The organism is Ruminococcus flavefaciens ATCC 19208 (assembly GCF_000518765.1).
Lineage (GTDB): Bacteria > Bacillota > Clostridia > Oscillospirales > Ruminococcaceae > Ruminococcus > Ruminococcus flavefaciens.
Genome location: NZ_JAEF01000006.1, coordinates 57,672 through 115,342, shown reverse-complemented (window position 1 = coordinate 115,342; position 57,671 = coordinate 57,672). Strand labels below are relative to the sequence as shown.

Genomic DNA, 57,671 nt, shown 5'->3' with positions numbered 1-57,671 from the left:
TAAACTGCGTTGCCAAGGGCACAGGCATGGCATTCGGAAGAATGACCACTCTATTGGACGGTTTTGAAGCAGCCACAGTCTATAAATATAGGTAAATCATCGTAAAAATATGCTGAATGTATGACGGGAGCGCAGGCTCTGCGCACGGCTTTGAGGCAGCAGCGGTATATAAGCATAAAACTGTAGGGGCTGGCGTCCTCGACAGCCCGAGTTATTAGTGAATAAAATTGTAGAGGGCGCACAGTGTGCGCCCTTTTTGTCTTACATGATTAAGTAACACGAAACAAGTGTAGGGAACACCTCCCTCAGCGTTCCGAAAAAAGCAAACAACATAAAATGCGCTGTAGGGGCTGCCTGTGGCAGTCCGCGAATCACGATTCAAATAGTAAAAGCGGATAATCTCCCAACAAGAGCCGCGCCCCTCTGTCTGCTTCGCTGACATCTCCCTGTACTACAGGGAGTCACCGCCCCTACAATTATAAAAAAGGAACGCCGAGGGCGGCGTTCCCTACAATAGTATTACTTCTCCATTGAAACTATCTTCTCTGCAGCTTCTGTGAGCCACTCGCCCTCGAAGAGCTCTATAGTACCCTGATCGCAGAGCTTTGCAAGCTGTGGGTCGATTGGGAGCTTTGCAAGTACGGGGATATCGTACTGTGCAGCTATTTCCTCGATATGGCTCTCGCCGTAGATGCTGTGACGCTTGCCGCAGTCAGGACATTCAAAATAGCTCATATTCTCGATGATACCGAGGATAGGTATATTCATGAGCTTAGCCATTTTTACAGCCTTTTCGACTATCATTGAAACAAGCTCCTGCGGAGATGTAACGATAACGATACCGTCAACAGGAAGAGACTGGAAAACAGTAAGCGGAACATCGCCTGTTCCCGGAGGCATATCAACTACGAGGCAGTCGATGTCCTTCCAGATAACGTCTGTCCAGAACTGCTTTACAACTCCTGCAATAACAGGACCTCTCCATACTACAGGGTCAGACTCGTTTTCGAGAAGAAGATTTATAGACATGATGTCAAGACCCATTTTTGACTTTGCAGGAATAATACCGAATTCGCAGGCATCAGCCTTCTGATGTATGCCAAAAGCCTTAGGGATAGAAGGTCCTGTGATATCAGCGTCCATGATACCGACATTCTTGCCAAGTCTCTGCATAGATACTGCAAGAAGAGAAGAAACGAGAGTCTTACCGACACCGCCCTTACCGCTGACAACTCCGATGACCTTGCCGATATTGCTCATTTTATTAGGTTCTTCGAGAAAGGTCTGAGGCTCCTGTCTGCTGCTGCAATCGCTTCCGCAGCTTGAGCAGTCGTGTGTACATTCGCTCATTAAAAAACACTCCTTATGATGTAATACAATTATTATACCCCAAAAAGTGTTTTTAGTCAATAGCATATTGACAAATGTATAACATAGTGATATAATAATAATGCATAATTATGAATTCATAATTCATAATTGCGGTATCCGCTTCCGCGGATATATCCCAATGACTTCCGGCTGAAATAATTATGAATTATGCATTATGAATTATGAATTGAAATTGTCTTCGGGGTTAGGTGTAATTCCTGACCGGCAGTAAAGCCTGCGAGCCTTATGGGTTGATTCGGTGTGATTCCGAAGCCGACGGTAAAGTCCGGATGAAAGAAGATAGACCGCGCAAAAGCGCAGTAATAAGTATTTACGCCCCGAAGTATGGGGCTTTTTCTTTTTTTTTCAATAAGGGGGCTTTGCAATGAAAAATATCCTGCATAACGTATTCCTTTCTATTGGTCTCGGAACAATTATTTTTGTTCCTATGCTCATAATCGACAAAGGGCTTAACGATACCCTTGTTTCTGTACTTATGTGGTTCGGAGCGTCCATACTTTACGGGTTATCGTTTACGCTGCTTAAACTCAAGACAAAGCTCCGTCTGCCTATACACATTTTATCCTGCTTCCTCTTAACACTTATTGTAAGATGCGGATATTCGTATTATTCAAAAGGCAGTATTGACTTCACAAGGCTTTTCCTTATTACTATCCCCATATTTATACTGATATATATGCTGATGTACTTCTACATGAGATATTTCGGCAATGTGGAGTTCATTAAAAAGAATAAATAAGCATATTCAGACACTCAGGCGGAAAAAATGATCTCCGCCATAATAATAACTAAAAGGTAATTAACATGACACACGAAGAATTTATGCTTGAAGCCCTTGAGCTTGCACAAAAAGGCATGGGCTTCACATCACCGAATCCAATGGTAGGAGCTGTAATTGTCCGCGGCGGCGAGATAATAGGCAGCGGCTATCACAAAAAATACGGCGACCTCCATGCAGAACGCTCTGCATTTGCATACTGCGATGAAAACGGCATAGACTGTACGGGAGCTGATATGTATATAACTCTTGAGCCATGCTGTCATCACGGCAAGCAGCCGCCCTGTACCGATGCAATAATAGCTCACGGTATAAAACGAGTATTTGTTGGCTCGTCAGACCCCAATCCCATTGTGGCAGGAAAGGGTACTCAGATACTCCGTGAGCACGGTATAGACGTTACCGAGGGAATACTTAAAGATGAGTGCGATGCGCTCAACGAGATATTCTTTCACTATATCACAACAGGTCTGCCCTTCGTAACTCTGAAATATGCCATGACTCTTGACGGAAAAATAGCCTGCTATACAGGTCAGTCAAAATGGATAACGGGAGAAGCTGCCCGTGAACAAGTACAGATAGAAAGGCTCAGACACAGTGCTATTATGGTAGGCGTAGGAACTGTCCTTGCCGATGATCCTATGCTCACCTGCCGACTTGAAAACAGCAGAAACCCTGTACGTATAATCTGCGACTCTGCTCTCAGGACTCCCTATGAATGTAATATAGTAAGAACTGCAAAGGAAGTACCGACTATCATCGCAACTGTCTCGGATGATGAAGCAAGTGCGGAAAAGTTCAGAGAAGCAGGCTGCCGCGTTATAAAGACATCACCTGTAGAAGGCAAAGTTGACCTGAAAGAGCTTATGAAGATACTCGGCAGCGAGAAGATAGACAGTATCCTCCTTGAAGGCGGCGGAGAGCTGAACTGGTCAGCCCTGAGCAATGGCATAGTCAGCAAGATACAGGCATATATTGCTCCGAAGATATTCGGCGGCAACGGCAAGTCACCTGTAGGCGGCGAAGGAGTCCCATTCCCCTCGGCTGCAATAATGCTCGAAAAGGGCAACATCATTCGGATAGGCGATGATATCCTCATAGAAAGCAGGGTGAAAAATGTTTACGGGAATAATTGAGGAGATAGGAACTGTAAGCTCGGTAAAGCAGTCAGGCAGTTCATCGTTCATAGAGATACAGGCAAAGAAAGTCCTTGAAGATGTTCATATCGGCGACAGTATCGCAGTCAACGGCGTATGCCTTACGGTGACACATTTTGGCGGCGGAATCTTTCGCGCTGACGTTATGAATGAAACTCTCAGCCGTTCATCACTGGGAAAGCTCACATCGGGCAGTCCTGTCAATCTTGAACGTGCTATGGCAGCAGGCGGACGATTCGGCGGACACATAGTATCTGGACATATAGACGGTACAGGTACTGTCACAGACATAAAGAATGACGGTATAGCCGTATGGTACACTGTTTCGGCAGCTCCCGAACTGCTGCGTTATATCGTTGAAAAAGGTTCTATCGCCATTGACGGCATAAGCCTCACGGTAGCTAAGGTAACGGAAACATCCTTCAGCGTATCCATTATCCCCCATACGGCCTCTCAGACTATTCTCGGAAGCAGAAAGGTCGGCGATATCGTAAATCTCGAAAACGACATCATAGGCAAGTATGTGGAAAAGCTAATGAAGCCTGCGGAGGAACAGAAATCAGGCGGTATAACTATGGAATTCCTTATGAAAAACGGATATTAAAGGAGAAATCAGCTATGAAAGCATTTAAAGCATTGTTGGCATCATCACTTATCCTTTCAGCTGTACTTACAGGCTGTGCCGACAAGAAGAACGAAAGCTCCGACACTGATGTCGGCGAGATCACTGTAACTACAGAAGACCTCGAAAGCAAGTATAACACAAAAGCAAAATACGGAAACAACTATACGTTTGATACTCCCAAGGAGGTATCAACTGCAACGGTAGAGATCCCTAACGGAAATATAGTTATCGAGCACTCAGGTGACAACAAGTCAGGCTACTCTATCCGCTATGATATATACGGCGATACTCAGGAGATATTGGACGAGATAAATCCTCACATTGACGTTAAGTCTGAGATAAATGGCAATGAACAGATAATGAAGCTTGTGGAAGCAGACTCAGGCGAGGATATAGACACATGGTTCACTAAGACATATCCCGACTGCCGTATCGTTTATGACGCTTATGTTACTGTTCCCACATACGTTACCGATTACAAGGCTGTCTGCGGTGTGGGAGATGTGGATTTCACCAATATGTCAGGAAGCTTTACTGCTGACGTCGGCGTAGGTAATATCAAATTCTCGGATAGTGAGATAACAGGTCCGTCGGTGATAAAATGTGATACGGGAAATATCACCATGAACAACATTACCTATAAGGACAAGACCGATATATCAGCTGATACGGGAAATATAACCTTCTGTCTGCCGCTGAACGGCTCTGACGGGGCTGATATCAGTGTCAAGGCTGATACAGGCAATATCGAGATCACAGGTATCAAGAACTATGTGACAAAGAACGAGAATAAGTCCGACACCTCACAGAGTCTTGATATTGAGGTGGAAAACTGCAATATCGGCTTTTCCGTAAATACAGGCAAGATCAAAATTGATAAGGAGTAATTTTAATGTTCAAGTACAACACTGTTGAGGAAGCCTGCGAGGCACTCCGAAACGGCGAAATTATTCTCGTTACCGATGACGAGGACAGAGAAAATGAGGGCGATATGATATGCGCTGCTCAGTTCGCAACTACTGAGAATGTCAACTTCATGGCTGCTAACGCAAAGGGCCTTATTTGTATGCCTATGAGTGCGGAGCTCTGCGACAGGCTGCATCTGCATCAGATGGTGGACTACAATACCGATAACCACTGCACAGCCTTTACAGTATCCATAGACCACGTTGACACTACCACAGGCATATCGGCTGCCGAGCGCGGCTACACAGCACGTATGGCAGTATCTCCCGACGCAAAGCCTGATGACTTTCGCAAGCCGGGGCATATGTTCCCGCTCATGTCAAAGAAAAACGGTGTCCTCGAACGTGAGGGACACACAGAGGCTACAGTTGACCTTATGCGCCTTGCAGGTCTTGAAGAATGTGGTCTGTGCTGCGAGATAATGCGCGATGACGGCACTATGATGAGAGCCGCCGAGCTACAGGAAAAAGCTCAGGAATGGGGCATGAAGTTCATCACCATTCAGGCTCTCAAGGACTACAGAAAAGTACACGATCATCTGGTAGAGTGCGTTGCAAACACAAAGCTGCCGACAAAATACGGTGAATTCCGTGCTCTCGGCTATGTGAACAAGCTCAACGGCGAACACCATGTTGCTCTCGTTAAAGGCGATATCGGCGACGGACAGGATATCCTCTGCCGTGTACACTCCGAATGCCTTACAGGTGATGCTTTCGGCTCACTGAAATGCGACTGCGGACAGCAGTTTGCTGCGGCTATGACACAGATAGAAAAAGAGGGACGGGGTATACTCCTCTATATGCGTCAGGAAGGACGAGGCATCGGACTTATCAATAAACTCCGCGCTTACGAATTGCAGGACAAGGGCATGGATACCCTTGAAGCTAACCTTGCTCTGGGCTTCCCGGGAGATATGCGCGAATACTATATCGGCGCACAGATACTACGCGACTTAGGCTGCAAGACACTGAGACTGCTGACAAACAACCCCGATAAGGTGTACGGACTCAGCGGCTTCGGACTTGAAATAAAGGAGCGTGTGCCTATACAGGTGGACGCTACCGCTTACGACCTGTTCTATCTTAAAACCAAACGTGACAAGATGGGACATATCCTGAATTATTGAGGTGAATAAAAATGAGTATATGGTGGTATTTAGCAACGATCGCGTGTTCTGTCGGAGTATTAGCCGAGTTAATGTGCTGTATAAATCTGCTCCGCGGTATGCTCAGGCACAAGGATAAGGCAGTAGTTATGAATCTTCCTGCTATGCTGCTGTATTTTATCGCAGCATGTACAGGTATAGCTCTGGCGATATTTAACAAGGGCTTCCGCGTACCGTGGATACTGATGACAATTATAATGCTCCTCTGCATTGTATGTCTTGCTGTCCCGATAACAAATGAAGGGATCGTTAGTGCAACACCCTTAAAAAGCATAGTTCTCCCACGCGAAGAATACAGCTATGAATTCTCCAAGGATAAAATGGGCGAATGCGTAAAGCTTTACCGTAATAATGCTGACAAACCTGCTGTTTTCCACTTAGGTATAAAGAATATGAAAACAGTAAAGATGCTGGCTGACTGGTATGGCAAGCACGGCTATGAAAACCCGCTGACAAAATAAGGAGAACTGTTTATGACCATGAAAAACTTCTGCATAGCTGCTTTGTGCATCATGTCAGTGGTGTTCGCAGCTGCTGTAGTCGGATATTTCGTATTCTGCATCAGAGTAAAAACCGAGAAAAACGCAGTAAAAGTAAAGCGGCATCTCAAAAAGAACACTATCTGGTGGTTCTGCTGCTGGCTCATATGGGTAGTTGTATTTCTTCTTGACTGGAGCGGAGCAAAGCATCTCGGAGACGAATACAACGAGATAAACTACAAGCTTCTCTCTATTGCAGGCGGACTTCTCACCATTCTCCTTGTACTCAACTTTTTCGTGTGCAGATACTCCTACATCACATCACAGAGAGTATATCAGCCTAATACCTTCGGTTTTGCGCGAAATAAGAAAAAGATAATGTACAAGATATCAGGCGATATCCTTAAATTATGGTTCAATAATTCCATAATGCCGAAGGAATATACGATCATCGAGGATAAGGAAAAGCTCGAGCAGATGCTCAAAGACAATTACACACTGAATAAACTTTTAAGATAATAAAGGAGTTATAATTATGAAAACATATGAAGGAAAACTTGTTTCTAAGGACATAAGAGTAGGTATCGTTGTTGCACGTTTCAACGAATTCATTACATCAAAGCTTCTCGGCGGAGCAATTGATACTCTCAAGCGTCACGATGTTAACGAGGCTGCTATAGATGTAGCATGGGTACCGGGTGCCTTCGAGATACCGCTTATCGCTTCTAAAATGGCTAAATCAGGCAAATATGATGCTGTTATCTGCCTCGGAGCTATCATCAGAGGAAGCACATCACACTATGACCTTGTATGCAATGAAGCTGCAAAGGGCATAGCACAGGTATCTCTCCAGAGCGATATCCCAGTTATGTTCGGCGTTATCACTACCGAAAGCATCGAGCAGGCTATCGAACGCGCAGGCTCTAAGGCAGGCAACAAGGGCAGCGAGTGCGCTGAGGGCGCTATTGAGATGATAAACCTTATCAGAGAGCTTGAGGCATAATGACTAATCTGATCTTTGATTACGACGGAACTATCCATAACTCTATGCTGACATATGCCCCTGCATTCCGCGATACAATGAAATGGCTATCGGATAACGGCTATATCGCTGACCGCGAATATTCCGACAAGGAGATAAGCTACTGGCTTGGCTTCAATTCAACGGATATGTGGGGACAGTTTCACCCCGAGCTTGACCCTGAAATACGTGAAAAAGCACGTATCATGCTTGGACAGGACATGGCACAGCGCATAGACCGCGGTGAGGGTGCGCTGTATGAGGGGGCTGAGGAAACGCTCACAGAGCTGAAAAACAGCGGCTATACCCTGATATTTCTCAGCAACTGCCGCTTTCATTACCTTGAACGCCATAAACGTGTATTCGGGCTCGATCGTTTCTTCGATCATTTCTACTGCTGTGAAGCCTTTGATTTTATACCAAAGTATGAGATATTCCGCAAAATAGCTCCCAACCATGAGGGCAGCTTCATAGTTATCGGCGACCGCTTTCACGATATCGAAACAGCCGCTCAGAACGGACTGCCGTCTATAGGCTGCGGATACGGCTTCGGCACTGATGAGGAGCTTTCAAAGGCTGATATCATAGTGCGCAGGATACAGGACATACCCACGGCTGTCAAAAAACTCAGCACCTGAACGAAAGGAGCAATTATGAGACCTTCCCGCATTTCCGCGCTGCTCACTGCCATAGTCCTTTACGCTTCAATGATCTCCTGTTCGGACAATAACACATATGTACCGAGAATACAGCGAGACAGAGACAAGGACAAGGAATTCAGTATAGGACAGTCCTACGCTGCTGATGATGAAGATATCATCGATGAAATTGAAGTATCCGATGAACTGTGTGACATTTCAGACATTGAGGAAAAGGTACAGCTTCTTATAGATCATATCGACGATCAGGAAGATGAAGAGGTTATCAAAAATGATATACAGTTTCTTCTTGATATGTATGACAAGCTCTACGAAGCACATACCAACATGGAAGTCGTCTTTTACAGAAACTATTCCGATAATGACTTAGAAAGTGAATACAATAAGTTTTACCGTGCTGCTTTCGTTGCTGAGGACCTTCTTGCTCACGGCTTCATATACGGCTACAACAGCAAATACAAAAAGCTTTTTGAAGACCTTGTAGACGAAGATGATTTCACAAAACATGCAGGTGAATATGATCTTGAAGATGCCCGTATCGAATCCGAGGCAAGCTTTGATGACAGATCGGAAGCTATGAGCAGTTACTACGAAATCACAAACAACAATGATCTTTCAAACAAGGAAAAGGATCTTCAATGTGCCGAGGTACTCCTTGATCTGCTGAGCGATTACAATACGGACATACTGTATTCCCAGTATGACAGAGACTATACAGGCGATGAGATACTCGAACTCAGTGATACTGTAAAAAAGGAGCTTATACCCGTTTACAACAAGCTCATAGATAAATACTTTGATATGCCTAACTGGGCAGCTTCGTATTACACCGATAATGACGGCTCTGACCCATTTGAAATAATACGAGAATACGCTCCCCTGCTATCGGAAGATATAAGCAAAAGTGCAGATATCATATGCAATGAAAAGCTCTACAGCATTTATGATAACGCTGAAGCCTTTCCCGGAGCTTTTACCGACGATATGCCATATCAGAAAAAAGCAAGGGTATTTATAGGAAATGTCGGTGAAGAAAATGAGCTTAACTCTGCTATACATGAATTCGGACATTTCCACGCCTGTCTTTATGATGACACACCTGCTTATCTTTTCAAAAATAATATGGATATCGCAGAGATACAGTCACAGGGACTTGAGCTGCTTTTCATGCAGTTCTACGATGATATCTACGGAGATGCAAGCGATCCGAAAAAGATCGAAAAAGTAATGGATCTGCTTGACTCGGTAATATGCGGTTTTCTTGTGGGCGAATTTGAGTATACCGTCGTAAGAGATATGGATAATATGACTCCTCAGGACGTTGTTGATCTTTTCAATGATATATTCAAGGAATACAGCCCATACTACAATCTCAATATTATCCCGCATATATTTGAAAGTCCGGGATACTATATAAGCTATGCAACATCTTCCCTTGCCGCTTTCGATATATTTGAAGATATGCAGAAAAATCCGAAAAAGGCTCTGGAGCAGTACGAGAAAATCGCAAAAACTTCCTACAATTCAGGTGAATATACATTCAGAATGGCACTGAAGGAATGCGGATTCAGCGATGTACTCACAAAAAATTACATCTCTGAGCTTGCCGATGAAATAAGTAACTATGCCGATAGCTTCTGACGCTTAATATCTGCTCACAGTATAAAAATGAATTTATAACCGCATTTTTCACATAAAGTTTTATATTATATATCGGGGAAACTCTTTCCTAAGAAAGGGTTTCCCCTTATATTTTATCTCAGTTCACTCATTCTCTCCGCTATCATACGGAATATCGGTGCTGCTGCATCATTGCCGTAACCGCCGTTTTCTATGAATACCGTGACTGCAAACTTTGGCTGCCTTGCAGGAAAAAAGCCCGTTATCCATGCATGACAAAGCTCATCACCGTTTTTATCTGTCTTTCCTGTCTGTGCTGTTGAGGTTTTCGCGCCCACACTCATTTTCTTTGTCTTTGCCTTTGAATTCTCATTATCCCTGACAGCAAGTATCATCATCTTTTTAAGCTCATCTGCTGTTTCTTCACTCATGACCTGAGAATACCTTATTTTTTTCTCGTTGCCTACAGTCTCGCCGTCAGCTGTCAAACCCTTTATCAATCGCAAAACAGGCTTTCTGCCTTCATTTGCAATTGCACAGGTGAGCTGCGTTATCTGTAGAGGTGTAGCTGAAAGCTTCCCCTGTCCGAAAGCAAAATTCGCTCTTTCGGCAGATATGCTCAGTTCCTTTTCCGTAGGCAGTACACCTGCCGAACCTATAATTCCCGTACACAGGTAGTTTTCCCTGCCAAAACCCAATGTATATGCACGTTCTCTCTGCTTTTTCAGGTCAAGGCTCCTGCTCAGTTCAATAAAATAAGTATTGCAGGAATTGGTCATCGCTTCGGTCATATTCTGTATACCGTGTCCGTCAAGCTTGTGACAGTTGAATACTTTTCCGTCTACGTCTATACTGCCGCGGCAGTCATAAACTATATCACCTGACCCCTCCTCAAGTGCCTCAGCTGCCGTAACAAGCTTGAAAACCGAGCCTACGCTGTAAGAATACAGTGCACGGTTTATAAGCGGACAATCCTTGTTTTTCATTGCTTCTTCAAGCTTATCGGGTGAATAATCAGGAAAGCTCACCATAGCAAGTATATCTCCGCTTTTTATGTCCGCACAGACTATTGCTCCGGTTTTTATTCCTTTTCCGCATTCCTCGCATATCCTCTGAATGTCCTTGTCTATAGTGAGAACAACTCCGCATCTATATGAATTTGTGCGAAAAACACTCTTTCCGTTGCCAGATAATATCCGGCCGAAACCGTCTGTTTCATAGGATACGCTGTTATTGGGATAGTCTGCTCTCAGTATAGAATCATATGCATATTCAATGCCGTCAGCTCCTTCATTGTCTGAAAGATAGCCTATTATGTGCCTTGCTGTCTGATTTTCGCTGTATCGCTGAGGCACTTCAAATACTGTAAGTCCCTCTGTATCATAAGCATACTTTGTACATTCAAACTCGAATGGGAGTCCTTTATCATATTCCTCATAAAATCTATCGCGGTCAACTGCATATTCCGCAGTTGTTTCCCTGTCCGTCATATCCGGGACAGCCACAGCTTCAAGCTTAGTTTCGGCATTAGTCATCGGACGCATTTTCGTGTCGTATATAGTTCCCTGACACCGACCGATTTTGTAGGTGAATATCCTGCTCTGCTGTGCGGCAGGTACGTTTTTCTGCTCCACTGCAAGCCTGTAATAATTTGTGCCAAGGACTGAAAAGCTTATCAGGAAAAATGCTGTAAGTACTATGACTCCGTGCTCTCCGCGTTTTCTGACCATAATATCACCTCTCGGATATATTCTTGGCATTTTATTGCGGAGATATGCAAAAGGGACTTACATTTGTAAGTCCCTGAAAATCATTCAAGTATAACTGTAAACGGTCCGTCATTGAGAAGTTCGACCTTCATGTCAGCTCCGAATGAACCTGTTTCCACGTGCTTGCCCTTGCTGCGGAGATACTCCACAAAGTATTCATACAGTGCATTTGCCTTTTCAGGCTTTGCTGCCTGTATGAAATTTGGTCTGTTGCCCTTGCGGCAGTCTGCATATAAAGTAAACTGCGGAACTACAAGCAGCTCGCCGCCTACGTTTTCAAGGTCAAGGTTTATTTTGTCGTTTTCATCTGAGAATATCCTGAGTCCGCATATCTTGTCACCAAGTCTGCGGCAGTCCTCCTCGGTATCTTCGTGTCCTACTCCGAACAGAAGGAGAAATCCCGTGTTTATCTTTCCGATAACTTCTCCGTCAACTGTTACGCTTGCTCGGTTCACACGCTGCAATACTATCTTCATTTATTCCTACTTTCTGACTATATCCATATCAAATGGCTTCAGGCAGAGCTTCTCTCTGTCGCCGCCGTCTATAATGCTGTACATCGCCTTCGGAAGAGTTATGTGCACTTCCTTTTCCGTATTGTTGAAAAAGAATATATAATCATCAGCTCCGTTTGTACGTGTTGTGACTTCTACTCCGCGGGGAAGCTCCATTAATCGCGGTATGCCTGTCTGCTTCATTATATTTGCTGCAAAACTGTCGTAAAATTTATGATTACAAACTGTTCCTATGTAGTATGCTACGCCGCTGCAATAACGGTTCATTGTCACAGCTGCCGAGCCTTCATAGAAGGTGTCCTTATACTCGGCATATGCACGGGCTGTTGTTGGCTCAAGAATATCACACCATGCCGTGCAGGTAAACCTGCTTCCCGAAAAGTCCTCTATAGTCTGCTCCAAGCTGCCTATAGGATCGTATTCCGTTATCTCCGCACCGATAAGCTCTCTGTAAACCGTTGGCAAAGGCTCCATGATACAGTTGTTGTTCTGATCCTTTACGCCGCTGCGGTTGGTCATTACAACAGTGCCGCCCTTGATGACGTATCTGTATATATTCTCGGTAGCACCTTTTTCATAGATATACATTGCAGGTGCAATGACTGCCTTATATCTCGAAAGATCAGCTGTAGGAGATATTATATCAACATTTGCTCCGTATCTTGTGAATGACGAGTGGAGCAGCTTCAGCTGCTCAATATAATCAAAGCCATCGGTCTGCGGCTGTATCCCGAATGCCCAGTCATTGTCGGGTGAATACAGTATCGCTATCTCGGATACTATCTGTGTAGTCTCGATAACACTGAGCTTTGCCGCAGTACGGCAAAGGTCAGCAAATTCCTTAAACCTTCGTCCTATTATATTGCTGTGATCGAGAAGTCCGTGCCAGTACATCTCAGCTCCCGTGTTTGCTGTTCGCCAGCGGAAATGTATGACTGTATCAGCTCCGTGTGCCATTGCCTGCAAAGCATATCCCTTTATCTGTCCGGGACGAGGAGTCGGACTCATAGGCATCCAGCTTCCTGTAGGTCCGCTGAGCTGCTCCATTACCCAGAAATTACTCTGTTTTACGCCGCGCATAAGATCAAGCTGGAAGGAATGTGAATATATCTCACCTTCATCATCGGAAATAAGCACAGGCGGATAATTGTCATAGGAAACAAAGTCCAATAGGTCAAAAAGCTTGTAAAAATCAGGAGTGTTCTCACTGAACCACACATTTGTGGTAACTCTTGCATTTGGATTTGCACACTTGATTATCGTAGCCATGTCATTTATGAACTTTACTGCCATATCCGATGAAAACCTGCTGTATTCAAGGCAAAGTGCAGGATTCTGCCAAGCCTTCGGATAAGCAGTGGGCGGCTGTATCTGTGATATATCGCTGTATTCGCCGCTCCAGACGCTGTTGCCGAATGCAGCATTGATATTTTCAAGGGTGTCATGCTTGTCAAGCAGCCAGTCTCTGAACAGTCCGCGGCACACCTCGCAGGTGCAGGGATATGCCTCTATCTCGTTGTCTATCTGCCATGCAACTATTGCTCGGGTATTGGCATAACGCTTGGCAAGTATCTCCGTTATACGCTTTGCATAATACAGAAACATGGGCGCATTTATGCACCTGTGTGCTCTTATTCCTGTCTGTATCCTGTTTCCGTCCGCTCCCACACGGGCGATGTCGGGATACGTCTCATACATCCATAAAGGCGGACAGCTTGTTGGCGTACACATTATTACTCCGATATTATGGCGCGCGAATATGCTTATGACTTCGTCAAGCCATTCAAAGCAGAATTCACCGTCGCGCGGTTCGAGCCTTGACCATGCGAATTCACCCATTCGCACATATCTTACACCTGTCTTTTCCATAAGGTCTGCATCATATTTCCAAAGCTCTCTGTTCCATTGTTCGGGATAATAATCTACGCCAATTCTCATAACATCACTCCGCTCAGTTTACGTTATATTCGATAAGTCCGCAATTATCCATGAACCAGTTTGCAAACTCATCTGTTGTCATATCATTGAAATAGGTCTCTATCACACGGCAGACTCCGCCATGACTTACTATAAGCACCGTCTTGTCTCTGTAACTGCTTATTATATCGTCAAGTGCCGTATAGACCCTGTGGGAAAGCTGAAGAAGTGATTCGCCGCTCTTTCCCATTCGTACCCCAAAGTTTATTTTGTTTTCGGCAAAGCCTTCCGTAAATCGGCTTTTGCCTTCGTATTCGCCGTAATCCCATTCTCTGAGACGCTCGTCGATTACCATACCTATGCCGCATTTATCGGCAACTGCCCTTGCCGTCCTAATAGCCCGCTTCATCGGTGATACTATCATAAGGTCGATATTTCCGAGCTCCTTTATCTTCTCAGCAAGCTCCTGAGCCTGCCTTTCGCCTGTTTCATCAAGCTCGATATCCGTAGTTCCGAGAATTATCTCCTGCTTGTTGTACGCGGTCTGTCCATGCCGCGTGGAATATATCTTCAATACCTGTGCCTCCATTGATCGTGTCGTTCGTATAGCAGGTCTTTGTAATTGACTGGGCAAACCTTTCTGAGGAAAGGTTCTTCCCCGTACCGCTTTCCAAAAGGGTCTCCCTCAATAACGTACCCTTGTCATATGAACAGCACGTTATAATTCAGATGCTTTTTGTATCTCGGCGCGAGCGTTGTCAAGCATCAGTGCGCTTGGATCGTCGCCGCCCATGATACGCGCTATCTCAGATACTCTGCCGTCCATATCAAGCTGCATAACATGAGTCTCTGTACGGTCGCCTACTATCTGCTTTTCAATAAGCAGGTGATTGTCCGCCATAACTGCTATCTGAGACAGATGCGTAACGCATATTACCTGTCTGACTTTTCCTATCTCTCTCAGCTTTATGCCGATTTTCTGCGCTGCCTTGCCGCTTACGCCTGTGTCTATCTCGTCAAATATCATAGTCGGGATAGAATCCTTATCAGCAATTACACTTTTCAGTGCAAGCATTATACGTGAAAGCTCACCGCCTGATGCTATCTTGGATATGGACTTAGGCTCTTCACCCTTGTTGGCTGAAATGAGAAATTCAACCGTGTCCATGCCGTTTACTGTGAGCTTTCCCTTTTCATGGCGGACTGCTATAATCACTCCTGCCATGTTGAGAAATTCAAGTTCTGCTGTAACACGCTCCGTAAAACGCTTTGCAACTGTTTCGCGGTATTCATACAACGCCTTTGCCTGCTCCGTAACCTTATGAAGAAGCTCCTCACGCTTTGCCATAAGCTCCTTTATCTCGGTATCCGAGCTTTCGAGCTGCATTATCTCACGGCAGGCATCATCGTAAAGCTTTACGAGTCCTTCGCAGTCTGTTGCGTACTTACGCTTCAGTTTATTTATGGAATTTAGCCTTGTACCGAGATATTCAAGACGCTGACCGTCAAGCTCCACCTTGTCTGCAAGACTTTCAAGCTCTGAGGCTATATCGGCGAGCTCTATCTCTGCTGCCGAAAGTCTTTCGTAAAGGCTGTTCAGCATCTCGTTTGTATCGGTAAAACCTGCTATCTCAGTCTCTGCCGAAACTATCATATCCGATGCGGCTTCCTCGCCTGTAATAGCATTTATTGCAGTCTTTATGGCTATTATTGTCTTTTCCGAATTCTTGGCGTTTTCGTACTCCTTTTCAAGCTCCTCATCTTCGCCGTCACGGAGTTCAAGCTCGCCTATATCGTCGATTATCTCGTTAAGTTGTCGACTGCGCTCAACACGTGTCTGTTCAAGCTTTTTTAGCTCGCCAAGCTTTCGCGCAGTCTGCTGCAATTCGCGGAATGTTACCCTGTATTCGCTTAAAAGAGTATCATCGCCGCCGAAATCGTCAAGTATCTGCAAATGCTTCTCGCTGTCAAGAAGTATCTGGTTATCATGCTGACCGTGGATATTTATGAGCATCGAGCCTATCTCTTTGAGAAGTGCAGCAGGAGCTGTTCTCTGGTTTATTCTCGATACGCTTCCGCCGTCTGCACTTATCTCTCGTGTTACGGTTATCTCTTCATCATCGTGAGATATGCCCAGCTCGTCAAGCTTTTCGCAGACCTCAGGGGAAAGGTTAGTGAATAATGCGGTTATTACTGCCTTATCACAACCTGTACGCACTATGTCCTTTGTACAGCGCTGTCCCAGGACGGCGTTTATGCCGTTTATAAGTATGGACTTACCTGCACCTGTTTCACCTGTAAAAATGTTCAGCCTGCTGTCGAGTGGGATCACTGCTTCCTTGATAACAGCAAGATTTTGTATATATATCTCCTTTAACATCTGTCAGAGCTTACCTCCTCGGGAAAAGCTCACTGCGGAACTTCTTGGAAAGCTTTTTCGCATCAGCTTCGCTTCTTACAAGTATGAATATGGTATCGTCGCCTGCAATAGTTCCCACTACGCCCTGATGCTCAACCGAGTCTATAGCTGCACAGGTTCCCTGTGCCATGCCTGCACGGCATTTCAGAACTATGGTATTCATGGCGTAATCCACTGATATTACTGCTTCTTCAAACAATGATTTTTCCGCTACGGCTGCCGCAGGTACAGAATAACGGTATACTCCCCGCTCGTCTCTCTGCTTGACAAGTGAGAGCTGCTGGATATCTCTGGAAAGAGTTGCCTGTGTAGTCTTTATACCACGCTGTGCAAGGAGCTGTATAAGAAGCTCCTGTGTTGCTACGGGCTGCTCGTTTATTATCTCAAGTATTGCTTCATGTCTGCGGTTCTTCATAATATCACCGTTTTCCTTACTTTATAGGTTTGCACATTTTTTTGCAAAGTGACTCATGGAACGAATTTCCTATGAGATTTATGAAGTTTATATTGTTCCTTCCACGGCATATCTCTATGCTGTCTCCCTTGTGGAGACTAACGAACAATTCGCCGTCAACATTGATGACCATACTGTCATCACGTACAGTAACATCCTTCATACACAGCTTTCTCTGAGGTGAAAACATTGTCGCACGGGAAAACAGTGAATGAGGACATATAAGCGTCATCTCTATACATTCAAGATCGGGCTCTATTACAGGTCCGCCTGCCGAAAGAGCATACGCCGTAGAGCCTGACGGTGTACTGAAAAGAACTCCGTCAGCACGGTATCTTCCCACAAGGTAGCTTTCGGAATAGACCTCGAATTCACATATCCTGAAGCTGCCCGATCTTGCCGATACTTCGTTGAGGACAGTGGCAGTCTTATCGCCGTCCTCACCGTGGTATACCACATCAAGTGTCATTCGCGGTGAGAGCTCATACTCACCCGTTGTAAGCAGACTGAGCTTGTCAAGCTGGTCGGCTTCAAGTCCTGCCATAAATCCGAGAGTTCCTGTATTTATGCCCAGAAGCTTTGTATCACTTCCGATGAGAAGCTTCGCACAGCGCAGTATTGTTCCGTCACCGCCTATGGCAAGTACGTAATCCGCTGTCTTTGCCGCTTCTCTGATATCTTCAAATTTTACAAAGGGCTTATCAGAAAAATCATCTCTGAATCCCTCGCTGACAGATACTTCTATACCGCATCTGTCAAGCACATCGCAGACCTCGCGTGCACAGCTGAGCGCATTGGGCTTCTGAAAATTAGGGTACAACGCTGCCTTCATAAACGCACTCCTTATAGTTTATTGAAAGAGCTTTCGGTAAGCTCCCTGAAATCATGTTTTTTCTGCTCTCCTGCCGACTTCCTCAGCAGTACAAGATATTCTATATTTCCGCTTCCTCCGCGAACAGGCGAATATGTATATTTCTCCGTGACAAAGCCTATTGATACGGCAAAGCTGTCTATCTCGGAAAGTACACGGATATGCACCTTCCTGTCCTTGACTATGCCTTTTTTTCCTATATCGCTGCGTCCTGCCTCAAACTGAGGCTTGATAAGGACTGCTGCACACTCTCCGTCTTTAAGGAACTCATATACCTTCGGAAGTATCTTTGTAAGGGAGATAAAAGAGACATCTACAGATATAAAGTCTGCTTGTCCGCCTATATCCTCCGCAAAGACCTCGCGTATATCAGTTCCCTCCATATTCACCACACGGGGATCGTTCACAAGGGTATCCGCAAGCTGTCCGTGTCCTACGTCTACGGCGTAGACCTTAGCTGCTCCGTTTTGCAGCATGAAGTCGGTGAAGCCGCCTGTTGAAGCTCCTATGTCAAGACAGACCTTGCCATTCAGGTCAATACCGAACTCGGCTACAGCCTTTTCCAGCTTTAGCGCACCTCTGCCTACATATGCCTCTGTTTCGGAACATTCTATCTTATCATCTGCCGTAACTTCGTCCGAGGGCTTGCCTGCCTTTTTACCGTTTACCGTAACACTGCCCGAGCGTATCATTTCCTTTGCACGCTCACGGCTTCTTGACAGTCCTCTGGCTACAAGCTCAGCATCAAGTCTTGCCATTTAACTTCTCCTGCCGCGAATATACTCCGCCATTTTTTCACTTGTAAGTCCAAGCTTTTCAAGACATGACCTTACCGAAGCCTGCTTTACAAAGCCATTTGCAGTAACTCGGCTGTAGTCGCCGCGGTATCCAAGCTCGGCAAGTACATCTCCTATCTTTTCGGAAATACTTCCCTCGCCCATTGATTCCTCAAAAAATACGATAGTATCATATCTGCTTATCTCTTCGCCTAAATCCGACTCAAGAGGATATATCTTTGTAAGCTTCAGGATATCGCAGCTTATTCCGCTGCCTTTCAGCTCCTGCTGTGCCTTGTATGCCTCATTGTAAAGTCTGCCGTAGGTTATTATGAGTATATCGCTGCTTTCCTCACGTATATACAGATGCTCTGTGGTAAGGTGGTATTTGCTGAATGACATCTCCTCAGACCCCCGCGGATATCTTACCGCTGCAAGTCCTGTTTCGCTGTATAATGCCTTTTTCATGCACATCTTCATCTCGGAATAGCATGACGGCGAATATATTACAGTATTAGGGATAGTAGTAAGGAACGGTACGTCAAGAAGTCCCTGATGGGTCTCTCCGTCCTCACCCACTATGCCTGCACGGTCTATGCCCAGCACCATATGCAGTCCGCCTATGGCGATATCATGGACAAGCTGATCGTATGCTCGCTGCAAAAATGTGGAATATACAGCAAATACGGGTATCATGCCCATTGACGCAAGTCCGCCCGCAAATGTGACTGCGTGCTGCTCGGCTATGCCTACATCGAAAAATCTATCAGGGTATTTGAAATGGAAGAACTGCAAGCCTGTGCCATACTTCATGGCAGCTGTAATTGCACATATCTTGTCGTCTTTTTCCGCAAGACGTACAAGCTCCTTGCCGAATACTGTGGAATAGCTGTCTGCTGCCGAAACCTCAGGATTTCCCGTAGCTATGTCGAATTTCGAGATACCGTGATACTCTCCCGGATTCTGCTCGGCAGGTGCATATCCCTTGCCCTTTACTGTCTTGACATGGATAAACACAGGTTCGTGATATGACTTTGCCATGTGTATTACCTCTTCAAGCTCGGATAAGCTGTGACCGTTTACAGGTCCGAGGTATATAAATCCCATATCCTCAAACATTGTGCTCTGTTCAAGAATATTGGATTTTACAGAGTCCTTTACGTTCTTTATTCCCTTTGCCACGCTGTTTCCAACAAGGGGTATCATTCCAAGACCGCGCTCCACTGCGCGCTTTGTGTGCAGGTATTTCTCGGTATTTCTGAGTGATGTCAGATACTTTGAAAGAGCACCTACGCTCTTGGATATAGACATATTGTTATCATTGAGTATAACGATAAGATTTCTCTGGAGTCCTCGGCCGCAATTGTTCATAGCTTCGTAGAACATTCCGCCTGTCATAGCTCCGTCACCGATAACTGCCACTGCGTAGTTGTCCTTGCCCTGAAGCTCCATTGCTTCTGCAATACCGCATGCAACGGATACAGATGTACTGCTGTGTCCGCTTATGAATGTATCGTGTGGGGATTCCTCAGGCTTAGGGAAACCGGATATACCGCCCTCCTGTCGGAGTGTGGAAAATCTGTCAAGTCTGCCTGTAAGTATTTTATGTGTATATGCCTGATGACCTACGTCCCATACTATCTTGTCCTCAGGAGAATTGAAATTGCGATGTATCGCCATAGTAAGCTCTACTGCTCCCAGATTTGAGGCAAGATGTCCGCCTGTTGCGGATACTGTAGAAATAAGGATATTCCTTATCTCCTTACATAAGCCTGCACACTGGCTAAGCGAAAGCTTTTTAAGGTCCTTGGGGAGATCAAGCTCCTCCAGTGTGACCTTTTCATTCATATTTATGTTATCCTTCATTTTTACGAAATGCGGTTATCTCCGCAGCTCCTTTGTGTTAGTTCTTTCTTTTCAGAAGCATTTCCGTCAGCTCTGTGAGGAATGCGTCCTTTCCGAATACTTCAAGACAGCCAAGTGCATCTTCTGTAATGCTGTTGGCTATCTCCTGAGCCTTTTCAACTCCATAAAGTGTTACAAATGTAGTCTTGTTTTCCTCGGCATCACTGCCTACAGGCTTTCCAAGCTCTTCTGTTGTGCTTGTAACATCAAGGATATCATCTATTATCTGAAAAGCAAGTCCAAGCTTAAAGCCGTAATCTGCGGCTGCCTGTATCTTTGCTTCATCTGCTCCTGCACATATACAGCCCATTATGCATGATACAGCAATGAGCTGTCCTGTCTTGTGGCGGTACATATTGCGCAGATTTGCTTCGTCAACGTCGGTGCGCTCCTCATTTTCCATATCTATGACCTGTCCGCCTATCATACCCTCTCTGCCAACTGCCTTTGCAAGACATGAGATGATCTTTACTTTCTGCTCAGCTGTAAGGCTGCTATCGTTAGCGATTATCTCAAAGGGCTGCACCGAGAGAGCATCACCTGCAAGTATCGCCATTGCTTCACCGAATGCCTTGTGGCATGAGGGCTTTCCGCGGCGGAAATCATCATTGTCCATTGCAGGAAGATCGTCATGTATAAGCGAGAAGGTATGTATCATCTCTATTGCAGCAGCAGGTGCGGCTGCCTTTCTGTAGTCGCCGCCCAGCGCGTTGCAGAATGAATATACCAGCACAGGACGGATACGCTTTCCGCCTGCTTCAAGGGAATAATTCATTGCGTCTATGAGATTTTTCTGAGCTGACATTGTTTCCGAATGAGTATTGTACTTCCTGAGATTTTCCTCAGTAAAGCTTATATATTCGCTTAGCTTTTCTTTAAATCCTGACATATTACTTCTCTGACGGAGCTGTTCCGTCGTCCTCCGTGATCTTTATCTGTGCTTCATCAAGCTGTTTGCGGCAGGCTGCTGAAAGCTTTACGCCCTCGCCGTATAATTCCACAGCTTTTTCAAGTGGAATATCCCCTTTTTCAAGCTCGGTCACTATGTTTCCGAGCTTTGTCATATTATCTTCAAATGTAAGCTTTTCTTTCATTTTATCACCATTTATCAGTTATCTCGGCTTCAGCACCGCCGCTGCCGAATGTGAGCTTTATCCTGTCGCCCTTTTCAAGAGTTTCCGAACTGCTGAGAAGCTTTTCATCTTTATATACAAGTGAATAACCTCTTGAAAGCACTTTGAGGGGACTGAGACTGTCAAGCTTTGCTATCCTCTCCGAAAGCTGATGCTCAATACGTTCAAAATATCTCGAAAAGGCGGTTTCACGCCTTTTATCAAGTCCTGCAAGCTTTTCGGCTGTAAGCTTTAACCTGTTTTCGGGTGACTGTGCCGAAAGTCGGGCGTTAAGTGCTATAAATCTGTCGCTTGCCTTGTCAAGCTGCGCAAGTACAGACCTTTCTGCCCTGCGTTCAAGTATGGATATCTTTTCATACAGACTTGCCATGTCGGGAGCTGCAAGCTCTGCTGCTGCTGACGGCGTAGGCGCACGAAGATCAGCTGCAAGATCGGCTATGGTATAATCTGTCTCATGTCCCACTGCGGATATAACAGGGACTTTGCAGTTGTATACCGCATACGCCACCTTTTCGGTATTAAAGGCACTAAGGTCCTCGCTTGAACCGCCGCCGCGACCTACGATGATAACGTCACAGCCTGCAGCTTCTGCTTTCAATATGCCACTGCATACCGACTCTGCCGCACCTTCGCCCTGCACCTGTGCATTTACCGCGTATATCTCACATAGGGGATAGCGTCTTGAAAGTACATTTATGATATCGCGCACAGCTGCTCCGCTGAGTGAGGTGACTGCGCCTATTTTCTTAGGTATGGGAGGTATTGGACGTTTGTGTGCTGTATCAAATATGCCCTCTTTGGCAAGCTTCTTTTTCAGCTGTTCAAGAGCCGCTCCTGCTGCTCCTGCGCCTTCGGGAATGATATCATTGACATAGAGCTGATAAGCTCCGTCACGCTCGTATACTCCAATACTTCCTGAAACTATTACCGACATACCATCCTCAGGCTCAAATCTGAGACGCGATGCCGCACTTGCAAACATTACTGCTTTAAGTGAGCTTTCACTGTCTTTTAATGTGAAGTATACGTGTCCGCTGCGATAATGCTTTACATAGTCCGTTATTTCGCCGCGAACCATTACGCCCTGTATATTTCTGTCATTTTTAAGTATTGAGCCTATATATTTATTTATCTGTGTAACTGTGATTACAGGCATTTATCTCTCTCCTGTGGATTTCAGATAACCGTATATCGCCACTCCTGCCGCATTATCACATGAAAACTGCGGCTGCGCAAAGCTTGCAGTCGGAAAACGGGAAATTATCCTGTCGCGGATAATAACGTCCGACATGACTCCGCCTGCAAATACAAGTGGAAGCTCTCCGTATTCGCTGACAGCATGGGCTGTCATGGCAATAATCGTCTCGGCAATAAAGTCAAGACAGTATTTTGCTATATTCTCAGGACTTTCGCCGCCGTCAAGCATATCACCGCACTTGTTCTCAACTCCCGAAAGACAGCAACTGCCATTTTTCAGCACAGCCTTTACTTTGAAGTGCTTATTTGCGTTCATGGCAAGCTTTTCAAGCTCTGCTCCGCAGGGAAATTTAAGTCCCAGCATTACGCCTGTACGGTCTACAGCCTGTCCTGCTTTTAGGTCAAGTGATGTGCCTATCTCGGTTATTTTCAGCACTGTCTCTTCATCAGGCTCGCAGAGGAGGCAGTCGGTAGTTCCGCCGCTTACATGAAAGGCTATGAAACGCTCATTCACAAGGTCGAGCCTGTCCGCAGAATATAAGGCTGCAAGTATATGACCTATCTGATGCGAGGTAGTGAAAAGCTGTGCTCCCACTGCTGCAGCATATGAACGGGCAAAGCCCTCTCCGCAGAGAAAGCATGGCATATACGACCCCTCCATGTTTCGCGGTCTGGCTGAAGCTGTTACCACATCAGGAGCTGCAAGCTCATTCTCACCGAAAAGCTGCTCCAGCATATCGGGAAGCTGCTTTGTATGGTGGAAAACTGCGTCGCTCTGTCTGAGTCCAAGCTCTCCCTCTTTTACGGGAAGAAGCTTTTTACACTGATATACCTTGTTTTCCTCGCTGACATACACTGCCGCAGAGGTGGTATAATTACTGGTATCGACTCCGAGGAACTCAGGCATCTGCTTTTTCTTCCTTCTGCTCGTCACGGGAGAATGCTCCCAGAACGCCATTGATAAATGCTGTATCTTCCTGATATGTATACATCATGGAAAGCTTTATTGCTTCGCTTATTGCTGCATTCATAGGTGTATTGTCGTCATATATGGACTCATACATAGCTATGCGCAGGATAGCAAGATTGAGCTTGGATATTCTCGATATACTTCTTGATTTGCTGTATTTTGAGATGATACCGTCAAGCTCTTCTGCATGGGCAAGTGTGCCCTCAACTATCTTCTTGACTTCATCGTTAACAGTTATCTCGTCGATCTCCTCTGCTATCTCGTAAAGCTCATTTATATCATCATCGCGCAGAAGCTGTTCAAATACCAGCTTGAATGCGCTGTCTCTTATTTCACGCCTTGTCATTTGTACACTCCTTATTTATTATCTAAAACGCGGTACATGAATATCATTCCCTCGTTTCCTTCAAATCCGTTTTTTATGTAAAACTTCTCACTGGGATAGCCCTTGGCCGTCATCAGCGCCATTGCAATGACTCCCTCTTTTATAAGTTCGTCCTTTGCATATCCTATGACTGCTGTTCCTATACCGCTTCTGTGAAGCTCAGGCATTACGCAGAATTCATCTATAACATATTCGGGTCCGTGAAGATATGTAAGCTTTCTGCCGCATAATATCGCCTGTATACAGCCCTTATCCTCATATACATATCCTATTGACTGAGGTGAGGACATAAGCTCACTTATCCTTTTACGTGACAATCCGACGGACCATTCCTCATTCCACGGCGGTGCAGCAAAGGCTGCTGTGAATACTGCCGCAGCGCTCTCAAGGTCATCTTCCCTGTATCGACGTATCATTCAAATACTACTCCGCTTACTGTTACGTTGACTCTTGCCACAGGAACTCCAGTCATATTCTGCACGTTTTCCTTGACGGCATTCTGTACTTCCTGAGCTACATTAAAGGCTTTTTCACTGCTTTTTATAACTATCTTCATATCAATTGCAGCTACATCGCCCATCATACTTATCTTTATAGGTCCTTTTTTTCTTAGCTTGCTCATTTTGCCGATCTCGCCGCCAAGACCTGCAACTCCGTTTATATCAAGAGCTGCAAGCTTAGCTATGGATATTATTACATCTTCGGATATCTTTAATCTGCTTGATGCCGCAGGCTTCATCTCTTCAACTTCCATACTGAACCTCCGTTTGCTTATATTTAAGTGTAATTTTTAATTAAAACTGCATTTACACCTACACTATTGTATTATAACATATAATTCAAGAAATAGCAACAGACGCGGAGAAAAATTTACTTTATAATGTATTGTGATTTACTACGCTTATTTAACTTCAAATATCCTGATATTTTCGGCAGGAACTTCAGTTTCGCCAAGAATTATTTCCTTTATTGAAGCTGCCTGTGCTTTGTCAAGTCCCTCTGTCTTTACAACAACCTTTGCTGTTTCACCGTCAAGATATGCCACACAGTCCTGAAATCCTTGCGCCTTCACAAGAGACTCTATAGTACCCTCACTTTCGATCAGCTTCGATACCTCAACAGCATCAAGTGCATTTACTACCATTTCGTTTTCTGTTATGTCACCGCCTCCGATTATGGATTGCAGGGTCTGTACCGCTTCATCGCGGTCGTTCATCTTGTCAAGACGCGCCTGTGCAAAATAGTCACCTGCTGCTGTCTCAGCTGCGGCATTCACGAACTCGGTCTGACCGTAGTTTACAGTCTCGCTCTGATTTTTTATTGTCTTGTTTTTCTTGTCCGACATCAGATCAGGTGACGCTGCATAGTTTATGTAGACAGCTACTGCAAGCATAAGTGTCAGACAGGTCATTATTATCTGCTTTTTTCCAATAATAAGTGATGGTTTTTTCATTACCGTTTTCTCCTTTTATCTCAGTTTTGTTACATATATTCTCGATGTTGGCATATCAAGCGCAGCTGATACGGCTTTATATATACTTTCGCGTACCTGCGCACTTTCTCCGCCTTCACAGGCTATGACTGCTCCTGTTATCTCAGGTGCTCTTATTGTCTCTACAAGTGCATTCTTCTCGCTTCCGCCTCCTACTATAACATATTTCTCTTCCTCCTCAGTCTTGCTTTCACCACGGCTGTAACGCCCTTCAGTTGCATAAACATATCGTTCATCACTCCCCACTGTAAGATATACTCTTACTTTCCCTGCACCGTCGATGTCCGCAAGAAAGCCTTCGAGCCGTTTTTCGGTATCGGTACAGTATTTCCCTGCATCAGTTATACTGCTTTTTTTGCAGCTGTTTTCCTTTCCTTTTGTTTTATTGTCGGGCAGGAGCGAGGATATCATTATCAGCAGCAGTCCCGCTGCTCCGCATATAGTCATAAATACAGCCCATTTCCTGCTTTTTATCAGTTCTTTAAGCTTTTCAGCTATCTCCATTTATGACCTCCGTTTCTTGTCCGAGACTGCTGCGTATTATTTCGGCTGCTTTTTTATGATCCGCCGTTCTGATAATGACTCTATTAATAGATATGCTGCCATCCTGTGAAATATTAACCTCTGTTTCAATATTATCAACGGATATCCCCGCTGCACTGAGCTGTTTATACAGTATATCCGATATGTTGGACGCAGTCTGCTCAGCTACCGCATTATCGTACACATCTGTTGAAAAGCTGCACTCATCACTGTCAAAGCTGCCCAGGTCGGGAAGCTCTATATCTTTGCTTCCGTTAAAAAACAGTCCGGCAATTACTATCGCAAATATGAGCCTGTATACAAATCCAGCCTGTGAACGCAGTTTTGTGCCATCGGTAATGTAGCTTATCACACTTATGCCTGCTGCTGTGACACATACTGCTTTTACTGCTGTTGTTATATCTCCCATGTGTTCACCTCGCTGTCTGCATAAGTATTGCGGTACATAAAACAAACATCACACCATAACATATAAGAACTGTCTGAGCTATAGCAAGTCCGTTGTCAAGAGATCTCAAAACGCCGCTCATCTGCTCCTCGCCGAAAATGTCTGATGCTGCCGCACCTGCCCATATCACCGCTCTATAGACAAGAATATGCAGAACGGGCGGCAGTATCATCAGCAGCATAACCATGCAGCCCCCTGCACCAACAGTTCCGCGAACTATATCAAAGCTGCTCCTTACGGTGGCATATGCATCCGAAACTGCTCCGCCAACAACCGGTACAAGTCCCGATATCAAAAATCTGACTGTCTTACTTGCAGCACCGTCTGCCTTTGCTGCTACAGTACATTTCAGGTTAAGAAATCCCGTAAACAGCGTCATAGAGACTGTAAGTCCCCATGTGATTAGCTTTCTCATAAGCTGTACAGCTCCGCTGAAATTGCTTTTCAAGGCAGCGCCTCCTGCTACAGAAAGCATAGTCACAGCACTCAGAACAGGCATGAGCATACAGCTTACAAGCTGAACTATGAGCTCTGAGGCTGCAAGGAGAGATATATCGTATATCCCTGCACTGCCTATGTTTCCGCAGGCTGCTGTTATCCCCGAAAATACAGGAATGTATACAGCTATGAAATTTCCGCATATTTTTACGGTCTCAAGAGTCTGAGCAAAAATCAAAGCAAGAGGCTCTGCTATTACTGTTACTGCTGTAATAACACATACCATACTATACAGCTTTTCGGAGTTTCCCAGTATACCGCTTCCAAAGCTCCTGAGCAGCGATGTTATCACTACTACCATAAGTATCGTTCCAAGAAGCTTAAACGGCGCTCCCAGAGCCGATGAAGTCCTCGCGGCAATATCTCTGACCAGTCCGCTGAAGGATATACCGCTCAGTTCCTCAGGACTGTAGTCTATATCGTACTCCTGCAAAACATCGTCAAACTGTGTAAGTATTTCATTTTGCACATCAGTATCTTCTTCTGCAAAAGCCTTTACGGGCACAGCAAAAACAAAAAGCAATATAGTTACAATAATAATTATTACATTCCTTTTCATATCACACCCTTATAAGCTTGTCTATCAGACTGACAAATGAACGAATAAGCGGCAGACTAAGAACTATTACCGCCCCTCTGCCCCACAGCTCCGCCGCAGCCGCTATTGCACCCTCGCCGCTGTCGCGGCAAAGCTCCGCCGAAATATTAGTGATACAGCATATTGCGAGCACCTTGAAAACTATTGATACACAGCTTTCGGATATTCCTGCCGACTCGAATATTCTTCTTATTTCGTCTATAGGCTCTGCAAGAAACAATACAAACAATGATATTACAGACACGCTCACAGCTATGGATATCATCATGGAATGTTCGGAGCAATATTGTTTTAAAATCACAGCCAATAGTGAACCTACAATACAAAATGCTCCTACCGTGAAACAGTTTTCTACCATAAGCCGAACACCGTCTTTACCTTGTCAAAAAGATCACCTATCTCATCGACTATTACCACAAGAACTACTATAAGCCCGGCAAGTGTCGTCATCATTGCCTGTTCCTCACGTTCCGCCCGCTTCAGTACAAGATTGAGCACTGCTACGATTATGCCTGTACCTGCTATTTTAAATATCAGATCTATTTTCATAGTATTTCCTCATATTATTATTATCCCTAAAGCCGCACCTGTAAGTAACCCTATGCTTCTATAAAGCTTTCCCTTCCTGTCATATTCATTCTGTCGCATTTTATAAAGACCTTCGACCCTTGTGCGGATATCGCTGATACCTTTAAGCTGTCCCTCTGCGTCCGTAGTTCCAAGCATATTTCCAAGTGAGAGCATAATGTCAATCTCATCTTTATTTATCCAGTTAATACCGCGAAAAGCCTCACACCACTGATCACGGAAGTCAGTTTCGGGACTGTAGCACTCAGGCAGTCCATCAATGGATATATTTATTTTGAATTTCTCCTTTTTAAGTCTTCTGACTATACTGTATACATCGCTGCTGCTTGTCCTTATTTCAGATTCACATATATTCAGCAGCCTTTCAGCTTCTGTGCAGAAATCAACACCTTTTTTCAGCTTGTCTGCCATGTTGAAGCCGCAAAACATTCCGCCAAGTACAAACAGAATCCCTGCAGTGAGCTTAATCCACATTTTTCAGCCTCCTTATCTCTCTGACTTCACCGGGAGAGTCTGCCCCTTTTAAGAATACCACAGTATCAATCTTACCATGCTCCATAAGGTATCTTATCTCCTTTCTTTTCAACAGATCAGCATAATTCGTGGCATGGGCTGTTACTACAAATCCAACTCCGCAGCCGATACCGTCAACTATGGCTTCAACATCTTTTTCAGAGGCTATCTCATCACAAAAGATCACATCGGGTGACAAAGTCCTTATTGCAGACATTATGCCTGCATGCCGCAGACTTCCGCTTATCACATCTGTAAGACAGCCTACATCATTCTGCGGTATCCCACTAACAAGACATGATATCTCGTTGCGCTCATCTATAAGTGTGACCTTGCGAAAGCTGCCCGTTAATCGGCAGAGTTCACGAAGTACAGTTGTTTTTCCTGAATTAACTCCGCCGCAGATGATAGTGTTCCTGCCGTATACTTGTGAAAAAACAGCATCTGCACAGCCTTTGATACACCTTGATACTCTGAAATTTACCGATGTGAAGTCCGTGAGAAGAGCCGCATCATTTGTTGAATATGTACCAGATACTCCCACTCTTACTCCGTTTTCAATTACAAAATAGCCCTCCTTTAACTGTTTTGTACAGCTATGCATTGAATAATGACATAACCTGTCGATAACTTCACGGATAATAACTCCGCTGACAATATAAGTCCTGTCCGAAAAAATATCCATAAGCTCTCCGCTTATGCTGAGATAGCATATTCTGTCCGGATATACCAAGTATACAGCACCTCCTGCCCTGAGTCTGATTTCCATAACATCATTAAGCTTATCCTTTGTGACAGCTTTGAAAAGCTCCCTGATTTTTTCAGGCATATAGTTCATTATAATGTCTGTGCTTGTACTACCATTCATTTTCATCAGCTCCTTTTGTTACATCTTATTCACCGCTGTTTCCATTTATGCATAAAAAAAGGACGCTTTAAGCGTCCATAAAAAAACAGCACACCGAAGTGTGCTGTGATTTTTTAATTATTCCTTTACGCCGCCAAGAGCAACACCAGCGATGATGAATCTTGAAAGGAGAACGTATGCAATAATGATAGGAATAATTGAAAGTGCAATTGCAAGGTAGATAGCACCGTAGTCATTGAACTTATCTGATGACTGAAGAGCGGCAACCATCATTGGAAGTGTCTTCTTATTGAGCTTAACATTGATAAGGATCATGTTAGGTGTATAGAAGTTGTTCCAGCTTGCGATGAAAGCGAAGATAGCCTGTACAGCTATAGCCGGCTTCATCATTGGGATTGCAATTGATAAGAATGTTCTGAACTCGCTGCATCCGTCAATTCGAGCTGCTTCAACAATGTCCAGCGGGAATGACGACTTCATGTAGGATCTCATGAAGTATACGACCGCAGGTGCTGCAATAGCAGGGATAATGAGCGGCCAGTATGTATTTGTGAGATGCAGGTCAGACATGAATGATACGAAACCTGCTGATGTTACCTGCATAGGTACCATCATAACAAGGAGGATAACTGAGTAAGCAACTTCCTTGATCTTGAAATCGTATACGTGGATACCGTAAGCTGTAAGAGCTGAGAAGAAAACCGTAAGGAAAGTAGCACAAACAGTGATTATCAAGCTGTTCTTATAACCGTGAAGTGCATTATATGAAAGCTTGAAGTTCTGGTCTGTAACTATCTTATGGAAGTTTGCTTTCAGATTAGAGCCGGGTATGAATGATATTCCGTTTGCTATCTCCGAATGCTCACGAGTAGCATTGATTATAAGGATATAAATAGGAAGCAAACAGATGATGGTCAGGATAAGGAACCAGAAAAAGAGTATTCCGGACTTTAATTTGATCTTAAAGCTATAATTATCCTTAGCATTACCATAAATTGATTTCATGTTATTACTCATAAATTGATCCCTCCAAACTGCTTGCTTTCTCTCTTAGCCTGCTGAGCGATCTTTTTACGCTGCTTCTTCTTAGCGATCTCATCCTTGTCACGAGTCATATAGAACGCAATAAGTCCGAGTGCAAGAGTAATGAAGAACAGGAGAACTGATGCAGCACCTGCATAGCCCATCTTGTTATTATCAGCCTGAGCATGGAAGTACTGGAAGATCATTACAGCCATGGTTCTGAGGTGCTCCTTTGGAGTGGTCGAATTTGTGTAAAGATAAGGAATATCAAACATCTGGAGACCACCGATCATAGATGTGATCAGTGTATATGCCATGATAGGTGTCAGAAGAGGAAGAGTTATCTTTCTGAATACCTGTCCTGAGCTTGCACCGTCGATGCTTGCAGCTTCAAACAGTGAAGGGTTGATACCCTGAATACCTGACATGAGCATGATCATGGTATTACCGAACCACATCCATGTCTGGATAAACATTACAACGCCTCGTGACTGCCAAACACCGTCAATGAATTTTATGGAATCATAGTGCTCTGATACCGCGTCTCGGTGTACTATACCCATCTTGTTGAGGAGTAAGTTGAGAGCACCCGGGTTTGTATCTGACTGTCCGCAAAGCTGAAGGAAAAGTACAGCAACTGATGCAGCTGTGATAATATTTGGAAGGTACATAACGATCTTAAAGAAGCCCTTTCCCGGGATCTTTAACTGTGCTTCTGTAAACCATACAGCCAGAGAAAGTGAAAGAGCAAGCTGAGGAATAAAGTTACCAACCCAAAGAATAACTGTATTCTTCAGACACTTGAAGAAGCTCTCATGGATAACTCTGACTTTACGAGTACCGCCAAATAAAATGTCTTTGTAGTTCTGAAGTCCTACCCAATCCTGAATGGACTTACCATTGCCGTGGAAACTTACAATAAAGGTGTTAATCAACGGCCATAACTGGAAAAAGAAATAAACAAGAAAAAATGGCAATATAAAGATATAACCATACTTAGCATAGCTAATAGACTTTATACGCCTCTGCGCGCCTGACGCCATAACACACACCCTCTCGGAATAATAGTATAAATAAATATACACCTACGGAATACATAAGTATTCCGTAGGTATATTTATTACATTGTAAATAGTTCAGACTATTTTAAATTAGTCATCCCAATCGAGAGTTGTTACGTCTTCAGCAACCTTGTCCTTGAATGTCTCCATTGCATCGTCCCAAGACTTGCCGCCATCAAGGTACTGCTCTCTAACAGCTGTTACGAAGTCACCCTTAATTGTTGCATCGTAAGGTGTGATAAGTCCCTTGAAGTCGATTGACTTAGCGTTCTTAGCGAGTTCAGCGAAGTAGTTCTGACCATCCTTGAAGTTGCCGGAGATCTTCTCGTTGAATACTGTGTTGTCAGCGATAAGAGCATCCATAACCTTAGAGTTGTTTACATACTCAGGCTTTGCCTTTGCGTATGCTGTCATCTGAGCCTCGTCAGATGTAGCAGAAAGGATAAACTGCTGAGCCTCTTCACCGTTATCAGTCTTTGGATTAACAACGATCCATGTACCGCCCCAGTAGAATGACTGTGGTCCTTCACATACGTTCCACTTGCCGTACTGAGCGCCGCCTTCGCCGCCTGCAGCATCGAGGAAGAATCCGCCGAAGCCCCATGTTGATACGAAGTAACCCATTACGTTGCCGCTTACGCCGGCAGCTGTCCAAGCCTCATCAGACCACTGGTTGTTTTTTGTAACTCCGCCGCAGTCCCAAAGAGCCTTAGCTGTTTCGCCGAAGTCCTTGCAGAAGTCATCGATAACGAGCTTGTTGTCCTCAACCCAAGGTGATGTACGACCGCAAGCAAATGCCTGCCAGAGGCCACCGAGTGAGTCAGCAAGAGCAACCTTCTTACCAGACTTCTCAGATACTGTCTTAGCAGCATCTACGAAAGCATCCCAGTCCTTAACCTTCTCCTGCATCTCTTCAGGAGTCTTAGCACCGAGGTATTCCTCAGCGAGGTCAGCTCTGTAAGCGAAGCCGCCTGCTGCTGCCTGCCATGAAACGCCCTTGCGAACGCCGTCTGTTGTAAGACCGATCTGGTTTGTGTAATCATACATATTTGCGAAGTCTGCATCGGTGAGACCGAGCTTAGCAAGATCCAGAGTCTTAGTATCATCGTTGATGTACTTGAGAGCCCAGTCTGCTTCACAGAAGTAAACGTCGAGATCGCCGCCGTCGTTGAAGAGCTGATCATAACGCTCAGAAGCTTCACCGCCGCCAACACCGAAGATGATAGCGTTTATGCCGTCAACCTTGTTGTTTGCGAGATCTTCAACGATTGTGTCATATGAAAGGCCCTTCCACTGTGCGATAAGAGCAGGTACGTCATCAGCGTTCCAAGCTGCAACTGTGAATGTGTCACCGCCTGTCTTAACTGAAGCATCGATCTGGTGGTCACCAACTGGTGGCTCTGCAGAATCTGTTGTGCCCTCACCGTCAGCAGCAGTTGTTGCCTCTGTAGCAGCAGCTGTTGTTGTTTCAGAGCTGTTGTCGTCCTTCTTCTCATCGCCGCAGCTAGCAAATGCTGTAGCTGTCATAGCGAGTGTAGCTACTAAAGCTAATGTTCTCTTAAGTGTGTTCATGAGATTTTTCCTCCTTAAATATGTATATTATACATTACCGTGTATAATATTCGTGAATAATAGATTTTGCGGTATCGCATGGCGGTCAATCTTTCTGCCCGATGATTGTGCTCACCGCAAGCGTCCTGCAACCGTTATGTTTTACCTTTTCTTTTGTTCTTTGCATATAACAAGGACTGCCGTCCATGTTGTACTTGTTTTTGCTGCAATCGTCTGCATCTCAGCTGTCCGCAGGAGACATCGTTCACGGAAGTCCTCCGCTAATTTTTGCCATAAAAACCGAACGGACTCTGAATGCTTCACAGCAAGTTTTTCTGTCAGAACAATTTATTCTGAACTTTCTTTCACAATACTGTGCAACAATTGCTTTTGCATATACAAATATACCGTATCTTGCGGTTAAAGTCAATATTTTGTATCGTTCCTTAATCATTTTTGAACATCATGTATATTTTCAACACTTATTTTTTGTCAATTATAACACAAATCATACCATTAATATCAAAAAGTTACAAAACGGTAAAAGCAAAATAACACCTATTACACAAAGAACAACGCTCCAATTTATACTTATTGACTAAACCATAAAAAATATTACAGTTCTTTTGTGCGGTTTTAGTAAAGTTAATCAAACGTACATTCGCATCATTTTATGAATGAGCTGAAGTATTATCAGTCATTATTTTTGAGTAGATCTTCAGTATCTGTACTGCGTCCACAGAATTTATCATACCGTCATCGTTCATGTCAGCCATAAGCTTCTGAGCTTCGTCAAGCTCACCCTCGCTGCCCACGGATACCAGTGCATAATGCTTCAGTACCATTGAGGCATCAACTGAATCTACCTTAATGTCTCGGTTTACATCGCCCACAGGATAGAATACCACTTTTTCTCCCTGTGATGCAAAGCTGCTGTTGGTTGCAGGATACCTGACAATATACTCAGTTCCGTAATCAAGCTCATTTCCGCTTTTGAACGCTGTCGCTGTAAAGTTCTTTACATCTTTTTCCTCTACTCCCAGCTTCTGCTTCATAAGCTCAGTAAATCTTTCCGTACTGTAACCGTAATCGGAAGCAAGGGCTTCGTACATAATGTCATTCATGTACATAAGCGGAGTTTTTTCTATCTCCGCAGCACCTGTATATTTTACCACAGATGCATCGCCTGTGTCAAACATTTTTATATCAGGCTTTATGAAAGGTACCTGCGGTACTTTACATAAATAAGGCTTGCTCTCGAACATACCGTCACCGCCGTCTAATTTTATTGATATGACTTCACCCGGTATTACCGAAATATAATAGTAGCCGTCCTCGAGACTTATCCAGTCATCGCCGCTCATTTTTCTGCCCTTTGCAGAGTAATAGTTATCATTTTTATCTGCATCGACACATATTTCAATATAATCCATCATTTCCTCGGTAAAAGGTCCGAGGGCTTCGGCTGTATAGTCGATAGCTATCTGCGGCATTTCCTTTCTTTCAGGAACTTTTACATTTATCTCAGAGCCGTCCTTGATAACGCGCAGCTCCTGTCCGCTGTATTGTCCGACGTATGAATTTATTTTCAGTTCCGTGCCGTCAGGTGCATATATTTCGTCTGCAAGTGAGAAATTTATAGTCTCGGACAAATAATTGAATCCGAGTATCTTTCTGTTGATATGTACTGTTACCACATTATCTGCCGCTGCTTCACCCGAAAGCTTAAGCTTTACATCTGTATTTCCGTAACCTGCGGCTATATCCTCTATCCAGCTGTAGCCTTTATAGCTCTTTCCGCTGTATTCGGTATTGTTTGTAGTTCCGAGATAAAGACATATATGTTCTTTATCCGATGACAGGTCTATATTGTATTCACTGTCGGATACCCTTTCGGCATATTTCTGTTCGCCGTGATCTTCGGAAGATGTTGTATTATATGCAAGCCAGTTGAGAACGGCTTTTGCAGGCTCGAACCGCCTCTGTGAAACCGCATTAAGGCTCGCCTCGGATATAGTTCCGCTGTATTTTCCTGTAAGGTCTGTATATGCGGATATAGTCACGGGACTGCTGACAGTTATAGGTGAGGTATATTCCATGTACTCTCCGTTATCAGCTTTCCAGTATATCTTTCCGTCCTCAAAGCCCGATGAAAGCTCCAGCTTTTCATCTTCAGGAACATAGCCCTCGGCATGAGAAAATCTTACCTTGCCTATTGGGTCACCGTATACCTTCAGGTTTGCGTTGCCCATTCTGCTCTTTATATCACTTTCAGCAAACAGCTCTCTGAAAAACTTCTCCTTCTTTTCAGCATCGTCATAAAGGAGTCTGTCCTTCTCTTCAAGTCCGTCGTAAAGCTGTTCTATGAACGTTTCAAGCAGCCTCGCTTTTTCTTCGTCGGAGTATCCATCAATTGTATCGTATACGTCGTCCCATGCTTTTCCGTCTGAGCTTATGAAACTTTCTCCTGATCCTGTGTTTGCGGCGATCTGAGCATCTGTTGCAAATCCGCTTATATCCTGTATCTCATCTGTCTCTTTATTCTGAGCGTAGAAGCTGCTTTCAAAGGGCAGTACAAATGGAGTATCCTCGCAGTAAAGCTTTACAACTACCGAAAACTTTTCTGCGCTGTCAATAACTACAGGAGCATCAAGGTCAAGGGTCTGAAATCCCGTGAGCTGTGCCTTTCCCTTGGTAACAGCTGAAGGTGTTCCCGATGTAGGATCGGTAGCGTCATTTATATCGGTATATACTGTTATTTCGTACTCAGTGTTGGGATTAAGTATATAAGTTCCCACAGCACTTATCTGAGTCGGTCCTGTACTGTCAAATATATCCGCAAAATAAGAAGGTCCTTCCTCTTCGGCTGTATCATAGGCTGAATACGACTGTATAGGTACATATGTATCATACTGATACATTATCTCGTGTTCGTCTGCATTTTCAAGCTCAAAGGCCGCAAAATCACTAAGGCTCCTGTCATAGTAGGATATCCAGAAATATCCGCCCTCGCCGTCTTTTGTGCCCCAGCTGTTCTTACACAGCCATGCTCCGTCACCCTCAGGCTCGTTCATGAACTTTTCAGCCGAAAAGCTGTCGTCCCAACCTATGACTGCTACTCCGTGATTGGCAAATCTCGGCTTTCTCTTTGAATTGGAAGTACTGTACTCGCTGTTCCAGTTTAAGGACTTTTCAGACATATATGATATATCTACTGCCTGTCCATTGTATACAAAGTCCTTTACAAGAGCATTAACTTCTTCAAAATTGCTTCTTTCACTGTCGAAATCAAAGCTGTATGCATTTTTCAGGTGATAATCAGACTGATACTTCATAGCTACAGTCTTAGATGCATCATTGAAAACAGATGTATCGGAATATGGCATCCTGCTTTCGCTGACAGGACCTATCCACTGTGCCCAGAGATTTGTTACTATCCTCGAGCTTCCGCCTTCGGACAATATCCCCTCTGTAGTTTTCTTGTCAATTATCATCTGGTCATCGCCGTAATAGCTGTAGTATGATGTATGAAGCTCAGACAGGTCGATATATGGATCTGTTGCAAGCATACTTGTCTCGGCACTTACTATAGCAGCGTGTGTCCAGCAGGTACCAAAGCTCTTCTGATCCTTTACAGAGGTCATACTGTAGACATCACGCATATCAAACGCCTCAGGAAGCGGCTGTGATCCTGTTTCTGCCGCATATTCAGCTATAGGCGAATATGCGACCATAGGCGTAATGCTCATTTTGTCGGCAAGTGTGGTTATATGAAGCTGAGGAAGTGAAAAAATACCGCAGCGTGAAGACGGTATCTCCTGCCTGCGACTGTTTTCTGTTATTATAAGCCTGCCTGCTTCAGCATATACATCATCAGGTACTGAAACAATTGTCACTATCGCTGCCGAGATCGCAGCTGTCATTCTTTTTAATATCCGCCTCATTCTGTTCAATGCTCCTTTCGGTTTTATATAATGATTATACCACATATGAGCACGATTTGTAAAGAAAAAGCCCATGTTTTAATATAACATGGGCTTGATATTTTTATGCTGTTACGATACTATCTGCCTTATGTAGCTTCAGCTTTTCAACTGCCTGCTCTCTCATCTTGTACTTGAGTATTTTTCCTGCTGCATTCATCGGGAAACCTTCTACAAAGTCAATATATTTCGGACACTTGTGCTTTGCCATTCTTGCAAGGCAGAAGTCCTTTATTTCCTTCTCTGTAGCAGTTTCGCCGTCCTGAAGAACGATGCACGCCATTATCTCTTCACCGTAATCCTCATCTGGTACGCCGATTACCTGTACGTCCTTTACCTTTGGATATGTATAGAGGAAGTCCTCTATCTCTTTTGGATAGATGTTTTCACCGCCGCGGATTATCATGTCCTTGATACGGCCTGTTATCTTGAAATATCCATCAGAAGAACGTCTTCTTGCGAGGTCGCCTGTATGCAGCCAGCCCTCTGAGTCGATGGCTGCTGCTGTAGCCTCGGGCATCTTGTAGTAGCCCTTCATGATGTTGTATCCTCTTGCCACGAACTCGCCGTCTGTGTCATCAGGCACTTCCTGATTTGTCTCAGGGTCTACTATCTTGCACTCAACGCCGAAGATAGGTCCGCCGACTGTATTTACGCGCTGTTCGAGAGTATCTGTAGTTTTGCTCATGGTAGTTGCAGGAGAAGCCTCGGTCTGTCCGTAAGTGATGCATATCTCACTCATGTGCATCTTCTCGACAACTTCCTCCATTGTCTTGATAGGGCAAGGAGAACCAGCCATGATACCTGTTCTCATGTATGAGAAATCTGTCTTATCAAAGTCCTCATGTCCCAGCATAGCAATAAACATTGTAGGTACACCGTGGAAGCAGGTGATCTTCTCCTGATTTATGCAGTTAAGACCTTTTCTCGGCGAGAAACGCGTTATCGGTGACATAGTTGTACCGTGAGTCATTGAAGCTGTCATAGCAAGCACCATACCGAAACAGTGGAACATAGGCACCTGTATCATCATTCTGTCAGCTGTGGAAAGATCCATGCAGTCTCCGATGGCCTTACCGTTATTAACTACGTTATAGTGAGTGAGCATTACGCCCTTTGGGAAACCTGTTGTTCCCGAGGTGTACTGCATATTGGCTACATCGTGGATATCAATGGTCTTTCTTACGCGCTCAACCTCGCTGTACGGAACGTTCTTTGACTGTGCAACTGCTTCTTCCCATGTGAAACAGCCCTTGTTCTTTGAATCAACTGTGATAACGTTCTTGAGGTAAGGAAGTCTTGCGGAGTGAAGCTGACCGGGTTGGCAGTTATCCAGCTCGGGACAGAGCTCCTTGATGATATCAACGTAGTTTATGTTCTTGATACCGTCGATCATTACAAGAGTCATGGTATCAGACTGTCTCAGCAGATATTCAGTCTCGTGGATACGGTACTCGGTATTCATAGTGACAAGTACAGCACCTATCTTTGTAGTTGCCCAGAAGGTGATGTACCACTGCGGTACATTTGTTGCCCATATTGCAACATGATCGCCCTTCTTTACGCCCATTGCGAGAAGTGCACGTGCAAATGTATCAACATCGTCACGGAATTCGGGATATGTTCTTGTATAGTCAAGCTCAGTATAGCGGAATGCATACTGATTCGGGAACTGCTCACAGATACGGTCGAGTATATCAGGGAACGTATAGTTTATGATGCGCTCCTTCGGCCACGGATACTGTCCGTCACCTCTCATGTTGGTCTGGAGAGAGTGCTTGTGGGCTTTTTTGTAAGGAGCCATATACTCAGCAAACTGAGGTATAACGATACCTGCGTCACTAAGGTCTCTTGCCCAGCGTTTTACCCATTCAAGTGAGATATAGCCGTTGTAGTTGATAGTGTCAAGGGCTTCGATCATTGCTTTTACTGGAATATCACCTGTGCCCATGATGCGGTACTCAACTGTACCGTCCTCACGCATGACACTGTCCTTTACCTGTATATACTTTATGTACTCACCGAGATTCGCAACTGTAGTCTCGGGAGCTTCATTGTGATAGCGATATGGGTGGTGCATATCCCAGAGTGCAGCTACCTTGCGGCTCTTTACTCTGTCAAGTACAGCTGCAAGACGGGCTGTATCCGAATATACGCCGTTTGTTTCAACGAGGAGAGTAACATTGTACTCCTCTGCGATAGGTACAAGTTTCTGAAGAGCTTCCACGATATAATCATCGTCTATTTCATCAACAGGAGCGGGATCAAGATCCGCAAGTATTCTGATATAAGATGCATTGAGCTTCTGAGCAAGCTGCGCATATGCCTTGATCTCGTCCTCTGCTGCCTGATACTTATCCTTGAATTTAAGGCAGGCGCCTGATGAAAGGCAGGGGATCTCAAGACCTAATGATTTTAGTTTAGAAATGGTATTAGGCAGCTGTGCTTCAGTGAAAGGCTGAGCTTTTACAGAAAAGATCTCGTTGCCGAGTCCTCTGATCTCAATTCCGTCAAATCTGAAATCCTTTGCCATTGAATAAATGTCTGTCCATGACCATTCCGGACAAGCCAGGGTTGAAAATCCAATCTTCATTTTTATCATTCCTTTACGTATTTTCGCGTATTAATTCATTAACGTTGCAATTTCTGTTTACAGCATAGATGTCAGGAAATTAAAGATAGCATTTGTTCACCTTCCTTTGCCTGGAACGATAAAAACAAACCCGTCCCAAAGCGTAAAATTGCTTTGAGACGGGTATTATACAATACTCGCGGTACCACTCAAATTGCGGACATAAAAATCCGCCACCTCTTCGAAGTCTATCAACTTCTATGCACTAACGCAGCATTCACGGGAACCGTCTACTGGGTGTTTGAACCTTTGGGAGCTCCGGCTCAGAAGGGAGAAGTACAGGTTCCATGCATTACTGATTCGCACCAACCATCAGTTCTCTGAAATGCTTTCACCCTGACTATTCTTCGTCACAGCCTATGTTCAGGATTATATCATATAATAATCCGTTTGTCAATACCTTTTTTGAAAAAAATCTTTTATCACAAATTTGTTAGATTAAAAAAATGTAAATGAGCGTTGAGGTAGCTGCCCACAGTTATAGAAAAAGATAAAATGCTTGCATTTGCTAAAGAGTACGATAATTTACCGCTGCATACAGATGAGTAATATACAAAGACAACTCATTTCGGAAAACTTACTGCTCCTTGTGTTATGTCGTTCATGGCTGTATGTGCAAAGTATCTTGAAGTGGATTTTTTCGGAGGTAAATAAAACAAAATCGAATGGCATTAGTCCTTTTTCACAGAAGATGTGCTGACAGAAAAGGCAACTATTATAAATACTTATGATGTGTGTGATAGAATAAAAAAATCTATAATATGCAGGATCAAAAAGTATATATACATCGCTTACAATTATGAAACCGATTACTCCGTCAGCTGATTTCACGGCTTTGATACTTCCTTTATGGCATTCAGTTATGGATTGTGCAATAGACAGCCCGATACCAAATCCCGAATCTGCTGTTCGCGCGATATCCTCACGGTAAAAGCGGTCAAGCTTTATATTATCCACGTTCTTGCAGCTGTTTGTGACCATAAGAGTCGGGTGCTTCTTTTGATTCAGTACAGCCTTTATGCTTCCACCCTCATCGCAGGATTTAACTGCGTTGTCAAGGAGAATCGCTGTGAGCTGACGTAATTCGGACTCATCGCCATGATATTTGATATCTTTATCAATATCGGCTGTAAGATTTTTGCCGTACATTGAAGCAAGCTCGGTAAATTCCGATACTGCGCCGCTGACTGCACTCGAAAGGTCGAACTCGGTGAAGCTGCCGAAAGCCTTTTCCTCGTCCATGCGTGAGAGAGCTACAAGACGGTTTACAAGCTTGCTCATTCGCTCTCCCTCACTTCGTATATCGTCCAGCCATTCGTTCTGTCCCAGCTCTGCTTCGGCAATGTCGATATTCGTGAGTATAAGAGTCAGAGGAGTTTTCAGCTCATGGTTGGCATCGGTAACGAACTGCTTCTGCTTCTGATAGCTTTCAGCAGCAGGACGCATTGCAAACTTTGAAAGTATTATTATCAGCGCAAGAACGGCAAGGCTTCCAAGACCAAATATCCTCACCGTTAATTTCATAAACTCGTTAGAGGAGAAACGATGATTTTTTTCGCTTATAAAAACAATATGCTTAGTGCCGCCGTTTTCGGAAATAATGTCAGCAAGAAAATCAAGTCTGCGGTTCTGGCGTACGGTATTAGTAACGTATATAGCCGTCACCATTATGACTAAAACCGCTAAAAACGAAAGAGTACAGATAAGGATAAAGCGTTTGCGAAGTCGTTTTATCATGCTTATCCCTCAAGTATATAGCCTGCATTGCGGATAAACCTTATTTCTGCACCTGCTCCGATAGCATTGAGTTTCTTGCGCAGATTTGAGATATGTACCAATACAACGCTGGTATCGACCTCTGCGTCGCAGCTCTAAATTCGTGAGACCAGCTGTTCCGTGCTTATGATAGTGCCGTGATGTTCCATGAGGACTTCTGCTATCTGGAATTCATTAGCACTTAGAGCCTGTACATTGTCACCGCAGGAAAGCTCATAGGTGGAGCGGTTAAGCTGCATACCGCAGCATTGCAGCAGGTCTGGGACGTAGTTATCCTTTCGCCTCAGCATAGCACGACTCTTGCGACGAGCTCCGCTGTGGAAAATGGCTTTGCAAGGTAGTCGTTCGCACCTGCTTCAATTCCCTTAACGCGCTGATATACCTCGGTTCTTGCTGTAAGGAACATTGCAGGCGTATTTATTCCCAAACTTCTCAGATTTTTTAGGACTTCGAGACCGTCAAGCTCGGGCATCATAACTTCCAGTATGAGACCGTCATACTGATTTGTCTTTGCATATTCAAGAGCGTCAGCGCCGTTGTTAACGCCGTCTGCGGAAAAGCGGTTGTGTTCAAATACATGGATAAGTGATTTAAGGAGCTTTGTATCATCTTCGGCTAATGAACGCAGCAGCATATATGCCTGCTGAGGTATGGGCAGATGCACTGAGAAGGGTAAATATGTCTTTAAGTCTCAGGGCAATGAAAGGCGAGAAGGTTACAAACAAAAAGCTGCCGAGAATATTGCTGACAGGTTCGCCAATAGTATTTCCCAATGTTAAGATACCGCTTCTTATAGAAGAAATGGGAGGTATAGTCGCAGGCGACGAGACCTGTATGGGCGAGTGCGGTATGTGGGATCCGCCTGTGATAACAGATAACAGCTTTGACGGTATGATGAGGGCATTGGCGAATCGTTCGCTCCGTCCATGTCCGTGTCCAACATTTGCTGACAATACTCAGCGCATATATCGTTTGAAGCAGCTTATAAAAGTAAATCAGATACAGGGCGTAATATATCATGTCCTGAGAGGCTGTCTTGTATATGATTTTGAATACAAGCGTATCGAGGACGAGCTTGGAAAGCTTGATATACCTGTTATACGTCTGGAAAGTGACTATAACGAAGTTCGTATACGAATAGAAGCATTCATAGAGCTTATCAAGCTCAGACAGCCGCATGAAAAACGAAGTGAAGCTCACAGAGACATTTAAGGAGTAATTATAATGGGAAAATACTACATTGGACTTGATGGCGGCTCAACTTATCTGAAAGCCGCTCTCATTGGCAATAATCAGGTCATTGACACTATGGTGCGCAATACCGGAATAGACAATTACGGCACAGCCCGTAAGCTCGTTCATGAGCTTTGCGGCAATAACAGAATAACTCCTTCTGATATCGGCTATATAATGGCTACGGGATACAGCCGTAAGGTTCTGGAAGTTGCTGACGATGATATTTCCGAGATAACCGCTCATGCTTACGGAATCAGGCTTACCGCACCAAAGGATTACCGTCCCGGAATGATAATTGATATCGGTGGTCAGGATTCAAAAATAATTTATCTTGACGAGAATTATGCTGTCAAGAATTTCAGCATGAATGATAAATGTGCCGCAGCATCTGTTGGAATTGGCTGCGGAACCTGCTGCGGTTCGGGAATAAGTGCTGCGCTGTATGGCTATCTTACTACTCATGCAAAGAATATCAGGCAGTCTGTCAGAGCTTTTCTTGATTTCTTTTTTGGAAAATTCCTTGCGGTAGTACTGCTGTGCTGTACAGCATCGCTTGTCGGCAGCAGTATTATAGACGATTCGGGACGCTTATTCGGTGTAAAATCTGCAATAATAGTTGATGCGGTTATGCTGGCAATGGGAGTATGGTTCCTGATCGGCTGGATAAGAGAAAAAACAGGTACAGCCAGCTGTAAGGACTGTAAAGGCTGCAAAACAGAAAAGACTGAAGATATTACAGAAAAAAGTCATTATGCAGCTTTGATAGGCATGGGATTTGGCTACGGTATCTCGCCATGAGCACCACTGATACTTATAACCGGTTATACTGCAACATTGCCTGTTCCTTTTTGCAGCTGTACTCGGTTCAGTATTTGCCATTTCAAGCACAGTATCACCTGTTATTATCATAATGCTTTTGTCAGGGGGACTCGCAAAAGGCATGAATAAAGAAATACCGCAGTATCTTACATGGTTCAGACTTGGCTGTTATATTTTGATGATAGTTCTATTTTCAATAGGACTAATTAAAGAAGTAATAAAATGAATGTGTATATGATACAGTGTTATTATTTGAAAGTGAATGAAGCAATAAGTCTTTCACAGTTTAAGTACTGTTCCGTCATACACGCAGACAACACTGCTCATCTCGTAATTATCCTTGTCTGATTTCAGTTTATCGTATATGGTATCATACTGTATTTCATTCTCGATAATATTATTATCCTTGTTTTTCAGCTGTGAGAAGTAGTATATTCCGCCGCCTGCTGTTCCTGCAACAAGCACAAACGCCGCAGCAATGCCAAGGAACTTTTCCATACAGTTCTGTGATATACATCAACACCTGAAACAGCAGCCGAATGCTCTTATTCGCTGAAGGAAACAACGGACTTTTCAGTTTCAGCCACAGAGGCATAAGTTGTATAGGCTTCCTTTATAAGATTTTCGTCTATCATACTCATAGCCTTCATAAAATTATTTTTATTCATAGTCATATTCCTCCTTCTTCAGAAATGCTTTCAGTTTTTTCTCGTCCGAAAAAGATAAGAAGCGACTGTTTGTTCGTTCAGTGAAAAATATTCTGCAATCTCTGCTAACGAATTGCCGTAAGTATATCGTTGTACAAAAACTCGGCGGTGCAGTTCGTTCTGAGTGCGAAGAAAACGGCTGATGGTGTCCGCAAGTTCAGACAGGCTTATATTATCATCGGGATCGGCAGGTACACAATCGGTTATTTCATTAAGTGATACTGTGTATCTGTTGTCACGTTTTGCAGCAGAGTTGTATTCGAGCCTGTTTATTGCGACGTTTCTGACGATACGGAAAAAAGCTTTTCAGGTCGTTTGGCTGTGCATGCGGTATGCTGTTCCATAGCTCATAGCAGGCAGAATTTACACTTTCTTCGATGTCCTCGTACTGAGAAAGGACATTTCCTGTAATATATGTACATAGTCGTTTGTATTTTTGCCGAAGTTCAATGATAGCGGACTGTTCTCTGTTTTGCAGTAGTTTGATTATTGAACATCATCAATAATATAGCCTCCATTCGTGAGAAACTTTTGTCTTCTGTATATATAGTCAGATTTTAACAGAGGAATATTTCATTTGAAAAAATTTTTTCAGATTATTTTTTAGCGACTGCACACTTGTATTCCGTAAATATAGTATGATTAAATAATATCATAGATCCTGCGATTTTTCAAGGAAAGATAATATGCAGAAAGAAGCCCCGAGGCAAAGTCTCGGGGCTGAACGTCTATATGTCATCTGTTTTGTTACTAAACTTTTGCTGTTATTTGATGTCAAAATATCCGAGCAGATATTTCTGTATTGTGAGTGCGTCCATATTTGTAACGCCGTTTCCGTCAATGTCGGCACGGAGATTGCCAGCCTCTGTGATATGGTTTTCATCTGTACCGTTAATTCCGTATTTTGAAGGATTAGCCAGAGACTGCATAATGAGTACGATATCCGACATATCAACTATTCCGTCATTATTGCTGTCACCGTTTCCAACATATGCGAAATTCGACCTCTCGATGTTATAATCAAGATTTGTTTCAGTTTTACCGTTCTTGACAGAGAAATTTATAGTCTCATCACTGAAACACTTGTAATCCTTTGAGAATATGGATACAGTTGATGTATACTCTCCGTCGGGAAGTTCAAAATCACGGTCAAGAGAGAAATAGCCTACTGAATTTCCATCGCTGTCCTTTATCTCGGCAACACCTATATTATTAGAATCTTCACGTAATCCGCTGTATCTTTCATACAGTCTGAAATTAAAGGTGCCCTCGGGCTTAGGTTTTTCTTCGTTGCGTTTAAGTTCGATAGTCCATTCGGTATTATCATTTTCATTTTCAAATGTGAAGAGTTTTAAGTCGCTGAATTTGTAGCCTTCTTTGTAGCGCGTAAGACTATGTGAGTAATCTTTCGGGACTTCCTCAAAGCCTATATAATACTCTTTATCAGCATCAAAATCCGTTTCTGTAAACAATCTTTCTGAAACATCTGAAGTATCCCACATTGCAATGAGTTTGTCCGAATAAGGGGAGATGTCTTTGTTTTTTTTATCTTCTTTAAACAGTGCTGCCTTGATACCCTTTATACTTTCACCTGTATCAGCATCAACAATGGATATTTTTGCTGTAGCCCCCTCAGGTCTTTCCGAATCTACTACAGTAACGGTAAACTCACTCGGTTTTACAGAAACATTATATTCATCATAGGTATTGGATCTACGGGGGCTAAATCTAATAACATATTCGCCCGGTTTACTGTTATCGAAATCATATGCATCTACTCTTTGCAAAGACAAAGGACTGCCAAAATCGTCCCACACCCCCCAAAGTTTATCATCTAAATTACTTCCCATTGATCCACAGCCGAATGTTCTTCCGCCTGTAAGATCAAGCTCTTCACCGATCTTATATTCAAGCTTCCCGGGTATATTGAGCGTTAATGAACCTAAGGTTATATTGTAGCTATATCTTTCCAGTATCACATCATAGCTTTCATTTTCTTCGCCTTTATAGTAAATATCTCCGGTACTGTCAACAAAACAATCACCGCGAACGTTAGTTGGTTCGATGTAAAAGCCTATTTTGTATCTGTTTTCGTCTGTGAATGTATTAAAAATATCCTTTGGGAGTTCAACGCTGATACTGCTTTTATCTACTGTATCGTAATGCCCGCAGTTAATATTGATACTTTTTTCTTTTTCTTTATCATATACACCTGCATACAGATCGAATTGCAGACCTTTGTATTCCTTGTCGACTTCATTGTCTTTAATATTAAGTATAATCGTTGGATTCTTTTCTGAACTCATATCATCGGCTTCGGCGGCAAAAGCTGTAAGGACAGGATTTAATAACATTCCTGCACATATAACAGCAGCAAGATTTCGTTTCAGTATTTTTTTTACTTTCATTGTAATTCCCTCATTTCTTTGATTTTATCATGTTTTTTTAAGGTAATAAAAACCTTTCTGTAAATTAGACGTTTGAGATGATAAAAACTCTCACATAAAAATAATATTAATATGAAAAAACTGCGAGTGGAATACATGAAAAACAGTCATACCGGAATAGCTCGGTATTCAGAGCGAGTGCACCACAGCAATGTACAGATGTTTTTTGAAATTGGGAATTCCTTTTTTACAAGATAACAACTCTTGATCCTATAAAATCATGAGTATAATTTAAAAGCTCCGACCTTATGGTCGGAGCTTTGCATATGTATCATTGTTTTTAGCAAAATAGGTGCGGTCATACCTTACTCTTTTTCAGCTTCATTGAGAAGCCATTCCTGATATTCCATTTCTTTCTGAATTCTCTCTTCTTCCTCACGTTTCTGATTTGCTATTTCTTCTTTTTCAAAGTCAGACAATCCTTTATCCTTGTCACCGACATACAGAGTGATAACTTTATCAAGCTTGCCGTCCTTTACTGTGAACTTTGCCATATCTGAGCGGAATGCTGCTCCGTCAGCAAATATATCAGTCTCTTTTGCAAGCTCCTGACCAAGCTCTGAGTTAATCCAAGCACCGCGGTAAGGCTCATTATCACCGTATGATTCGGCATAGAGCATATATTCTCCGTCCTTGATACCGAACTTCTCCCCGGGCTTTATGCCTGAAAGAACAACGGAATTGCCCTGCATTACCGTGTATGTGCAATCGCCTGTGTATGGCTGCTTATCAGGCCATGTCAGAACGTCGAAAGAAAGTTCCTTATCGCCATCATAAGGCGTGAAATAGAAATCAAAGTTAGTGGAATAATTATACGCATAACCAAATCCGACTCCCTGATCTCTTGAACTCTTTATATATCCATCGGGAACGCTTTCAACCACTACTTTATAGCAGTCGTAACCTGTACGGTAGAGATCATTGAACACCTTGGTAGTACCATCAGATACCCAGCTCGTTTTCTTAGCGTAGCTGTAAGGAGCTTCAACAAGCGAAAGCTTAACGCCTTCAAGAGGCTTTCCTGTAAGGCTGTCATAGCAGTTTACATTGATGATATTGCCGGAATTCTCCATTGGACCAAAGTTCAGGAACAGTTCTCTGTCGGGCTTTCCGTTCACAACGGAAAAATCTATGCCGTTGGAAAGGTCTTCAAACTGAGCATCGGGATAGTTCTCCTTGACCATTGCAGCAAAATCACTGTCAGGCTCAACGAAAGCAACAGGATAATCAAAGAAATTGAAATCAGCGTGATAATCGCCGTCAGGAAGTGCCATTTCACCTGTATACTGTCTCTGGTAATAATAGTTGCCTTCCTTATCGGTAATAAAGAGGTTTCCGTAGCCTATATTCTCTCTGCCCTGACACCAGTCCATATGTGTGAACTTGACATTCTTTTCTGCATTATCAGCAGCCACTCTTACCACAAGCTCTTTTTCGGATGTGCCTCCTTCAATATCGAATATAACTACATGATCCCATATAGCGTATCCGCTGTCGTAACCCTTAGGCAATTCATCTACGGTAAGAAAGTACTTATAATTCTTATCATTTGGGAGGCCGTAGTAATTAACGTCTTCACCGTTGGTTGAAATGGTGTCGCCTATATCGTATAAGTAATCGCCGTTCATTTCGGAAAGTCGTATATCAGCACAATCGAGTGGTTCACCTGACATCATATCCACTACCTTTACGCTGAGCTTTGTGCCCACAGGCTTATTTTCAGCGATGAGCTGCTTTCTCAGGTATACCATGTCAAAAATGTCAATAACACCATCAGCCAAAAGGTCAGCGTTCTTGATATTCCCAACCTCGTTTATTCGTCCAAGAAGATAGCGGTTAAGCTGAACAGCGTCCGAAATACCCAAATTGCCGTCAAAGTTTACATCTCCGAAGAGAGTGAGCACCTGAGCATTCTCAACTATGTAATCCTCAGCCGAAGCAGATGAGTGATTCACAGCCGCAGGTACCGCAGCCATAACAGCTGCCGTGATAAGCGCCTTGATATGATTTTTTATGTCCATTGCCTTTTACCTCCTGTCATTTTGTAGGAGCATATAATACTTCTCCTTATATTTAATTCTATCATAATAAACAATTATTGTCAACGATTGTGACAAATAATGTGTTATAAATACACCTACCGTTGAAAAATTTAGGTGCAGAAATAAATGTTCTTGTAGATGCATCGGTTATTCTCGCGTACTACGCATATACTTTAACAGCAACAAATGAACGAAGCAATGCCGTCTTTTTTTTATTTGCATTTATAAAAAAAATATGATATAATATTTAAAATTGTTTAAAGTAATTAAAGCAGTAATAATTATAATAACAGAAGGAGCGTTGTAATGAAAAAAGCACTTTCACTTTTACTTCCGCTTACATTGTTGGTATCAACTATGTCATGTGCGGAGAAAAACAAAAACTCAGAAAAATCTGAAACTGAAACAACAAAGGTGACTACATCAGCAGCGGAGACAACAACAAATTCAGAGGTCGTATTCGACGGACTGAAATATGAGACATATGCGACCATGACTCCCGAGGAGATAGTTGCAACTCTCACCCTTGAACAGAAAGCCAGCCAGATGGTTCAACCAGCGGTCTATAACATAACCGAGGACGACATGAAATCCAACGATTACGGCAGCATTCTCTCAACAGTTGGTTGTATTGATTCTGATTCATGGTGCGAGACTGTAGACGGCTTCCAGCAGTCAGCCATCGAGTCCGAGGCAGGTATCCCGTATATCTACGGACAGGACGATGTACATGGCGTAAATTACTGCCGTGACGCAGTTTACTTCCCACACAACATCGGACAGGGAGCAGCAAATGATGAAGAGCTTGCATATCAAGTTGGACTTATAACAGCTGACGAAGCTAAGCTCTGCCATATGATGTGGAATTTCTCGCCTTGTGTTGCTCAATCCGTTGACCCTCGCTGGGGACGTACATATGAGTCATACGGCTCCGACCTCGACACAATAACCAAACTAAGCACCGCTTATACAAAAGGTCTTATCGACGGCGGACTTGTTGCCTGCACAAAACACTTCTTTGCAGACGGTAATGTATTGTACGGTACAGGTGAAGCAGGAGCGCCATTAAAGCGTATCGACCGCGGTGATGCACAGCTCACAGATGCTGAGATAGAGGAGCTACTGAAAGTATATCAGGCTCAGATAGACGCAGGAGTTCAGACCATAATGATAAGCCATTCATCGCTGAACGGCGTGAAAATGCACGAAAATAAAGAGTATATCATGAAGCTGAAAGACGAAATGGGCTTTGAGGGCTTTATCGTCAGCGACTGGGGCTCGGTAGAGCATACCTCGGGAGCTACATACAAAGATCAGGTCATAAACGGTGTAAATGCAGGCATTGATATGCTCATGGAAACTGACAGATACGACGAAGCAAAGCAGATAATCGTGGAAGCTGTGGGCAGCGGTGATATTACAGAAGAACGTGTAAATGACGCTGTTACAAGAATTATCAAGGTCAAGAAAGATATCGGACTCTTTGATGATCCGATGCTTGAAGGCATCAAGACCGAAAAGATAGCCACAGGCTCTCTCGAATACCGAAAAGTTGCAGAAAAGCTTGTTGAGGAAAGTCTTGTGCTCCTTAAAAACGAAAATGATGTGCTTCCGATTAAACAGGGCACAAAGGTCTATATCACAGGACCTGCTGCAAACAGTTGTCAGGCACAGTGCGGAGGCTGGACTATGGACTGGAACGGTTCTTCAAAAAAGGACATTCCCGGCGTTACAACAATACAGGAAGCATTCGAGAGATACGCTGAGAGCTACGGCATTGAGGTCATCACAGACAAGGAACAGGCAGATAAAGCTGATGTGGTGCTGCTTTGCTTAGGCGAGCAGAACTACGCCGAGTGGAACGGCGATACCGAGGATATGAGCCTTTTCGGTACTTTAGGACTTAAAGGAAATTCTGAGGCGCGTGCGGAAGCAAAGGCTCTTGGCAAGCCCACTGTTACCTGTATCGTTGCAGGCAGAAATGTTCTCATAAACAAGAGGCTTTACGATGATTGGGACAGCGTAGTTATGTGCTATCTCCCCGGTTCTGAGGGCAAGGGCATTTCCGATGTTCTCTGCGGCTGTGCTGACTTTACAGGCAAACTTCCGTCCCCTTGGTACAGCTCATTAGACCAGATACGCACAGACAATTGCTGGCTCGAAAGAGGCTACGGACTCAGCTACGGCGACGGCTTCAAGGCACAGCCCGAGCCTGAGACTATACTTGATCCGCCGACGGTAGTTGAACCTGATCCTGCATTGAAAGGTACTAATTATAAAGCAGGATTGTTTAAGGACGGCGTATACGTCAATGAATATGCAAATATCAAACTCAATGTTCCCGGAGAACTGAATTATTTCCCTAATGATACTGATCCCGAGGAAAAAGAAGCTTACATTGCAGAGCTTACTGATGAAGAAGAGATCAGGCGCGAAAGGGCGCAAATACTTGAAACAAGTTTTGGCAATGCTAAAGAATCCGTAATGGTATTCTTTGTAAACACAAAAATCGGATTCCCTGATTCTGCGGACGTTACCGCAGAAGATGTTATGGACTATTGTAAGGAATGGATAGATGGACAGATAACTAATGATGGCGGTAATGCTGACTGGAAAGAACGTAAAAAGGTAAAGCTTGGCAGCGAAGAATTTTCGAGAGATGTAGTTTATTATTGGGACGGCAAGGCATTCGATTGTTTCTATATGAGAAAGCTTGATGACGACCTTGTTTGCTGGATATATGTGACAACAAGTGAACAAGGTAGAACTCCCGAATACTATGAATCACTGTTCGAGGATATAAAGTGAACATCATGAAGAAACATATATCAATTATCGCAGTCGGCTGTGCATTATGCATAGCCGCTGTGGGTGCATTCACAGGCTGTTCAGAAAGCAACAGCTCAGAGCCCGTGGAAACCGTTGCCACTGATACAGTGTCAGCCGATAAAACGGAACAGGCAGAAGCTTCAACTCAGACAGAAGGTGAAGTCATGGCGCAGAGTATACCGATAACCTCGGATAATGCAAAGCTGCAAAGCAGAACTGTTGTACAGGACGGTGTTCTGTGGCTGGTGCAGAGCGGTTCGGCTGCGGAGTTTACCGTAAGCGGCAAAACTGCCTCTCTCACCATTGCAGGCAGCAGCGGTGTCAATAACGATGAGGAACATCGCCCACGCTGTGCTGTCTATATTGATGATAAACTCATATTTGACGAGATAATCGGAGATAAAGACGTAACGGTCAGCTTGTGGAAAGATGCAGATAAAACTGCGTCTGTAAAGGTAATGCTGCTTTCAGAAGCCATGTTCGGCGGTGTAGGTATACGCTCCGTCAATGTGGACAGTGATTCGGCTCAGCCTGTGATGCCTGCTGAAAAAGCAACCCTGACCATAGAATTTATAGGAGACTCCATAACCTGCGGATACGGTGTGGAGAGCAAAAGCAGCAGCGAACCTTTTATGACCTCCACTGAGAATTTCACTAAATCATATGCATATCTGACTGCAAAGGAACTTGGTGCGGACTACATGACATGCTGCTACAGCGGTTATGGTGTCGTTTCGGGCTATACAGGAGACGGAATGAAAAATGCAGATGCTCTTTTGCCTGATTGCTACGAATTGTCCAGCAGCTTTGAGGACTATGGGACAGACTGGACGTTTCCCGAGCAATGTGATGTTGTTGTGATCAATCTCGGCACAAATGACTTCAATTATGTTTCACAAGATCTTGAAGTACGCGGCAGTGAATTTGCAGACAGCTATAAGGCTTTCTTAAAAACTGTTCGTGAAAAGCGACCTGATGCTGTGATAATCTGTACTGTCGGCACTATGGGCGGCGATGATATTTACAAGCTGATAGAACGTGCGGTAGCTGAATTCGGTGATGATAAAATAACAGCGTACTTCTCACAGCCACAGTCTATGCATGACGGCATGGGAGCTAACGGTCATCCATCAAAGAAAACACAGCAGAACAGCGCAGATGTTCTGGCTGAAAAAATACGCAGTATAGTATCTATATAAAAATGAGGACGGTATAATGCCGTCCTTTAATTATATTATTTATTGAGTTCTGCCTTTAAAGTTCCATATTCAAGAGTTGCTTCAATTTCGGAGCGCCTGTCAGAAGCAAAATTATTATAATACCTGCAAATGTACAGAGGAAATCTGAAAGGAGCTCATATATGCATAAAACGTTATATGGGTTGACTTTATTACATGTTTTGTGTAAAATAAAGGTGTAATGCTTAAATAATTAACGAGTCTGATAACGTGACCGTGATGTGGTAATGGAAGTGTTAAAGACAAGGAGGTGAATGCAATAGTATCCAGCAGAAGTTTAAGAAAATGATCTTGAACAGTTTTACCATTTCAGTTATTATTAGTTTCAGCATTATAAATTTAGTAAAAGGAGTTTTATTGATGAAAAGATTCAAAAAAATATGCAGATCTGTTCTTAGCGGAACAATTGCTATGGCGATAGTTTCCTCAAATGCCTTGCTTCCGTCAGTTGTTCATGGAGCATCTGTCGAAGATACTGATGTTCAGCTTGCAACTGAGATTGAACGAACTGCCAAAGAAGGCTATGATACTGAAGGCAGTATCATTTATATTGCGAATGATATGATCGAAGCCGACAGCATTGTATTATCAACTGCCAATGCAGCAATTGCACAGACAACTACTGCAACTTCCGCGGTCAAGACAGTCAAAGCGTCTATGGCGGAAGAGAACGGATACAGATACTATATAACAGGCGGATATGCTATTATAGACAGTTATATCGGAGACGAGACAAATGTTGAGATCCCTGTGACACTTGGTGGAGCTGAGGTCACGGAAATAGGCTATGCCGCTTTTGCCGGCAATAAAAAAATCGTTAAGGTAAAGCTTCCCGAGACAATAAAGAAAATAAATCATGACGCCTTCAGTGGTTGTACCTCACTTGTAAATGCGGAACTCTCCGAAGGAATCACAAATATACAGGACGGCGCTTTTTCTGATTGCGCGAGCCTGAATGAGATATCTATTCCAGATGGCGTGTCTCGTATAGAGGACAATGTATTCAAGGGCTGCAAGGCACTTACAAACATAAAGCTGAACTCCAATATAGATTATATAGGAAAAAGTTCTTTTGCATACTGTTCTTCTCTTTCATCTGTCGAAATTCCGGAGTCGGTGACAGCTATTGGCAATATGGCATTTATGGGCAGCGGTCTTGTGAACTTTGATGTTCCGGATACAGTTACCTCAATGGGCTATGCTGTTTTTGCAGACTGCGCAGCACTTGAGGAGATACGTCTCCCTAAGGAAATAACAAAGCTTAAATCAGGCAGCAGTAAGGGTATGTTTTCTGGGTGTACATCACTTAAGAATGTAACATTCCCTGATGTACTTACCGAGATAGGCGACAGTGCATTTGCGGGCTGTTCTTCACTGGAGAGCATTTCTATCCCCGATACTGTAACAACTATCGGTACGGAGCTGTTCAGGGGCTGTGAGAAGCTTATAAATGCAGAGATACCAATGTCCGTTACCCGTATCGAAGATGGTATGTTCAGCGGCTGTGCTTCAATGCCTTCAATAGATCTGCATGACGATATAGTTTATATTGGAAACAGAGCCTTTGAGAACTGTTCGGCTCTTGATAATATGACTGTTCCCAAAAACACAGCAGTTATAGGCGAATGCTGTTTTCTTAACTGTGAAAGTCTTACAGAAATAGATATTCCTGCATCAGTGAATACCCTCGGAAAAGCTGCTCTTGCAGGATGCAGTTCTCTCAAGAAGGCAACACTTCCCGACAGTATAGAAGAGCTTTCAGGTTTCAATGGGGTGGGTCTCTTTACAAATGATATAGCTCTTAATGATGTAAAGCTGCCAGCCACGCTTAAAACCATAGGTGCTTATACATTCAGTAACTGTTTGTCACTGGAGAAGATCGACCTTCCGGATACAGTTTCCTTAATAGGCGGCAATGCTTTTGAAAGCTGTATATCACTCAAGGAAATCAGCCTTCCTAAGAGCGTTGTTACCCTGTACGATAAGACTTTCAGCGGCTGTACGACTCTGACAAAGGTTATTCTTCCAGAGAAATTCGATGAAGCTAAGAATTATGCGTTTGAAAACTGCACAAGTCTTAATGATCTTGGTAAAAAGTCAGGGTTCTTCAAGTTCGCAGAGGATACCTTCGCAGGATGCAGCTCACTAAGTGACGAAAGAGCAACTGTTTTCACAAATGATACTCCTGTAGTAAATGTTAGCTCGGCTGCTAATATTGTAGGCGGTATCGCTAATTTCAGTATTAAATACGACCTTAACGACTGGATAAGCTCAGATCTTGCCAATAATGGAAATGTAAGCTTTGAGGTGCCGATGCCTTCTGGACTTAGTCTTATAGAAAGTTCAGTGATCTCGGATTCTGATGATAATAAGGTAACATATGCAGGAAACAACAGCCTTATTATGCTTTCAAAGCCTGAGGGAACTCTGCGTTTCTCCGCAAGAATAGAGGCATATAATGAAAACGCTTATATCATAGACCCGAAGATACACTTCAATTCCCACAGCTACAACTGGACTCAGAAGATACCCAGAATGTCACTGACTGTTCCAAAGATAACTATTTCCGCACAGAGCACTGTCTCCAGTCTTGAGTGTGATGTTTTCGGAATAGCTGAGCCCGGCAGAAAGGTAAAGATATATGTTGATGGCAAGCTTGCGGCTTCTGTAACATCAAATCAGTATACAGGCAAGTATGTTGCAACAGTTTCGCTGCCTGAAAAAAAGGATTCTGAACAGTATAGTATCTCCGCTGTATGCGGTGTGGACAAGACAGATGAAATCGGCGTTGTTTACTCCAACGCAAAGCCTTCCATAAAGAAGGTAGATCTTATCTACTGCACTCATGCTCCTTCAGATATAAACGATTATATGGAAACTCTTGATATCACAGGTGTCTTCACAAAAGGTGAGCACCCTGTAATACAGTATTACCCCAAGGGCAATATGCGTTTCAGGATAGAAGCTTACAATTCTGACAGGATATCATTTATTCTCGTAAGAAGCAAGAAGGGGGCTGAATCAAAGTATCTGATCGCATCTTATGATGAAAAAGAGAAAGCGTGGATCACTCCCGAGGATCAGTATTTTGATGAAACCGATCATAACTATGTTCCCGGTTCTCTCAACTTTATTATTGTTGAGAAAACAGATGATATTATTGATGCAGAAGAGGCTGAAGAGCTGATGGAAGATCGCTATATTGAAGGTGTGACCAGAAGTTACGATGTAATTGACGATTCAAGCTGTATCTGCCGACTTGAAGATGAAGAAGGCGGTATCGGCTCTGAGTGTTACTATTATTGTTCAGAAGCTGTCAATGTAAACGGAAAGAAGCTGTCAGCTTCAGCAATTGCAGAATCGCCTGATAATTACGGATTCAAAAAGTCAGCTAAAAAGGTTCTTCGTGACGGTGTTCTATTCTCTATCTATTTAAAAACTACTTATTACGATGAGAAGAATGAAAGTACATCAGGCAGCATTGCAGCATATGACAATGCCGTACTCAAACAGGTAGATGAAGCATATAAAAAAGTCGGCAAGCTTAACTATGACATGGAAGATTACACTGTGTTCTCGCAGGTAATGGTCGCTGATGACGGAAGTACTCCTGCATATATTTATGTTACGGCAGATGCTCAGATATTTGAAGAAGAGGATTACATCATTGAATACAGCCGTGATATAAGACCGATTCAGTCAGTCACCTTGTATGAGACTGTTGTACAGCGCCTGCCCGGTATAACTATGTTATCGAATGAAAATGATGAAAACGCAGATGGTGATGAAGATGAAGAAACTATACCTGAATATCTGAAGAGAAAAGCAGGCGAATTCGCTAACAATCAGGCTAAGAAAAAAGCAGATAAAACTGTTAAAAAAATACTTAAAAATAAACCAAATGCTTTAAAGACATATGAAGGAGCAAATAAGGCTAAAAAAGTATATAAAAAAGTAAAAGATTACAAGGATGAATATGATAATGCAAAAGAAGAAGAGGAAGAGGTAAAGTCAACAGACTGGGGAAGTGAAGAATGGAACAAATACAGGGACAGTAATGCAGAGCTTGAAAAAGGTACGAAGATGTGGATGACATTTGAGAGCGATGTTACACAAAAGGTGCCTGTTTTAGGCAAATTCTACTCGGAGACATTGGGAAGGATAAAAGATCAGCTTGATGACCTTTTTGACAGAAAACGCAATTATTATAAGTCGAATTATGCTGATTTAGATGCACAAATTGCAGCCGGCGAAGAATATGATCCTGAATATGAACAGGACGGACAGTTAAAAACAGTTGTCGACCCTTCAGGTATTGTATATGAAGGAATCAAGTCTAAGACAGTCAGCGGTGCAGTAGTGACCTGCTATATGTTCAACGAGGACACTGGTGCATGGGAGGTATGGAACGCAGAGGACTACGATCAGGCAAATCCTATTCTCACCGATGAGGCAGGTTCATATGCATGGGATGTTCCTGAGGGAAGATACTATGTTACCTGCGAAAAGGAAGGCTATGACCTGATAAAGAGTGAAGAATTCGCTGTAGCTCCTCCTAAGTTCGATCTTGACTTTAATCTGCTCAATGAATCCGCACCTTCTGTAA

Annotated in this window: 54 protein-coding genes, 1 pseudogene and 1 riboswitch (2 of these 56 cut by a window edge); of the genes and pseudogenes, 16 read left to right on the top strand and 39 right to left on the bottom strand. The window is 43.6% G+C overall.

All coding sequences use genetic code 11. The annotated features are described in order from the left end of the window. Positions 1 to 95 carry the 3' portion of a rod shape-determining protein gene (mreB, locus tag L870_RS0100465; RefSeq protein WP_028516432.1) on the top strand. It extends 925 nt beyond the left edge of the window, so 95 of the gene's 1,020 nt are visible here — the last part of the coding sequence; the start codon falls outside the window, past its left edge; the stop codon is at positions 93 to 95. Between the two features lie 424 nt (positions 96 to 519). Here the strand turns inward: mreB and L870_RS0100460 are convergent, their stop codons facing one another. After that, positions 520 to 1,350: an Mrp/NBP35 family ATP-binding protein gene (locus tag L870_RS0100460; RefSeq protein ID WP_028516431.1), complete on the bottom strand. Its 831-nt coding sequence runs from the start codon at positions 1,348 to 1,350 to the stop codon at positions 520 to 522. A 212-nt stretch (positions 1,351 to 1,562) separates the two neighbouring features. Next, positions 1,563 to 1,677, top strand: a riboswitch (FMN riboswitch). Between the two features lie 79 nt (positions 1,678 to 1,756). On the opposite strand from L870_RS0100460, the gene L870_RS0100455 reads away from it, so the two are divergent. The 10 genes from L870_RS0100455 to L870_RS0100410 all read left to right on the top strand — a co-directional run bounded on the left by L870_RS0100455 (position 1,757) and on the right by L870_RS0100410 (position 9,883). Further along, complete coding sequence (locus L870_RS0100455) at positions 1,757 to 2,131, top strand: DUF3021 family protein (protein ID WP_028516430.1); 375 nt, start codon at positions 1,757 to 1,759, stop codon at positions 2,129 to 2,131. Positions 2,132 to 2,196: 65 nt separating this feature from the next. After that, positions 2,197 to 3,306: a bifunctional diaminohydroxyphosphoribosylaminopyrimidine deaminase/5-amino-6-(5-phosphoribosylamino)uracil reductase RibD gene (gene ribD, locus L870_RS0100450; protein WP_028516429.1), complete on the top strand. Its 1,110-nt coding sequence runs from the start codon at positions 2,197 to 2,199 to the stop codon at positions 3,304 to 3,306. Continuing rightward, on the top strand, positions 3,287 to 3,931 hold the full coding sequence (gene ribE, locus L870_RS0100445) for a riboflavin synthase (RefSeq protein WP_028516428.1): 645 nt from the start codon (positions 3,287 to 3,289) through the stop codon (positions 3,929 to 3,931). Before ribD ends, ribE begins: the two co-directional genes overlap by 20 nt. Before the next feature lie 14 nt (positions 3,932 to 3,945). Continuing rightward, positions 3,946 to 4,839 carry a DUF4097 family beta strand repeat-containing protein gene (locus tag L870_RS0100440; RefSeq protein WP_028516427.1) on the top strand — a complete coding sequence of 298 codons (894 nt, stop codon included), beginning with the start codon at positions 3,946 to 3,948 and terminating at the stop codon, positions 4,837 to 4,839. 5 nt (positions 4,840 to 4,844) lie between these two features. Further along, on the top strand, positions 4,845 to 6,044 hold the full coding sequence (locus L870_RS0100435; protein WP_028516426.1) for a bifunctional 3,4-dihydroxy-2-butanone-4-phosphate synthase/GTP cyclohydrolase II: 1,200 nt from the start codon (positions 4,845 to 4,847) through the stop codon (positions 6,042 to 6,044). A gap of 11 nt (positions 6,045 to 6,055) precedes the next feature. Next, the gene (locus L870_RS0100430) at positions 6,056 to 6,544 is read left to right on the top strand and encodes a hypothetical protein (protein ID WP_155250121.1); all 489 of its coding nucleotides are present in this window, start codon (positions 6,056 to 6,058) and stop codon (positions 6,542 to 6,544) included. 12 nt (positions 6,545 to 6,556) lie between these two features. Beyond that, positions 6,557 to 7,081 (top strand): hypothetical protein, encoded by a 525-nt coding sequence (locus L870_RS0100425; RefSeq protein WP_028516424.1) that lies wholly within the window; start codon positions 6,557 to 6,559, stop codon positions 7,079 to 7,081. A gap of 16 nt (positions 7,082 to 7,097) precedes the next feature. Continuing rightward, a complete protein-coding gene (gene ribH, locus L870_RS0100420; RefSeq protein ID WP_028516423.1) occupies positions 7,098 to 7,565 on the top strand; it encodes a 6,7-dimethyl-8-ribityllumazine synthase in 468 nt (155 codons plus the stop codon). Beyond that, the gene (locus tag L870_RS0100415; protein ID WP_051411298.1) at positions 7,565 to 8,221 is read left to right on the top strand and encodes an HAD family hydrolase; all 657 of its coding nucleotides are present in this window, start codon (positions 7,565 to 7,567) and stop codon (positions 8,219 to 8,221) included. Before ribH ends, L870_RS0100415 begins: the two co-directional genes overlap by 1 nt. Positions 8,222 to 8,236: 15 nt before the next feature. Beyond that, the gene (locus L870_RS0100410) at positions 8,237 to 9,883 is read left to right on the top strand and encodes a gluzincin family metallopeptidase (protein ID WP_028516421.1); all 1,647 of its coding nucleotides are present in this window, start codon (positions 8,237 to 8,239) and stop codon (positions 9,881 to 9,883) included. 113 nt (positions 9,884 to 9,996) lie between these two features. Here L870_RS0100410 and L870_RS16210 read toward each other — a convergent pair whose 3' ends face one another. From L870_RS16210 to L870_RS19810, 33 genes and pseudogenes are all read right to left on the bottom strand, one after another. Next, a complete protein-coding gene (locus tag L870_RS16210; protein ID WP_051411296.1) occupies positions 9,997 to 11,592 on the bottom strand; it encodes a peptidoglycan D,D-transpeptidase FtsI family protein in 1,596 nt (531 codons plus the stop codon). 80 nt (positions 11,593 to 11,672) lie between these two features. Further along, positions 11,673 to 12,107 carry a D-aminoacyl-tRNA deacylase gene (dtd, locus tag L870_RS0100400; protein WP_028516420.1) on the bottom strand — a complete coding sequence of 145 codons (435 nt, stop codon included), beginning with the start codon at positions 12,105 to 12,107 and terminating at the stop codon, positions 11,673 to 11,675. 6 nt (positions 12,108 to 12,113) lie between these two features. Next, a complete protein-coding gene (locus L870_RS0100395; protein ID WP_028516419.1) occupies positions 12,114 to 14,084 on the bottom strand; it encodes a beta-galactosidase in 1,971 nt (656 codons plus the stop codon). A gap of 13 nt (positions 14,085 to 14,097) precedes the next feature. Beyond that, positions 14,098 to 14,637, bottom strand: a complete 540-nt coding sequence (locus L870_RS0100390) for a histidine phosphatase family protein (RefSeq protein ID WP_028516418.1) — start codon at positions 14,635 to 14,637, stop codon at positions 14,098 to 14,100. 144 nt (positions 14,638 to 14,781) lie between these two features. Next, positions 14,782 to 16,443 carry a DNA repair protein RecN gene (recN, locus tag L870_RS0100385; RefSeq protein WP_028516417.1) on the bottom strand — a complete coding sequence of 554 codons (1,662 nt, stop codon included), beginning with the start codon at positions 16,441 to 16,443 and terminating at the stop codon, positions 14,782 to 14,784. Positions 16,444 to 16,453: 10 nt separating this feature from the next. Further along, entirely contained in the window at positions 16,454 to 16,897 is a 444-nt protein-coding gene (gene argR, locus L870_RS0100380) for an arginine repressor (protein ID WP_028516416.1), read from the bottom strand. A 16-nt stretch (positions 16,898 to 16,913) separates the two neighbouring features. After that, positions 16,914 to 17,768 carry an NAD(+)/NADH kinase gene (locus L870_RS0100375; RefSeq protein WP_028516415.1) on the bottom strand — a complete coding sequence of 285 codons (855 nt, stop codon included), beginning with the start codon at positions 17,766 to 17,768 and terminating at the stop codon, positions 16,914 to 16,916. Between the two features lie 11 nt (positions 17,769 to 17,779). Then, positions 17,780 to 18,565, bottom strand: a complete 786-nt coding sequence (locus L870_RS0100370; RefSeq protein ID WP_028516414.1) for a TlyA family RNA methyltransferase — start codon at positions 18,563 to 18,565, stop codon at positions 17,780 to 17,782. Further along, a complete protein-coding gene (dxs, locus tag L870_RS0100365) occupies positions 18,566 to 20,431 on the bottom strand; it encodes a 1-deoxy-D-xylulose-5-phosphate synthase (RefSeq protein ID WP_341349450.1) in 1,866 nt (621 codons plus the stop codon). It lies immediately after the preceding gene. 55 nt (positions 20,432 to 20,486) lie between these two features. Beyond that, the gene (locus L870_RS0100360; RefSeq protein WP_028516412.1) at positions 20,487 to 21,377 is read right to left on the bottom strand and encodes a polyprenyl synthetase family protein; all 891 of its coding nucleotides are present in this window, start codon (positions 21,375 to 21,377) and stop codon (positions 20,487 to 20,489) included. Between the two features lies 1 nt (position 21,378). Then, complete coding sequence (gene xseB, locus L870_RS0100355; RefSeq protein WP_028516411.1) at positions 21,379 to 21,582, bottom strand: exodeoxyribonuclease VII small subunit; 204 nt, start codon at positions 21,580 to 21,582, stop codon at positions 21,379 to 21,381. Positions 21,583 to 21,586: 4 nt separating this feature from the next. Further along, complete coding sequence (xseA, locus tag L870_RS0100350; RefSeq protein WP_028516410.1) at positions 21,587 to 22,777, bottom strand: exodeoxyribonuclease VII large subunit; 1,191 nt, start codon at positions 22,775 to 22,777, stop codon at positions 21,587 to 21,589. Then, on the bottom strand, positions 22,778 to 23,752 hold the full coding sequence (locus L870_RS0100345) for a tRNA (adenosine(37)-N6)-threonylcarbamoyltransferase complex transferase subunit TsaD (RefSeq protein ID WP_423752165.1): 975 nt from the start codon (positions 23,750 to 23,752) through the stop codon (positions 22,778 to 22,780). Beyond that, positions 23,718 to 24,134, bottom strand: a complete 417-nt coding sequence (gene nusB, locus L870_RS0100340; protein WP_028516408.1) for a transcription antitermination factor NusB — start codon at positions 24,132 to 24,134, stop codon at positions 23,718 to 23,720. Before nusB ends, L870_RS0100345 begins: the two co-directional genes overlap by 35 nt. An 11-nt stretch (positions 24,135 to 24,145) precedes the next feature. Further along, positions 24,146 to 24,589: a GNAT family N-acetyltransferase gene (locus L870_RS16205; protein WP_051411294.1), complete on the bottom strand. Its 444-nt coding sequence runs from the start codon at positions 24,587 to 24,589 to the stop codon at positions 24,146 to 24,148. Further along, complete coding sequence (locus tag L870_RS0100330) at positions 24,586 to 24,927, bottom strand: Asp23/Gls24 family envelope stress response protein (protein WP_028516407.1); 342 nt, start codon at positions 24,925 to 24,927, stop codon at positions 24,586 to 24,588. Before L870_RS0100330 ends, L870_RS16205 begins: the two co-directional genes overlap by 4 nt. A gap of 147 nt (positions 24,928 to 25,074) precedes the next feature. Next, entirely contained in the window at positions 25,075 to 25,626 is a 552-nt protein-coding gene (locus L870_RS0100325) for a SpoIIIAH-like family protein (RefSeq protein WP_028516406.1), read from the bottom strand. A 15-nt stretch (positions 25,627 to 25,641) separates the two neighbouring features. Then, positions 25,642 to 26,169, bottom strand: coding sequence for a hypothetical protein (locus L870_RS0100320; protein WP_028516405.1), 528 nt, complete (start codon positions 26,167 to 26,169; stop codon positions 25,642 to 25,644). Then, positions 26,156 to 26,617, bottom strand: coding sequence for a hypothetical protein (locus L870_RS0100315; RefSeq protein WP_028516404.1), 462 nt, complete (start codon positions 26,615 to 26,617; stop codon positions 26,156 to 26,158). The genes L870_RS0100320 and L870_RS0100315 overlap by 14 nt, the downstream gene beginning before the upstream one ends. Before the next feature lie 4 nt (positions 26,618 to 26,621). After that, positions 26,622 to 27,713 carry a stage III sporulation protein AE gene (locus L870_RS0100310; protein ID WP_028516403.1) on the bottom strand — a complete coding sequence of 364 codons (1,092 nt, stop codon included), beginning with the start codon at positions 27,711 to 27,713 and terminating at the stop codon, positions 26,622 to 26,624. Between the two features lies 1 nt (position 27,714). Beyond that, positions 27,715 to 28,110 (bottom strand): stage III sporulation AC/AD family protein, encoded by a 396-nt coding sequence (locus L870_RS0100305; protein ID WP_080676301.1) that lies wholly within the window; start codon positions 28,108 to 28,110, stop codon positions 27,715 to 27,717. Further along, positions 28,104 to 28,301: a stage III sporulation protein AC gene (gene spoIIIAC, locus L870_RS0100300; protein ID WP_028516401.1), complete on the bottom strand. Its 198-nt coding sequence runs from the start codon at positions 28,299 to 28,301 to the stop codon at positions 28,104 to 28,106. The genes L870_RS0100305 and spoIIIAC overlap by 7 nt, the downstream gene beginning before the upstream one ends. 9 nt (positions 28,302 to 28,310) lie before the next feature. Beyond that, positions 28,311 to 28,814, bottom strand: coding sequence for a stage III sporulation protein AB (locus L870_RS0100295; protein WP_028516400.1), 504 nt, complete (start codon positions 28,812 to 28,814; stop codon positions 28,311 to 28,313). After that, positions 28,804 to 29,721, bottom strand: coding sequence for a hypothetical protein (locus tag L870_RS16200; protein ID WP_051411292.1), 918 nt, complete (start codon positions 29,719 to 29,721; stop codon positions 28,804 to 28,806). Before L870_RS16200 ends, L870_RS0100295 begins: the two co-directional genes overlap by 11 nt. A gap of 117 nt (positions 29,722 to 29,838) precedes the next feature. Further along, on the bottom strand, positions 29,839 to 30,738 hold the full coding sequence (locus L870_RS0100285) for a carbohydrate ABC transporter permease (protein ID WP_051411290.1): 900 nt from the start codon (positions 30,736 to 30,738) through the stop codon (positions 29,839 to 29,841). Further along, a complete protein-coding gene (locus L870_RS0100280) occupies positions 30,735 to 31,787 on the bottom strand; it encodes a carbohydrate ABC transporter permease (RefSeq protein WP_028516398.1) in 1,053 nt (350 codons plus the stop codon). The genes L870_RS0100285 and L870_RS0100280 overlap by 4 nt, the downstream gene beginning before the upstream one ends. Positions 31,788 to 31,895: 108 nt before the next feature. Next, entirely contained in the window at positions 31,896 to 33,377 is a 1,482-nt protein-coding gene (locus L870_RS0100275) for an ABC transporter substrate-binding protein (protein WP_028516397.1), read from the bottom strand. Positions 33,378 to 34,027: 650 nt separating this feature from the next. Beyond that, the gene (locus L870_RS0100265; RefSeq protein ID WP_162148424.1) at positions 34,028 to 37,300 is read right to left on the bottom strand and encodes a lectin like domain-containing protein; all 3,273 of its coding nucleotides are present in this window, start codon (positions 37,298 to 37,300) and stop codon (positions 34,028 to 34,030) included. Between the two features lie 103 nt (positions 37,301 to 37,403). Continuing rightward, positions 37,404 to 39,932 (bottom strand): AMP-binding protein, encoded by a 2,529-nt coding sequence (locus L870_RS0100260; protein ID WP_028516394.1) that lies wholly within the window; start codon positions 39,930 to 39,932, stop codon positions 37,404 to 37,406. A 564-nt stretch (positions 39,933 to 40,496) separates the two neighbouring features. After that, on the bottom strand, positions 40,497 to 41,708 hold the full coding sequence (locus L870_RS18180) for a sensor histidine kinase (RefSeq protein ID WP_051411288.1): 1,212 nt from the start codon (positions 41,706 to 41,708) through the stop codon (positions 40,497 to 40,499). A 2-nt stretch (positions 41,709 to 41,710) separates the two neighbouring features. Then, positions 41,711 to 41,824 (bottom strand): annotated as a pseudogene (locus tag L870_RS20125) (helix-turn-helix domain-containing protein); the annotation flags it as partial. Positions 41,825 to 41,842: 18 nt separating this feature from the next. Then, positions 41,843 to 42,037 carry a response regulator transcription factor gene (locus L870_RS19815; RefSeq protein WP_051411286.1) on the bottom strand — a complete coding sequence of 65 codons (195 nt, stop codon included), beginning with the start codon at positions 42,035 to 42,037 and terminating at the stop codon, positions 41,843 to 41,845. Further along, positions 42,031 to 42,381, bottom strand: a complete 351-nt coding sequence (locus tag L870_RS19810; RefSeq protein WP_051411284.1) for a response regulator — start codon at positions 42,379 to 42,381, stop codon at positions 42,031 to 42,033. Before L870_RS19810 ends, L870_RS19815 begins: the two co-directional genes overlap by 7 nt. A gap of 2 nt (positions 42,382 to 42,383) precedes the next feature. Between L870_RS19810 and L870_RS16185 the strand changes: the two genes are divergently transcribed. Together L870_RS16185 and L870_RS18165 are read left to right on the top strand one after the other, a co-directional pair. Continuing rightward, entirely contained in the window at positions 42,384 to 42,959 is a 576-nt protein-coding gene (locus L870_RS16185) for a 2-hydroxyacyl-CoA dehydratase family protein (protein ID WP_051411282.1), read from the top strand. Positions 42,960 to 42,971: 12 nt separating this feature from the next. Next, positions 42,972 to 43,781, top strand: a complete 810-nt coding sequence (locus L870_RS18165) for a BadF/BadG/BcrA/BcrD ATPase family protein (protein ID WP_051411279.1) — start codon at positions 42,972 to 42,974, stop codon at positions 43,779 to 43,781. 300 nt (positions 43,782 to 44,081) lie between these two features. On the opposite strand, the gene L870_RS0100235 is transcribed toward L870_RS18165, so the two are convergent. From L870_RS0100235 to L870_RS0100220, 5 genes are all read right to left on the bottom strand, one after another. Then, positions 44,082 to 44,300 carry a hypothetical protein gene (locus tag L870_RS0100235; protein ID WP_028516393.1) on the bottom strand — a complete coding sequence of 73 codons (219 nt, stop codon included), beginning with the start codon at positions 44,298 to 44,300 and terminating at the stop codon, positions 44,082 to 44,084. A 47-nt stretch (positions 44,301 to 44,347) separates the two neighbouring features. After that, complete coding sequence (locus L870_RS19990) at positions 44,348 to 44,470, bottom strand: hypothetical protein (protein ID WP_278244590.1); 123 nt, start codon at positions 44,468 to 44,470, stop codon at positions 44,348 to 44,350. A gap of 30 nt (positions 44,471 to 44,500) precedes the next feature. Next, positions 44,501 to 44,569, bottom strand: coding sequence for a hypothetical protein (locus L870_RS19805; protein WP_242836471.1), 69 nt, complete (start codon positions 44,567 to 44,569; stop codon positions 44,501 to 44,503). 704 nt (positions 44,570 to 45,273) lie between these two features. After that, positions 45,274 to 46,917, bottom strand: a complete 1,644-nt coding sequence (locus L870_RS20100; protein WP_028516392.1) for a dockerin type I domain-containing protein — start codon at positions 46,915 to 46,917, stop codon at positions 45,274 to 45,276. A 344-nt stretch (positions 46,918 to 47,261) separates the two neighbouring features. Continuing rightward, positions 47,262 to 48,977 carry a dockerin type I repeat-containing protein gene (locus L870_RS0100220; protein WP_028516391.1) on the bottom strand — a complete coding sequence of 572 codons (1,716 nt, stop codon included), beginning with the start codon at positions 48,975 to 48,977 and terminating at the stop codon, positions 47,262 to 47,264. 327 nt (positions 48,978 to 49,304) lie between these two features. Here L870_RS0100220 and L870_RS16175 point away from each other — a divergent pair, with 327 nt between their 5' ends. The 3 genes from L870_RS16175 to L870_RS0100205 all read left to right on the top strand — a co-directional run. After that, positions 49,305 to 51,806: a glycoside hydrolase family 3 protein gene (locus tag L870_RS16175; protein ID WP_051411277.1), complete on the top strand. Its 2,502-nt coding sequence runs from the start codon at positions 49,305 to 49,307 to the stop codon at positions 51,804 to 51,806. 5 nt (positions 51,807 to 51,811) lie between these two features. After that, positions 51,812 to 53,026 (top strand): SGNH/GDSL hydrolase family protein, encoded by a 1,215-nt coding sequence (locus L870_RS16170; protein ID WP_155250120.1) that lies wholly within the window; start codon positions 51,812 to 51,814, stop codon positions 53,024 to 53,026. A gap of 399 nt (positions 53,027 to 53,425) precedes the next feature. Next, positions 53,426 to 57,671: the 5' portion of a leucine-rich repeat protein gene (locus tag L870_RS0100205; protein WP_028516390.1), read on the top strand. It continues 839 nt past the right edge of the window; only the first 4,246 of its 5,085 coding nucleotides appear in the window; the start codon lies at positions 53,426 to 53,428; the stop codon falls past the right edge of the window.

What these genes read in the sequence shown, in the direction of transcription:
- L870_RS0100460 (WP_028516431.1), bottom strand. Translation starts at nt 1,350, where the DNA reads ATGAGCGAATGTACACACGACTGCTCAAGCTGCGGAAGCGATTGCAGC.
- L870_RS0100455 (WP_028516430.1), top strand. Translation starts at nt 1,757, where the DNA reads ATGAAAAATATCCTGCATAACGTATTCCTTTCTATTGGTCTCGGAACA.
- ribD (WP_028516429.1), top strand. Translation starts at nt 2,197, where the DNA reads ATGACACACGAAGAATTTATGCTTGAAGCCCTTGAGCTTGCACAAAAA.
- ribE (WP_028516428.1), top strand. Translation starts at nt 3,287, where the DNA reads ATGTTTACGGGAATAATTGAGGAGATAGGAACTGTAAGCTCGGTAAAG.
- L870_RS0100440 (WP_028516427.1), top strand. Translation starts at nt 3,946, where the DNA reads ATGAAAGCATTTAAAGCATTGTTGGCATCATCACTTATCCTTTCAGCT.
- L870_RS0100435 (WP_028516426.1), top strand. Translation starts at nt 4,845, where the DNA reads ATGTTCAAGTACAACACTGTTGAGGAAGCCTGCGAGGCACTCCGAAAC.
- L870_RS0100430 (WP_155250121.1), top strand. Translation starts at nt 6,056, where the DNA reads ATGAGTATATGGTGGTATTTAGCAACGATCGCGTGTTCTGTCGGAGTA.
- L870_RS0100425 (WP_028516424.1), top strand. Translation starts at nt 6,557, where the DNA reads ATGACCATGAAAAACTTCTGCATAGCTGCTTTGTGCATCATGTCAGTG.
- ribH (WP_028516423.1), top strand. Translation starts at nt 7,098, where the DNA reads ATGAAAACATATGAAGGAAAACTTGTTTCTAAGGACATAAGAGTAGGT.
- L870_RS0100415 (WP_051411298.1), top strand. Translation starts at nt 7,565, where the DNA reads ATGACTAATCTGATCTTTGATTACGACGGAACTATCCATAACTCTATG.
- L870_RS0100410 (WP_028516421.1), top strand. Translation starts at nt 8,237, where the DNA reads ATGAGACCTTCCCGCATTTCCGCGCTGCTCACTGCCATAGTCCTTTAC.
- L870_RS16210 (WP_051411296.1), bottom strand. Translation starts at nt 11,592, where the DNA reads ATGGTCAGAAAACGCGGAGAGCACGGAGTCATAGTACTTACAGCATTT.
- dtd (WP_028516420.1), bottom strand. Translation starts at nt 12,107, where the DNA reads ATGAAGATAGTATTGCAGCGTGTGAACCGAGCAAGCGTAACAGTTGAC.
- L870_RS0100395 (WP_028516419.1), bottom strand. Translation starts at nt 14,084, where the DNA reads ATGAGAATTGGCGTAGATTATTATCCCGAACAATGGAACAGAGAGCTT.
- recN (WP_028516417.1), bottom strand. Translation starts at nt 16,443, where the DNA reads ATGTTAAAGGAGATATATATACAAAATCTTGCTGTTATCAAGGAAGCA.
- argR (WP_028516416.1), bottom strand. Translation starts at nt 16,897, where the DNA reads ATGAAGAACCGCAGACATGAAGCAATACTTGAGATAATAAACGAGCAG.
- L870_RS0100375 (WP_028516415.1), bottom strand. Translation starts at nt 17,768, where the DNA reads ATGAAGGCAGCGTTGTACCCTAATTTTCAGAAGCCCAATGCGCTCAGC.
- L870_RS0100370 (WP_028516414.1), bottom strand. Translation starts at nt 18,565, where the DNA reads ATGGCAAGACTTGATGCTGAGCTTGTAGCCAGAGGACTGTCAAGAAGC.
- dxs (WP_341349450.1), bottom strand. Translation starts at nt 20,431, where the DNA reads ATGAATGAAAAGGTCACACTGGAGGAGCTTGATCTCCCCAAGGACCTT.
- L870_RS0100360 (WP_028516412.1), bottom strand. Translation starts at nt 21,377, where the DNA reads ATGTCAGGATTTAAAGAAAAGCTAAGCGAATATATAAGCTTTACTGAG.
- xseB (WP_028516411.1), bottom strand. Translation starts at nt 21,582, where the DNA reads ATGAAAGAAAAGCTTACATTTGAAGATAATATGACAAAGCTCGGAAAC.
- xseA (WP_028516410.1), bottom strand. Translation starts at nt 22,777, where the DNA reads ATGCCTGTAATCACAGTTACACAGATAAATAAATATATAGGCTCAATA.
- nusB (WP_028516408.1), bottom strand. Translation starts at nt 24,134, where the DNA reads ATGACAAGGCGTGAAATAAGAGACAGCGCATTCAAGCTGGTATTTGAA.
- L870_RS16205 (WP_051411294.1), bottom strand. Translation starts at nt 24,589, where the DNA reads ATGATACGTCGATACAGGGAAGATGACCTTGAGAGCGCTGCGGCAGTA.
- L870_RS0100330 (WP_028516407.1), bottom strand. Translation starts at nt 24,927, where the DNA reads ATGGAAGTTGAAGAGATGAAGCCTGCGGCATCAAGCAGATTAAAGATA.
- L870_RS0100325 (WP_028516406.1), bottom strand. Translation starts at nt 25,626, where the DNA reads ATGAAAAAACCATCACTTATTATTGGAAAAAAGCAGATAATAATGACC.
- L870_RS0100320 (WP_028516405.1), bottom strand. Translation starts at nt 26,169, where the DNA reads ATGGAGATAGCTGAAAAGCTTAAAGAACTGATAAAAAGCAGGAAATGG.
- L870_RS0100315 (WP_028516404.1), bottom strand. Translation starts at nt 26,617, where the DNA reads ATGGGAGATATAACAACAGCAGTAAAAGCAGTATGTGTCACAGCAGCA.
- L870_RS0100310 (WP_028516403.1), bottom strand. Translation starts at nt 27,713, where the DNA reads ATGAAAAGGAATGTAATAATTATTATTGTAACTATATTGCTTTTTGTT.
- L870_RS0100305 (WP_080676301.1), bottom strand. Translation starts at nt 28,110, where the DNA reads ATGGTAGAAAACTGTTTCACGGTAGGAGCATTTTGTATTGTAGGTTCA.
- spoIIIAC (WP_028516401.1), bottom strand. Translation starts at nt 28,301, where the DNA reads ATGAAAATAGATCTGATATTTAAAATAGCAGGTACAGGCATAATCGTA.
- L870_RS0100295 (WP_028516400.1), bottom strand. Translation starts at nt 28,814, where the DNA reads ATGTGGATTAAGCTCACTGCAGGGATTCTGTTTGTACTTGGCGGAATG.
- L870_RS16200 (WP_051411292.1), bottom strand. Translation starts at nt 29,721, where the DNA reads ATGAATGGTAGTACAAGCACAGACATTATAATGAACTATATGCCTGAA.
- L870_RS0100285 (WP_051411290.1), bottom strand. Translation starts at nt 30,738, where the DNA reads ATGAGTAATAACATGAAATCAATTTATGGTAATGCTAAGGATAATTAT.
- L870_RS0100280 (WP_028516398.1), bottom strand. Translation starts at nt 31,787, where the DNA reads ATGGCGTCAGGCGCGCAGAGGCGTATAAAGTCTATTAGCTATGCTAAG.
- L870_RS0100275 (WP_028516397.1), bottom strand. Translation starts at nt 33,377, where the DNA reads ATGAACACACTTAAGAGAACATTAGCTTTAGTAGCTACACTCGCTATG.
- L870_RS0100265 (WP_162148424.1), bottom strand. Translation starts at nt 37,300, where the DNA reads ATGAGGCGGATATTAAAAAGAATGACAGCTGCGATCTCGGCAGCGATA.
- L870_RS0100260 (WP_028516394.1), bottom strand. Translation starts at nt 39,932, where the DNA reads ATGAAGATTGGATTTTCAACCCTGGCTTGTCCGGAATGGTCATGGACA.
- L870_RS18180 (WP_051411288.1), bottom strand. Translation starts at nt 41,708, where the DNA reads ATGATAAAACGACTTCGCAAACGCTTTATCCTTATCTGTACTCTTTCG.
- L870_RS19815 (WP_051411286.1), bottom strand. Translation starts at nt 42,037, where the DNA reads ATGCTGAGGCGAAAGGATAACTACGTCCCAGACCTGCTGCAATGCTGC.
- L870_RS19810 (WP_051411284.1), bottom strand. Translation starts at nt 42,381, where the DNA reads ATGCTGCTGCGTTCATTAGCCGAAGATGATACAAAGCTCCTTAAATCA.
- L870_RS16185 (WP_051411282.1), top strand. Translation starts at nt 42,384, where the DNA reads ATGCCTGCTGAGGTATGGGCAGATGCACTGAGAAGGGTAAATATGTCT.
- L870_RS18165 (WP_051411279.1), top strand. Translation starts at nt 42,972, where the DNA reads ATGGGAAAATACTACATTGGACTTGATGGCGGCTCAACTTATCTGAAA.
- L870_RS0100235 (WP_028516393.1), bottom strand. Translation starts at nt 44,300, where the DNA reads ATGGAAAAGTTCCTTGGCATTGCTGCGGCGTTTGTGCTTGTTGCAGGA.
- L870_RS19990 (WP_278244590.1), bottom strand. Translation starts at nt 44,470, where the DNA reads ATGAATAAAAATAATTTTATGAAGGCTATGAGTATGATAGACGAAAAT.
- L870_RS20100 (WP_028516392.1), bottom strand. Translation starts at nt 46,917, where the DNA reads ATGAAAGTAAAAAAAATACTGAAACGAAATCTTGCTGCTGTTATATGT.
- L870_RS0100220 (WP_028516391.1), bottom strand. Translation starts at nt 48,977, where the DNA reads ATGGACATAAAAAATCATATCAAGGCGCTTATCACGGCAGCTGTTATG.
- L870_RS16175 (WP_051411277.1), top strand. Translation starts at nt 49,305, where the DNA reads ATGAAAAAAGCACTTTCACTTTTACTTCCGCTTACATTGTTGGTATCA.
- L870_RS16170 (WP_155250120.1), top strand. Translation starts at nt 51,812, where the DNA reads ATGAAGAAACATATATCAATTATCGCAGTCGGCTGTGCATTATGCATA.